This is a genomic window from Armatimonadota bacterium (assembly GCA_016223145.1).
In the GTDB taxonomy this organism is placed as follows: Bacteria; Armatimonadota; Fimbriimonadia; order Fimbriimonadales; family Fimbriimonadaceae; genus Nitrosymbiomonas.
The window spans coordinates 1-56,562 of record JACRPN010000013.1 but is presented as its reverse complement, the minus strand read 5'-3'; the positions used below and the strand labels follow the sequence as shown (position 1 = coordinate 56,562).

Sequence of the window (56,562 nt, the reverse complement as noted above, 5' to 3'; positions counted from 1 at the left end):
GGCAGAGGTTTGAATCCAGGTGGGGTCTCTTGGGCAAAGCAGAGCCCGAACGCGAGGGCAAGGCCAAGGGCTGCCATGCCCTTCGAATACGCAGAGTCACGTCGCATGGCGATGGATACGACACGCTTTCAGGAGTTTCCTTCCTACACGGTACTAAAGAGGGGTCCCCCCTCACCCGGTTCGCTTCGCTCAACGGCCTCTCCCACAAGGGGCGAGGCGGACATCCCCCCTCCCCTTGTCGCGTAGCGGTTGGGGGGACGGGGTTAGGGGGTGGAGGTTCCGAACAAGTAGGGACAGAGGGACGAAGGGACGTAGGGACGGTTGGCTTTCATCTCAAACCGCAAACCGCAAACCGCAAACCGCTAACCCTTACTCTCCATCGATCAACCGCACGCGCCTTTCGTGGCGCCCGCCATCGAATGGCTCAGTAAGGAATAGGGCCACGATCTCAAGGCAAGTGTCCCAGTCCATCATGCGCTCGCCCAGGGACAGCACGTTGGCGTCGTTGTGGCGTCTGCCGAGGATCGCCGATTCCCGATTCCAACACACCGCCGCACGGACGCCCGCCACACGGTTCGAGACCATGGCCTCGCCGTTTCCCGAGCCCCCGAGCACAATTCCCCGCTCACATTCGCCCTTCGCGACAGCTTCCGCAGCGGGACGGACAAAGACCGGGTAGTCACACGATTCCGGTGAGTCCGTCCCAAAGTCGCGCACGTCGTGGCCCTCCTGGATCAGGTGGCGCTTGATCTGTTCCTTGTAGAGGAAACCGGCGTGGTCGGAGGCAATCGCGATCTTCATCTCTTGGCTTTCCAGACTGGGAAAGATTATGGGCTCTGGCGCCAGCCTTTGTTGGCCGCGAAGACCAGGCACCCCCACCCCGCGATGAAGCTTGCGCCGCCGATCGGCGCAATCGCGCCAAGGAATTTCGCGTCGAGCAAGGCAATCCCGTAAAGGCTGAAGCTGAAGAACGGGATGCCGCATAGGAAGAGCCAGCCCGCCAGCGCCGCCGCCTTGGGGCGCTCCAATTGGCGTAGCAAGATTCCTACCATTACCAGTGCGATGCTGTGGATGAGTTGGTACTGGACTCCGGTCTTGAACGTGTCAACCTCGACGGCGTTCATCACTTGGCCGAAGACATGGGTGCCCACAGCGCCAAGCAGCACGCCGAATCCGCTCAACGCGGCGCCCGCCGACACGAACACGATCGAGGGCCAAGTAGATCGGTCATCCATTGCGTTCTGTGGAGCGTACTGCTTCGGCGGTGCGTGGTGCCAGTAAGTCCGCCACCCCCCAATCTCCCGGAGTCTCCCTCCCCAACCCCTCCCTCATTTTCCGCCTAAGCGTAAAACAAGGGAGGGGCTAGTTCCTTCCTACTTTCCGCCCATCGTGTTCCAGTTCATCGCAGCATTGAAGATGAACGCGTAACTCCCTACGGTTTCGCCGCGCCACATCGGGTTGAAGGAGAAGAGCATCACGTGGCCCTTTCCCACGGGGCAATCCACGAGTAGCGGACGTCCGGCAAGCTCCTCGGGCATGTCGACCATGCCGCTGACCAGCAGCTTGTCGGCCGTTGAGAACCGCAAGAGGACCTGCGGCCGGTTGGGGTCGGCGATCTGCGGTGTCGGCGTCTCATCGCCGGGCTGAAGCACCGGTTTGTACGGCGGCCTTCCCTGAACCACGTCGGGATCGTTCTTGCCGCCTCTGCCGCTGGGCCGTTCGCCGCTCGCAGCGCCGGGGCCGCCACGTCCCCCAAAGCCTCCGCCACCGCCCGTCGTCAACACCACACACGAGTTGGCGTTGAAGTAGACCCCCACGGTGTCGTCATAGCCCGACATCACCGGGTGGGACTTGTTAGCGTTTTCAGCCAAGAACACGCCTCCCGGAGCGTTTACCGTTACGTCGGTTTGGTAGCCGATCCCCGACACGATCCCATAGTCGATCGGCACGCGGCACCAAGCGCCAGTGCAGATGAGCATGCCTCCGTCGGTGACGAACCGCTGCAAGTTCACCATGCCCGCCAGCTCGATGCCGCCACGAATGTCGTCACTCGATGCGGGTCCGCCAAGGTTGGGGTAGGCGTCGGTCGCCTTCCAGGGTATCGGGTCGCCGATCTTGGGTAGGCCGTTCACGAGGGACTGGGCCGATCCACTGGCGGAGGTCAGCAGCAGCACATCGTACTTGGACTTGAGGTCGGCCGTATCGCGGATGTCGTGCACAGAAATGTAGTCGTATTTGATGCCCAATTGATCAAAGGCCAAACGGTACCAGCCATCGCTCTGGGTGTTGGCCCAGGTGTGGACCAGCGCAATGCGCGGCATCGCCATCGGGACGGTTTGAAGATCGCCCGAGGCCGCGAGCGGCGCCATGTCGATCCCGACACTGGAGGCGAGCTTTTGGCGGTTGGTCTCAGCGTCTGCGCCCTCCGGGAACTTGGCGATCAGCGTGCCGGCAGGATACGTGACTTCGCCTTCCTCCTTGTTTTTGAATTCAGCGGTCGCGCGCATCAATTCGACCGCAGGCATGGTGGCCTTGAGGCGGATGAACCCGATGTCGGCCCCATTTTTGAGGACGAAAGAAACCGGGCGCACTGTGTTGGCCGGAGTGATCGCCACGGAGACCTCCGGCACGGCAGGAACGAGCGCCATCGTGCCGTCGAGCACCTTTACGTCTTTACAGCGCACTGTGGCGACATTGAAGAGCGGCCCAAGCTGCCAGCCGGTGTCGTCGTAGCTTCGCGGATCTTTGGAGCTGTAGTACTGGCTGTCCAGCAGCATGTCGGCCATACGGCTGTAGGGCTGGTCCATCCGAACGACATACGAGCCCTTGCCGAACTTGCCGTCGGCAGAGTCTGCGTCCTTGTCCAGCCTATGGACCTCGATGCCCTGAGCCTGGAGGATGCGCACGATCGCGAGCTGGTTGGCCTTCCGCTTGTCCGAAGCGGGCAGCACATAGGCGGCGGGGCCTTCGGTGGTGGCCTTTGCGATGCTGCGCTTGGACTTCAGGTAGTAGTTCCTCAGGAAGAGCTCGTGTTCGCCAGCAACCTTGTTCATCCCGATGAGGAGCGCGCTCTGCATGATGTTGACGTTGTTGCGGATGCTCCAGCGCACTTCGGGGAAGGGCGGGTTCGGGCGGAACCAGGCGCGTTGGGACTGAGAGCCGACTTGCCGAATCCCCGTGTCTGCCCAGCCGCCGCTGAAGGTCTCGTAGAAACGGCCAATGGCGTTGTGGCCGTTGGCGCAGTAGAACGCGTAGTTCGGCGCCCAGCCATCGAAGAAGTCGTGGGTCCACACGCCAGGGACGCCGCGCTTGGTCATCTCGTTGATCTCGTTGTAGGCCAGGATCTGCCACTCGTTGACGACGATCGGGTCCAGCCATGCGTTATAGGGGCCGGTTCCGGTGGAGATATACAGGAACGGCACGCTCTCATGCAGGTCGTGAAAGACCGTGGGCTTGAAGTCGAGCCAGGTCTTCATGATGTTCTGGCTGAGCGCCAGCCCCAGGCCAATGCCGTCGCGGTTGTTGTCGTGTGCGACGTACTTACCCCAATACACGGTCGGCGGCTGGCGCTTGCCGGGGTTGGCGTTGCGCCACTTGTTCAGGTCCACGATGCGGTTCCGTCCATCGGTCTCGATGACCGGAGTAATCAAGATGACCGAGTTCTTGCGGATCGTCTCAAAGAAGGGCGATTCGTCCACGGCAAGCCTATAGGCCAGCTCCATTAGCGTCTCGGGAGGGCCCGTTTCCGGCGAGTGGAGCCCGCCGGTGGCCCAGTAGAACGGCACACCCTCCTTGAGCAGCTTTTCGGCCTCGTCCTGGGTCTTGAGCTTCCTCGGGTCGCCCAGAAGGCCGTTGATCTCCTTGAGCCGGGCCAGCCGCGCCAAGTTGGCTTCATCGGAGATCGCCGCCACCACCATCTCGCGGCCCTCCTCGCTCTTGCCCATTGAGAACACTTTGACCCGGGGGCTGGCCTTTTCAAGTTCCCTGAGGTACCGCGCACAGTCTTCGGCATAGGTCAGCACCTTTGGGGTGCCGATCACGTAGCCCAAGACCTTTTCCGGCGTCGGAACGGTCTTGCTGGCGGGTAGGTGGTCGACGAACTCGGTCAGGAAGAACTTCTCAGTGGTGTATTCGAGGATCTTCTTGGTGTAGCCCTCATCGATTGCCTGCTGGGCCTGGACAGAGATTGTGAGAATGGCGATGGCTGCCAGTGCGGCGATGGAACGCGGACGGGGCTGAAACATGCCGTGTCTATTCGTTGGGACGGCCCTGCGTTCCTCCAGGGGTTTTCCCCTCATGCCAAGCGCGCTTCGGCTCCAAAGCAATAGGTCCTACCTGGCGAATTTGCCGGGCAAAGCCGAAAGGTATAATGTGCCGCCTACCAAGGCTGTTCGGTGCGAAACTTTGGAAAGTCGCTGAGGGGCCTGGAAGGTAGCGCAACCAACAGAACAGGAGGTTCTATCAACAAGATGAAGGCACTTGCCTCTATCGCCTTGGCCACCGTGGCCATAGGCTCCGCCTATGCGGACGCATCCACCAAAAATCTCTCGCTGACCCTCGGCGTCGGCTTCCCAACCGGTGACACGAAAGACGCCGGCGTGAGCACGTCGTTCTTCGGCGGTCTCGACTATTCGCTCGGCATGCTCGGCGACGGGTCCAACGCCCAGTCGTTCGTCGGCATCGGAGCGTTCTTTGGCAGCGGCGACAACAGCTTCAAGACCCAGTCCTATGGCATCCACTACGGTGTGATGTTCGGGCTCGGCGATGCGAACGCTTCGATGCCGCTCTACGTGAAGCTGCGCGGCGGCTATTACAGCACCCGCTTGACCACCGAAATCGTCGAAGTCGCCACCGAGTCGACCACGAAGGGAGGCTTCGGCTTCACAGCGGCCATCGAGTGGCACCAGCCCTCGACGAGCGGCAACAACTTCTCGATCGAGGCCGGCTACTACATGATGCCGAAGGTCAGCGGCGTGTCCAACAACGGTTGGTACGCGGCGATCTCCTTCCCGCTCGGGAAGTAGTCCATTACGTCAACCAAGTAGGGGCTCCGGCGCCAGGCGCCGGAGCCCTTATGCTTGATCGAGGGCGGTCGGGCTGTGCCTGGCCCAAAACCAGGCAAGCACAATGAGTTCGGCGAGGAGTCCCAGCGTCATCGAGAAGCTTGCGAACAAGACGCCTGGCAGAGGAGAACGCAGGCCTGCCACGAGCCCGCCGAGGAGCACCAGAAACCCGACGAGCATCGCCCAAAGCCTTGATGGCGTCTGGTGGCCGGCGGTCAGCATGCCACGAAGATAGGATTGCCCGGCCCCAATGACGGGCATCAACGCTCCAGCCCAAAAGGCGATGTGGGCGAGCTCTGAAATGGCAGGCTCGGTTCGCAAAACCCGTTCAAACAAGACCCTGTCCAGACCCAAGGCCGCCATCAGCACCATGAGACCTGACAAGGAAAGCCCCACCCCGAGGCTGAATCGGGCTAGTTTCCGTGAGCTGAACCGGTCCCTAGCCAATGCGATCACGGCCTCGGGAAGCGCGAAGACCGCCGTGCGCATCAGGAAGACTACGGAGACCGACACCTGCCACGCGGCAAGAGTAAGGGTCGGTTCCAGAGTTCTGCTGAGAAAGCCCGAGATCATCGGGAAGCTGACCATGGTGACCATGGTCGTTGCCGTTAGCGGAAAATGAAATCCAATCAGCCGTCTGAAGGTGACCGTAGGGCCGTCATCCAGCCCCTGGTGTGACTCGTAGCGTCGCCGGAGCACTTCACGGCATGCGAAGTGGATGTAGGCCGATTCTGCGGCGATCGAGAGCACCATCGAAGCCGCCACGATCTGGATGCCCTCCCATTGCACGCGGCCCAAAAGGCCAAAAGCGACCGCTCCCATGGTGATCACGCGCACGACAGTCCCGAGCCCCACCGGGCGGGTCTTGCCGTTTCGGATGAGGATTCCCTGGGAATATCGGCGCCACCCGATGCATGCGCTCCAGGGCACGACGAAACACATCCCGAGCCAGCTCGCGTGCGCCACGTCGGGCTCCAGACCCATCATCTTGAAGGCAACCACATTGAAGATCCCGGGCACGAGGATGAGCAGGTGCACTCCCGTCACGAGCGCCAGGAGCATCAGCGTGAATCGCCTAAGCTGCAGGTAGTTGTGGCGGCTCGTCGCGAGGGTGGTGCAGGTGGCGAGAAGGTCGATGATCGGGCTTTCGATCCAGAGGGCAAGGCCCATCAAGACAGCGAAAGCGGCGGTGTTTACTGTCGCATTGGCGAGGCGCGAGAGCACGGCGACGGCAATCGGCCCGTCGGTAGCCATTAGGATCCATGAAGCGGCGAGAGGGAAGTAGAAGCGGAAGATCCGGCGGGTGGAAAGGGGCTCTCGCTCGAAGGGTGGTTGAGCAGAGCTTCCGATAGACGCCAAGAATCACGTTCTCCGATGGGAAAAGAGATGGTACCGTGCCCGCGCCTGCCGGGCTTGGGCCGTCGTCTGCCGTCTCACACGGGATCGCATGACGACGTCCGCGCAGCTTCAGGCCCCAAGGCCCCGTCAGTGCCATTCGGCTTTGGGTGCCTGCGCCGCGGCCACTCTTCCTGAGGGCGCCACGGCGAAGTGGGTTTGATCGTCGCGCAAGCTGGGCCCCCGTCCTTTCCACGGCCCTCGAATTCAATGACCCAGATCTTGTGACTGCCTGGGAAATCAGGCCCTCCGGGTAGATACACCTTCGCGCGGCGCTGAATCGCTGTACCAGGCTGGCCAGAAGAAGCGCCCCACAGGAGGTAGATGAAGCTTCCCTTGGAGTCCTTCTGGATGAAGGGGCCGGCAGGGCGGCCCTGGCGAAGTGTCACCTGAGCCTCCCATACCGCCCTTTCGGGAGGCGACTTTTGCAGGGCAAAGGGGCGTCCCGCCGAACCGTGGCCCTCTTGAAGCGCGCCCCAGACGCCTGGCACGGGCCGGTGCACGATGATTAGCAGCGAAATAGACTCGGGTGTCTCCGGCATTGCCGATTCTATCCAAGGCGGCGTAGCCAAAGCGGCACGTCGACAGATATACATAGACATTCGTCTGTGATATAGTGTTGAGATGCACTTTCTGGAAGGTCAATCGCAAGCATGGGACTCTGCCCATTGGGAGTTCTCTCTAGTCTTCGAGAACCTGGACGACGCGGACCTTTGGCGGCGGGCCGACCCGAAGCTGCTCAGCGTCGGCGAAATCGTCTGCCATATGGCTTACTGGCAGATCACCTATGCCAACAAGCTGAATCCGGTGGCGCCCGTCGAGTCGCCATTGATGCGCGATGAGGCGCGGTACTACCTCACCAGCAAGAACACCCCTCTGCGCCTGGAATTGGGGGTGGAGGCAGTCGCCAAGGAGTTCGACCGCGTACAGAAGGACTTCAAAGCCACCTTAAGCGGGATTGAGGCCGAGCGCGATACGCCGCTCACCTGTGAAGGTCCTGGCCGGACCTTTGGCGAGTTTGTGGACTACATGGTGTTCCACGTGGCCTACCACACGGGGCAGGCGTTCACGGTCCGCCACCTGATGGGGCACAAGACCAATGACAACTGACCCAATGGCACCGCATCGTTGGGTCTGCGCTTTGAAGGGGCGGGACAGAGAGACAAAGGGATAGAGGGACAAAGGGAAGGAGGGCTGGGTTCACCCCGCCTTTTCAGGGTCAGCGGGCTTCAGCCCGCGACGGTAATCTCTGCGCGGGAACCCATGATTTCAGGACCCTTGATCTTCCGAATCCCTCTTTTCGCGGCGCTCTTGGCATCTTTGCCTGGAGCCCAGCGGGGCATGCACCCAATCCATGACGAGGCCGTTAGCTTCTCTCGGGTCATTCTCGATCAGCGATTCGTTTCGGAGGGTGTCGCCGTCGCCGACGTCAACCGCGATGGAAGGCTCGACGTGATGGCGGGGAACGTGTGGTACGAAGCGCCCCGAAAGCTCTCTGACCCTTGGACGCCGCACGAGATAGCTCCGGTCCCCAAGCTGGAACCCAAGACCCAATACAGCAACTGCTTTCATTGCTGGGCCGAAGACGTGAACCACGACGGCTGGATCGACCAGATCGTCATTGGGATGCCGGGAGAGCAGGCCATCTGGCGGGAGAATCCAGGAGCCGGGCGCAACATGTTGCAGGATACGAGCCTGGTTAAGGTTCAGACGCAACCCTCACCCGGTTCGCCGGAGCTCACCGGCCTCTCCCTCATGGGGCGAGGTGAAGTGTCATGGAAAGAGCACCTCATCTGGCGTAGCGCCTGCAACGAGAGCCCGCTCTATATCGACCTTTTCAAGAGTGGCAAGCGGGTCCTCGTCATGGGCACCGACGACAACTATCTGGCTTGGTTCGAGCCCTCTGCGGATTCGGATAAGCCATGGACCTGCCACCCGATCAGCGGTCCCAAGGGCGCAGGTTCGCAGCGGTATGCGCATGGCCTGGGTGTGGGGGACATCAATGGCGACGGGAGACTGGATGTACTGACCAAGGACGGCGCCTACCTTCAACCCAAGGACCCAAAGGCCGCCCCGTGGAGCTTTCAGAGTGCGGTGATCTTCGCAGACTGCGCCCACATCCCCGCGTTCGACGTGAACGCGGACGGACGCGTGGACCTTCTCGCCAGCTCCGCCCACGCGCGCGGCGTGTGGTGGGCGGAACAGAAGCCCGACGGGAGATTCGAGCGCCACACGATCGACGAGACCGTTTCGGAGACCCATGCGGCGATCCTAGCTCCGTTGGGTCGCTCCAGGGTAGTGAATCTGATCACTGGAAAGCGCAAATGGGCGCATCCTCCCGGGGTGGACGTGGGCTCGGAAGAGCCGTCGTGGCTCGTTCGCTATGAACTCGTCCGGTCCAAAGGCAAGGTCGAATGGGTACGGCATGTGATCGATGAGGACTCGGGGGTGGGTACGCAGTTCGTGGTTCAAGACATGAACCGGGACGGCCTCGCGGACATCGTGATCTCCAACAAGAACGGCGTCTTTGTGTTTCTGCAGAGGAGTTAAGGGTCAGGGGTTCAAAGGTGTGGCCCCGGGGTTTGAGTCCCCTCCCCCTCACCCGGTTCACTGCGTTCCCCGATGGAACCGGGGCAGGCACCGACCTCTCCCCCTGGGGCGAGGTGAATTCTGGCCCCACACCCCATACCTCACACCTCACACCTCACACCCAGCACCCCACACCCTGCACCTCGAACCTCAATCCGCATCTCAGGTTGAGAATGCTATTCTTTCTCCGCCTGACTCTAGAGTTTTCCAGTGACGTCTGGTAATGGCGCGGACCGGCGCCGTTCTACTTCGTGTCGGTTCCCGAAGGGCCCGCCAGGGCCATTTGGGCCGGATGGCGGCCAGTCACTGACGGCGATAATGGGATGCCATGGAAGAAGTGACGACCGATCTTCAGGAATTCAACCACTTGCCGGAGCCCTACGGGCTGCTCGCGGGCATTTTGCTCGACGGCACCCGCGAATGGCGTGGCGAACTGGACTCCGACCTGCCTCCTGAGGCGATCTCCTGGCAGCCGGATCCCGGGGGCCACAGCATTGGGTCGATCATTTTGCATATCGCCGACGTGGAGTCGTTCTGGTTTGAGCGCGTGCTCATGGGCTTGCCCTCGGACCCGAACCAGGACAAGTTGCTGCTGAGCGAGGAGACCAAAGTCGAGATCGGAGAGTGGCCGACCGTCGCGCCTCGACCCATCAACGCATACTTGGCAATGCACGACCAGATCCGGGAAAGGACTTTGAAGGCAATTGCAAGTTGGCCCTCACCTGGTTCTTTGTTGCCCTACAAGGAGTGGGAGTTCACGGCCCGCTGGATCGTGGGCCACGTGATCCAGCATGAGTCCTATCACGGCGGCCAGGCGATCCTGTTGCAGGAGATGTGGAGGAAGCTGGTCCAGCCGGGGATTTGAAGGCACTTTGCGGCTCGTTGGGGCTAGGGAAGATGGAAGGGGGCAGCCCTTGGTACCAGGGCTTCACTCTTCGCTTTCACCTTGCGGCCCCTTGTGCCCCCCGACGGACGCGCCCTAATCTCGGCCCTTCCAAACGTAAATCAGGAGCATCGGTCCGTAGGCGCCTGTGCAGCAGCAGCAAATGACAAACGGCAGCAGCCAGAGCCAATTCCCGCGCCTGTCGGCGATGTCCATGATCATCCAGACCAGCGACACCAACAGCACAAAAAGCGAAACGAGCTGGAGCAGGAGCTCGCCCGGAGCGCCGGTGGCAAAAGCCTGCTGCTGGTTCAGTTCGGCCAGCTTCTGGAAGTCTCCGCCGGATTGGCTCCACATCGTGGCCAACCGTCCGAGGCCAATCACCCAAAAGAGAGACGCAATCCCTCCAATCGCATAGCCGACCGTCGTCCAGGCGCCGCCCATGTTTTCGACGAACCCGATGCTGTGCACCGACCGGTTCTCATATCCAGGCCTATAATAGGGTTGCCCAGGCTGTGGAGGCTGGCCAGGCTGCTGGTAGGGCCCCGGAGCGGGACCTTGCTGCGAAAAAGGCTGCGGGCCGGGCGCGGGGACGGGGTCGGGACCCGTCGTGCCGGGCGGCGGCGCCATCGGCTGTTCAGCAGGAGGCTCCGAGGAGCCGGTATGCGGAACCGTCGTCTCGGGCGGCTTGATCTCGTTCTCGATGCGGCCCAAAAGGTCCTTCGCGCCCACGTGCTTGGGATCGATCCGCACGGCCTCTTTCGCCATTTCAGCCGCCAAGACCTTCTGCCCGAGGCTGTTGTAATGGACGGCCAGGTTGTAATAGGCCTTCACGTTGTAGGGCGAGAGCATAATGGCGTGCCGAAATGCCTCCGTGGCCTCATCGGCCTGCTGGAGCTGCGAGTGGGCAACGCCCTTCAAGACATAGGAGTCGGTGCTCTCAGGTTGGACGGCAATGGCCTGCTGGACAAACTCCAGGGCTTTGGCGAACTCGCCGTTGTGCAAGGCCTGGGTTGCGGAATCGAGAAACGCTTTGGATTGCTCGTCTGACATGGGTGCCCTCAACTTGAAACGCGATTTCGCGAGATTACCCTTGGCTTGCCCTCTGAGGTTATGTATACTGACGCCCTCAACGACCGGTGTGAACGACGCCCGGATCAGGATGGTGCGAAGTTGAAGCAAAGAAGCCTTTTCTCCTTGTCAATGTCGCTTTTCAGCGCCGCTATGGCGCTCAGTCTCGCTGCTTGTTCTGGCTGCTCAGGGGGCGGCGGAACCGACAATCCTGCACCCTCAGGCGGTGGCGCAGCCGGAGGAACGGCGGCGGCGCCAGGGCGTGAACTGCCTACGGCCGAGGGCAACAAAGCCGAGGGCGACACGATCAAAATCGGCCTCATCTCCAGCCTTTCGGGCGATAACCAGCCCTGGGGCGAGGACTCCAAGAATGGCGCCCAGCTCGCCGTCGACGAGTTCAACGCCGCAGGCGGCGTGAACGGCAAGATGATCGAGCTCAAGGTAGAGGACACCGCTTCCAAACCCGAGAGCGGCAAGTCGGCCACCGAAAAGCTGGTGGGCGAGGACAAGGTCCTGGCTGTCATCGGCGAAGTGGCGAGCGGAATCACCATTCCGGCCGCCCAGGTCTGCCAAGAGAACTCGGTGCCGATCGTCGCCGTCGGCGCGACCCGCGTGGACATCACCCAAAAGGGCGGCGCGATCTTCAGGGCGTGCTTTACCGACAACTTCCAGGGCGCCGCGATGGCCAAGTTCGCCTATGAGGACCTCAAGCTGCGCAACGTCGCCGTCATGACAGACCGCAAACTCCCCTATTCGACGGGCCTTTCCGACGTGTTCAAAGAGGCCTTCGAGTTCTTCGGCGGAAAGATCGCGACCGAGGAGTTCTATGAGTCGGGCGGCAACATGGACTTCAAAGCCCAGCTCACCAACATCAAGTCGAAGAACCCGGACGGCATGTTCTGCTCGGGGTACTTCACAGAGGTTGGGCCCATCGCCCGCCAGCGCGAACAGGTCGGCTTGAACGTGCCGATGTTCGGCGGCGACGGTTGGGACAGCACCCAGCTCATCAACTCGGGCGGCACCGGCATCCAGGGCCAGTACTTCCTGAACCACTATCACAACAGCGAGCAGCGAGCGGAGGTCCAGGACTTCGTCAAGAAGTTCCAGGCCAAGTACAACCATCCGCCCGCGACGGCGATGGGCGCCCTCGGCTACGATGCGACCAACGTGGTGCTCACGGCGCTGAAGGCGTCCGGCGCGACCGACAGCAAGAGCCTGATCACGGCGATTGCCGGCGTGAAGGACATGAAGGGCGTGTCGGGCAGCATCACGATCGGCGCGGACGGCAACGCTCAGAAGCCGGCACTCGTGCTGCAGGTTGGAAAGACGGAGTTCAAGCCCGTTAAGCAGATCCCGTTCTTTGTGTTCGAATCGAAGAAGAAGTAGGTTGCCGACGATTGGATTGGGGACAACTTCCGCAGCAACTGGTTAACGGCGTGCAGCTGGGGGCGGTGTATGCGCTCATCGCCCTCGGCTACACGATGGTTTATGGCGTTCTTCGCCTGATCAACTTCGCTCACGGCGACATCTACATGGTTGGCGCCTACTTCGCCTATTACACGGCGATGGTGTGGTTCAACCGCATGACGATGAACCCTTACGTGATGCTGATCGCCATGCTGCTGATCGCGATGGTGGGGTGCGCCATCCTCGGCGTGATCATCGAGCGTCTGGCTTACCGGCCCCTGAGGAACGCCCCTCGAATCTCGGTGCTCATCACCGCGGTCGGCGTCTCTCTGTTCCTGGAGTACACGGGACGCCTCATCTTCCAAACCTCCCCGCAGCCCAGCATCGTCGAGGAGGTCAACGTCCTCGCCAAACCGATCCACTTTGCGGGCATCACCATCCAGCAAAGCCAGCTTGCGGTGCTTGGAGTGACGCTGGTGCTGATGACGGGGCTCTGGATCTTTGTGACCAAGACCACCATGGGGCGCGCCATGCGCGCGGTTTCCCACGATTTCGCAACGGCGTCGCTGATGGGTGTCAACGTGGACCGGGTGGTCGTCGTCACGTTTGTCATCGGTTCGAGCCTGGCGGGCGCGGCGGGCATGATGAACGCCACTGCGTTCGGCCAACCTCTCCAGCCCTTCATCGGCTTGATCCCGGGCGTCAAGGCGTTCGTCGCCGCGGTGCTCGGCGGCATTGGCAACATCCCGGGCGCTGTGGTCGGCGGCCTCATCATGGGGTGCGCCGAGGTGCTTGTCGTTTGGGCAGGCTATGCGGGCTATCGCGACGCCGTCGCCTTCGTCATTCTCATCGTCATTCTGCTCTTCCGACCCGGAGGGCTCTTCGGCAGCACGGCGGATAAGGTCTGATATGGCGATTGCACCCACCATGATCGAATCCGTTCTGAACGCCCCGCGGTTCAGCGCCGGCCGCTATTGGATCGTCCGTTTCATCTCGTTATTGCTCGTTTTCGCGTTGCTCTACGGTTTCCACAACTTTGTGGCGCCGAAGCTGGGCATCTACGACGTCCGGCTGTTCGTTCTGGCGCTGCTTTTTGCCACTTTGGCAACCAGCTTGAACCTGATCAACGGCATCACCGGCCAGTTCAGCATCGGCCACGCCGCGTTCTATTTGATCGGCGCCATGACGAGCGGCAAGCTGACTTTGCTCTTCTATCAGCAAGGGAAGCAGCACCCGATCGTCTGGCTCGCCATGATGGTTGTGGCGGGAGCCTGTGCTTCGGCTATCGCCGGTTTGATCGTCGGGCTGCCGTCCCTAAGGCTTAAGGGCGACTATCTGGCCGTTGCGACGCTCGGTTTCGGTGAGATCGTCAACGTCATCCTTAGGAACCAGGATGGCGGCGCGCAGGCGATCACGCTTTCTGTGTTCCTAACGGTCATTGCGATCGTCGTCGCGGTGGTCGGGTTGCTGCCGGTGTATCGGCGCTATGCGGAGGACCGCGAGGGCATCGGCAAGTGGGGCGTCGGCATCCTCACGGCGGTGGTTGGTTATGGGGTGGTTCGGGCGGTCCACTTTGTTCTGTGGCAAGTGATCCAGCTTCTCCACTTCCCAATCGGGCTCGATAGCAAGCTCGACACGGGCGGCGCGACGGGCATCCAGAGTGTTCCCAAGCTCACCGAGCTTTGGTGCATCATCCTGCTTTTCATCGGGACGCTTGCTGTGGTTCGCAACCTTTTGAAGAGCGCCCACGGGCTGAGCTTTCTTGCGGTTCGGGAAGACGAACTCGCAGCGGATGCGACCGGAGTCAGCACGACGCGCGTGAAAGTCCAGGCATTCGTGATCGGCGCTGCGCTGGCCGGGATGGCAGGAGCCCTTTTCGCGCATTATAACGGCCCGGTTTCTCCCGACGACTTCAAGATGGATACGAGCTTCATGCTCGTCGCCATGGTCGTGATTGGCGGCACGGGAAGCATCACCGGCGCCGCTCTTGCCGGCATCACGATGAAACTCCTCGAAGAGGGCCTCCGCAAGGTGCCCAACATCCCCGCAACCGAGCTCTATGGACTCATCATCGCGGCGATCTTGATCTGCAAGCTGGTCCAGGTGCTGAGCCAGAAGGCGATCCTGCGGTTCGATGGAAAGCAGAAGGCGTTTTGGAGCGTGTTGGGCGTCATCTCGGCAATGGGTGTGGCGTGGCTTGGCTTCAAACTGTATGGCCAGCAGCTCTCCGTGGTCCTGTCCTATCCCGCGCTTGCGGCGATGCTCTGCTTGATCATCGCGCTGTTCTTCACCCCGGCTCGGGCGACCGGATTGCCACGCTTTGGGGCCATCGGCCTTAGCCTCGTGGTGATCATCTATCTCAAGCCGATCATTGGCGGATTGCTGCAGAAGATCGGTCCACTTGAAGCGCTTGTCGGAAAGACCGTTTACGCCGCCAGCGATCTGCGCTGGGCGCTGTTCTCCGGCGCTCTCGTCCTGGTGATGATCCTCAAGCCGACCGGCCTTATGGGCCATCACGAATATAGCTGGAGCTTCTTCAAGTCCCTCATGACCGGCTCCCTGAGCAAGGGGGCTCGCCAATGAGCGTCCTTACAGTTCAAGACCTGACGATCCGCTTTGGCGGGTTGGTGGCGGTCAACAGGGCCAACTTCAGCATCGAAAAGGGCGACCTTTTCGGCCTCATCGGACCGAACGGTGCAGGGAAGACCACCGTTTTCAACATGATCACGGGGGTTTACCAACCTACGGAAGGCGCCGTGCTTTTCAACGGGAAGGACATCACCGGCAGCCCGCCCAACAAGATCGCCCAGATGGGGATTTGTCGCACGTTCCAGAACATCCGCCTCTTCGGGGCGCTTTCCGTGCTGGAGAATGTGACGGTAGGGGCGTTTCTCAGGCACAAGTCGTCTCTGGCGAGCGCCTTTGCCTATCTGCCGTCCGCGATCAAGGAAACCGAGGCACTTCAAGAAGAAGCCTATCACTTGCTTGAAGTGATGGATCTCCAGGACGTGGCCCACGCCCGAAGTTCCGACCTGCCCTATGGCAAGCAGCGCCGCCTGGAAATTGCCCGCGCCATGGCCACCAAGCCCGAGCTCATTCTGCTCGACGAGCCCGCCGCCGGCATGAACCCCCAAGAAAGCGAGGACCTTCTGCAGACCGTTCGGCGCATCCGCGACGAGTTCGGCAAGACCGTGCTGCTGATCGAGCACGACATGCGGTTCGTGATGAACCTCTGCGAAAAGATCTTCGTGCTGGACCACGGCGAGGAGATCGCCTTTGGCGGCCCGGCGGACATCCGCAACAACCCCAAGGTCATTGAGGCCTATCTGGGCGAGGCTGTGTAGTTCAGGAGAACTAGGACAGGCATGGACTGGACATGGACGGGCATGGACTAGCGAATTGATGCTATGGATGAGCCCCTCATTCCGAAGCACGGCGGTTACCGGAAGCTCAAGACCTTTCAGCTAGCTCGGCTGGTATTCGATCTGACAGACTACTTTGTTAGGCACTTCATTCCCAAGACAAGCCGAACCTGCGATCAGATGATTCAAGCGGCGCGATCCGGAGTCCAGAACATCGCTGAAGGTAGCCAGTTCAGCGCCACGTCCAAGAAGCTCGAGTTGAAGCTGACCAACGCGGCGCGATCGAGCCTCGAGGAGCTCAGGCTCGATTACGAGGACTATTTGAGGCAGCGCAAGTACCCTCAGTGGGATACCGACCACGCCGCTCTCAAGCGGTTCAGGGCCCGGCACTATTCATGCCTTGAAGAGGTTCTCCAGTGGTGCGATGCGGAGATGGCGTTGGCTAGGGCAAACCTCGAAAAGCGTTCGTCTCAAAATCCTTCTCCGGAAGGCGTCCATGCTGGTCCATGCCCGTCCATCCCCCTCGCTAACGCCGCACTAGCGCTGCTGAATCTCGTTTGTCATCTGCTCGACAAGCAGATCCAAGCTCAAGCCAACGCCTTTGAGGCGGAGGGCGGTTTCACAGAGAAGCTCTATCGAACAAGGGCCTCGAGGCGGAAACGAAACTGAGAGCGCTTGCCGAATGAGCGCAGGTCATACCTCTTCAGAAGGGCCCGCTTGAGGTACAACGCGGTCACGGCGTTACAGGCTGTCGGAGCGGCATCGGGTTTGGATGTCCCCACTGAAGTGGGTGGACGATGACCTGTCTTCGGGGTTGTCTTCTATTTGCCTGTGTTTCCGGTTTTGTAGTTGGGGGAGGCTTCGCGAGTGAGTGGGCACTAAAGAACGCTTTGCCGCCCATTAACTGGATCGTACCGTCCATTTATTTCGTTCTATGCCTAACGGGTGCGGCATTTGTGTCTTGGCAAGAGCGCGCATACTGGAAGCACATGCCCGATGATGAGGGACTCGCCCCGGAGGACCGAGACCCAGACACGGAGACAGGCACTTCGAGGCACTAGCCAGGAAGTGTTTTGGAAACGGTCACACTTCTGAGCTGACGGTCCCAAGCTCTATTTGCACGTCTAGGCGCTCCTCCACCTTATCCAGCATCCCATCCCGGATATGGAAGATCCGGTCGCTGACGTCGAGCATCTTCAGGTCGTGCGTCGCCGAGACGATGGTCACGCCCTGCTCGGAATTGAGCTCCTTCAGCAACTCGATGATCTCTTTGCCGGTGCGCAGGTCCAGGTTCCCCGTGGGCTCGTCGGCGAGGATGATCGCGGGGCTGTTGGCGAGTGCGCGGGCGATCGCAACACGTTGCTGCTGTCCACCCGAGAGCTCGCTGGGGCGGTGGTGGTAGCGGTTTCCGAGCCCCACCCGGTCCAGCAGCGCCATCGCCTTTTCCTCGGCCTCGTCGGGGAGCTTTCCGGCAAAGAGCATCGGCAAAGTTACATTCTCCAGCGCCGTGCGCACGGTGATGAGGTTGAAGGTTTGGAAGATGTAGCCGATGGTGTGGCATCTTAGGAACGCCAGCTCGCGGGCAGTCAGCGCGGCAATGTCCACGCCGTTGACGAAAACGCTGCCCGAAGTCGGCTTGTCCAGACCGCCGATCATGTTGAACAGCGTGCTCTTGCCAGACCCCGAGGGCCCCATGATCGAGACGTACTCGCCCTGAAACACCTCGCAAGTGATCCCGGCAAGCGCGTGGACGGCGGCATCGCCGGAGCCGTACGTCCGTACGACGTCCAGAGTCCTCACCACGCACTCCCTCGCCATAGCCAGATTATGGCGGCAAGTGGGCGAGGCGGCTAAACCTCCGTCCTGAGAGCCGACACGGCGGGCATTCTTGCCGCCTGCACCGCCGGCCCGATCGCTGACCCGACCGTCAGGAGCATCCCCACCCCAATCGCGAGCAGCCCCTTAGCCGGCAATACGGCCCATGGAACCGCGAAACCCATCATCGCGAGCGCTCCTCCCATCAGGGCAACGCCTAGCAGCGCCCCAGCGATCGAGCCGATCGCCCCAAGCACGAACGCCTCCATCAGAAACACCTTGACGATGAACGTGTCCGACGCGCCGATGCACTTGAAGGTGCCGATCTCGCGAAAGCGCTCGGCGACCGAGAGCAGCATCGAATTCGTGATACCCACGAGGCACATCAAGAGGGAAGTGCCCGCGAGCCAGTCGAGGCGGGAAAGCGCCGCCGGATCGGTTTTCGCCGAGGCGGATTCGGTGGCGCGCAAGGTCAAGGTGCTGGCGAAGAACGCCGTGCCCAGGCAGATTCCAACGCCGGTGAGCACATGCCTCCCAAAACGCACCCGGATTCCGGCCAGTGCCTGTCGCCATGCCTCACGGAGAGGCGGGTCCGCGTCGGATCGGTGCCTATCGGCCATGCTTGGCTCCTTTTGACCTCTTGGGCTCGGCGGGGAGCAGCGTGATGAGCCCCTTCCTTCCCAGCGTCTGCACAAACGCAACGAGCGCCGCCTCGGCCTCCAGCCGGTTCATCTTGAACTGCGTTCGCAGCCGTTCTGCCATGGCCTCAAGGGAAAGCGTGCCGTCGCACAGGGACCAGACGAACGCCCCGACGGCCTCAAGCTCGAAGGTCTTTTTGACCGGCGCCTTGGCCGCCCGGGCAATCATGGCCTGCAAGCCGCGCGAGGTCTTGTTGAGCGGCGCCCGGAGCTGCATCGATCCGTCCGGCTGAGCCTCCTCTTCCACCGCTTCGCACCGCCGTGGACGGCATCGCAGCACGGCCCGAGGGTCCTTTGGGGCTCTCGGCTGGAACTTGGCGACTAGACGATCCAATCCCATGGCCACTTGCTGCTGTCCTTTACGTCGAGGGTCTTCAGCACGACGATCTGGTTCCGATCGGGCTGGTGCCGGATGAGCGCCAGCCGCGATCGAAGCGGACCCTGAGCGTACCTGGCGGCAACGCGGCCCTCACCAAAAGGCCCTTCGACCACCCGAGCGCGCTTGCCGAGAAGGCCCGAAACCCAGTTCTCAAGCCCGTGCTTCTGGATAAGCTGCTCGGCGAACGACCATCGCTGAGCATGGACCCAGTGCCGCTTGGCGCCCAGTTCCAGCGTCGTCCGTCCGGATTCCAGTTTCTTGGAGAGCACCGACAAACCCGCCGGAACGCGCAGCGATAGCCCAAAGAGCAACCAGAGCTCCATCTCCTCATCCACAGAGGAGCGCAGCGAATCGGAGACCTGCCGGTGCAGTGGCAAAAGCTGGTCTTTCTTTGCGCCGAAGACCTCAAGGAACAGCACGCGCGATGAATCCGGTTCAAAGACAAGAGAGCCTCGCGCCTGGCCCTCGGCGGTCCAGCGATAGGCGAGACCCTGGCCTATGGGTTTGCTTTCGCAGGAGAAGGGGACCTTTGCCCGCTTGGCGTCAGTCTTCAGGCGTTCAAGGTAATGGCTGAGGGCCTTGTTCAGGTCGGCGCCGGCCTTGGCGCTCTGCCACCGAAGCTGGCAACCCAGCGAGCCCGGCCCCGCCAATCGCGCGTAACCCTCTATGCGCGTTCCGGAGAGCACCACGGGCGCCCAATCCTCGGGGTGTTCGATGCGAAGTCCCTGCCAAGCAAACAATGCCAAAGCTTCAGCCAGCCCCGTCGGCAAACTCCAGCAGGCGGTCTGCACAGGATCGCGACTATGGACTCGTCGTCCTCTTTTCCCTTGGTCCCCTGGTCCCTGCCGCCCTCAGTCTTCGATCTTCGCAGGCTCTGCCGAGTCGGTCTTTGGCTTTGCCTCGATCGCATCTCGTGTCGATCGCTTGGCGTCCTCGAAGTTCTTCTTGCCCTCTTCGATGCCCGACTGCAGTTCGCCAACGCCCTTGCCGACGCCGCGCATCAGTTCAGGGATTTTCTTGCCGCCAAACAGCAGCAAAATGACGATGGCGACGATCCAAATCTCTTGGCCCTGCAAAAATGCGAGAGTCTGCATAGTTTCCTCAAGGTGCGCCCGAAGGACTTACGAAACAGTATACGCCCGCCGAAGGCGCGGGCGCACGATTTTCGCTGTCCCGCCGGGAGCCCGGGCCCCTCGCAAGGGCAAACAGGGTCAACGATCTTCGGTCTGGCCCAGTTCACCCGTTTACCAGGTACCGGAGTTGCTCGGGGGTCAGCTCGAGTTGGAGGGCTTCGAGGTTCAGCTTGAACTCGTCCACGGTCCCGCATCCCACCAGCGGATGGATGTTGCCCTCTTGGTGCAGCAGCCAAGCGAGCGCCGCCTGCGCCGCCGTCACCCCAAGCTCGCGTCCAAGCTCGGTGGCGCGGTCCAGCCTGCGGAAGTTCTCTTCATGGGCATAGCAGTCCACACACAGCTTGTCCATATAGCTTGTGAAGCTGTCCACATTGGACCTTGAGAACCTGCCTGAGAAGATCCCGCCGCCAAGGCTCGACCAGGGAAAGAGCGAGACCTCCGGGTGCTGCTTGTACCAGTCCCGAGCCTCTTGGGCGTCCGGGCTGCCGATCGTGACGCATCCTTCCCAGACCTCTCGTTGGGGCCAGGCGAGACCGTATTGTGGGCTGGAGACGACAAATGGCGTGAGCCCCTTTCTCGTCGCGAAGGAGTTGGCCTCCTCCAGTCGGCTGTGCTTCCAGTTGCTCCCGCCGAACGCCAGGATGTCTCCCTTCTGCTTGTGGTGGTTCAGGGCGTCGATGATCTCGTCTGCTGGGACCTTTGGGTCGTCTCGGTGAAGCACATAGAGATCGATCTGCTCGAACCCAAACCTGGAAAGCGACTCCTCGATGTCCTCGGCGATGTGCCTCGGGTTGCAGCGCTCGACGCCGTCTTTCGGGTGCGCGCCCTTGCCGAGCACGACCACCGAATCCCGCGCCTTCCGGCTGCGGATCCACTCGCCGACCGTCCGCTCGTTATCCCCGCCCCCATAAATGTTGGCGGTGTCGAAGCAATTGCAGCCCAGCTCAAAGATGCCGTCCAGTAAGGCGAAACTGGCGTCTTTCTCCTTGGAGTTGATCATCACGGTGCCTTGCACCAGGCGCGAAATCGGTTTCGAGATTCCAGGGAGGGAGCCGTACTTCATAGACTGCTTCAGCGTACCAGGCATATATCCGGGCGGGCTGGCGCGAATGAGTCCGGAACCGCCCCGGAGCCTCCTGGACTCACCGGGACGGTTCACGCGATCCAAGAGCCCAGCTTCTCAGACCTCGAACCAGGATTGAGCTGTCGCGGGCTTGAATCGCTCCCGCTTCTTGGCAACCGCCTTGCGCGACAGATGGACTGCAAGCCAGAGGACGGGGCCCCAGAACGGCGAGTAAGTGACCGCGTAGATCGCCATGGCGCCTAACCCCTTGCCGAGAGCCGAAGCGCTGCTGAGCGAACCGGCCCAGGCCTCTTTGGCCCAGTTGGGATCGCCGACGCCCGACGGGTTGGCCCGCTGCACCAGCTTCACCTCGATCTTGGAGAGCACCGCCAACGAACCGATGGCCTTCCGTTGCGCCGCCACGCTCTCGATATCGACTCTCAGCTTGTGCGCCTGGTCCTTGAGAGTGGCGATCTCGGCTGCGGATCGCGACTCACGAATGGCTCGCCTCATCGCCTCCTCGGTCGCTCTCATCGTGGCCAGCCGGGCATCCACGTCCACCAGTTTCGATGTGACGTCTTCGCTCTGGATCGACTTGGACTCCAGCGTGCCGAGGTCCGCAAAGGCGTCGAGCGCCTGTTCGAACAGGTTGGCGGGGACCCTTACCAGCAGGGTAATCCGTGGCTGGCTTCCGGCAAGATCGGAAGTCTGGCACCGCTCCACGTATCCGCCCCAAGCGTCGACCTTGGCATTCACCGACCTTTCGGCTTTCTGAGCGCTTTCGACGAGAACGGAGAGATCGCCGCTTCGGATGACGCTTCGCTTGGCAAGGTTGGCCTTGAGCTCCCCGATGTTCTCTAGGACGCCCGGATTGGAGGCGAGCTTGGCTTCAGCGGGGTTAGCCTCCGCAACGGAGGATGGAGTGGCCTGTTCGGCAGAGCCGGCGGCGTCGTAACCGCCGGCGCACCCCGAAATGACGAGTAGAACGGCCGCAAGGGCCGCCCAGAGGGTTTGTTTCATGTTGAGCACCTCACCCGGTGCAACAGGCCGCTGGGACGGCAAGGTCCCGCGCACCCAAGGGTCAAGGCAAAAGCCTGATGGCCGCTAGGGCTTAGGTCCTCATCGCGAAGGGAACAGTGACGTCCCTGAGCATCCGGTAGGCGATTCCCGCGAGCTTCTCCAAGTTCACCACGTCCTCACGGTTGTAGTCGACGAGCACCTGAAGCGCCTTTGCGCTGCCCTCTTGATACTCGCGCCAGAGCTTAATTGCATCGAGGCCGGTGAGGCCATCGGTCTCTTCGCCCCGAGCAATGCCAAGCGCGCGCTCAATCTTCTTGAGGCCGCCCCGAACCCCAACCCGCTTGAACGTGGGGCAGAGGTCGAGATGAATCTGGTCGAACTCCATCCCCCAGAACCTCTTCTGCAGCATGGGAAGGTCGAACCCCGACCCGAAGAAGGTGACGATCATCGAGTAGTGAGTGATGATGTCGGGAAAGAGGTGAAGGTCCACGTCCCGGACCAAAGCGCGAAAGCCGTCCTTGTCGTAGAGCCCGACCATGGTCACCGAGTCGCCCTCGAAGCCGCCGTCGGTCTCGATGTCCAGATAGACACATCTCTCTCGGAACTCGGGCCAAGCGCGCCACGCCTCATTAAGCCCAAGCGGCTTGGCGAAGAACTGGTGTTCTTGGCACTCGACGGCGCGGATCGAATGCTCAAGTATGGCCGGGGCCAGGGCCTTCGCCGTTTCGGGCATGGGCACGCTGTCCAACCTGGAAAGCAGCGTCTCCCAGTCGTGGCAGCCATGCTCCCAGAGTAGGCGCTCCGTGGTGCGTCCTATGCCGGGGATATGGAAAAAGGTCTGCCTGAGCAAGGGCTTTGCCTTAGCCGCCGGTTCGCCGCCGCGGGGTGACCTGCTCGGGGCCGATGCCCATGCGCTTGGGAACCTCGACGTTCATGCCGAATGTGCCCCAATCGCTCTTGTCGGTGGGATTGTCGAACCAGTACTTGCCGGTGTTGAGCTGCTGGTCAAACTCGCCGTAAAGCCGCGCGACACCGTTCCCCTTCCAGGAACCAGTCATGTTGGACCCAAACCACTGGATGCCCCGGAACTTCCCATCGAGGACGGCCTTGCCCGTTCCGAAGTAGACGACCCTGCCATAGCCCTCATATTCCTTGTTCACGTTACCCGTGACTTGCGCCTTGCCCTGAAAACCGCTCAGGAGGAGGGTCCCCGTGAAAGAGACCTCGATGTGCCCGTCGGCAAGCTCCGTCTTGGGCAGCATCTTGAAGCTGCCAAGGTTGCAGGAGAAGTAAAGGGTGAGGTTCGTCGTCTGAGGCGCTGCGGGCTGAATCGTCCCAGCTTGGGCGCTCAGCCAAGCGGGAATCACCGCCAGCACCGAGGCCAGACAAACACCGAGCCAAATTCTCTTCGAATGAATCATGATAAGAACGTCCCGATTGTATCTGATTGCACCTAACACTCGCACTTTCGAATGAGTTTCCAGAAATCTCATTCTGGAATCATTCGTAGACATAACTGGGAGCAACACGGGCCGGTGCGTTGTTGAACCTTGAGGCACATATGAAGATCGGAGTTCTGATTTCGGTGGTCGTCGGCGTCCTGGCCGCTAGCGTGATGATGATGGCGTTCCTAAACAACGCCAGCCCCTACGTCACGATCGCAGAGGCAAAAACGAGCACGGCCAATGGCCTCCACGTGATCGGCGACCTGGACAAAACGACGCTCTTCACCGATTTGGCCAAGAGCGAAGTTCGTTTCACGATGACCGACGCCAATGGCGGCCGAATGGACGTTATCTACGATGGCCCGGCGCCCTCAAACATGGGGGAAGCCACCCAGGTCGTGGCGATCGGAGGCATGAAGGACGGCGTCTTTCATGCGCGGCAGCTCAACCTCAAGTGCCCCAGCAAGTACGAAGGAAAGGAAAAGGAATAACCTTTGCAGGAACTCTCTGACCACCAGCACGAGATGCCCGTAGCGCCAGATTGGTCTCTGGCCCTTGGCGTTTGCGGTAGGGCGCTCGTTTTTCTCGGCATCGCCTTCTTCATCGCAGCCATCGTAGGTTGGCTGTTTGCCCCGAAGACGAAGTGGGGCAAAACTGTCGGCGGTTGGGGCTTCACGCTCGGATCGGCTTCCTTGTTTGGCGTGTTCCTGGTCCTTGCCACGCTCTTCGTCCAGAACCGGTTCGAATACCCCTACGTCTTCGGGCACAACGACCTGATGAACCCGGTCCCCTATCGAATCGCCGGCGTTTGGGCGGGCCAAGAGGGGAGCTTCTTGCTTTGGGCGGTCTGCTCGGCTGCATTCGGGCTGTTGACGATGAAAAGCTCCGGGATCTACCGGCGCTGGTACACGGTCTTTTACGCTCTGTTTCAAGCGGCGCTTTGCGCGATCATCGCCTACGAGTCGCCGTTCAACATCGTCGCATCGGAAGGGAAGTTCATCGTCCCTCCGGACGGTGTAGGCCTTTCGCCGGCGCTTCAGAACTACTGGGTCATCATCCATCCGCCCGTCATCTTCCTTGGCTTTGGATCGCTCACGGCGCTTTTCTGCTACTCCGTCAGCGCGCTCATTACGAAGCAGGTGGTTGACTGGGCCAGGCTCGTCCGCCCCTGGGCGCTCGTTTCCCTCACGCTTGTCGGCGTCGGCCTCTGCATGGGCGGTCTGTGGGCCTATGAGACGCTCGGCTGGGGCGGCTTCTGGAAGTGGGACCCGGTCGAGAACACCAGCTTTGTTCCCTTCGTCCTTGGCGCGATCTTTATTCATGGCCTCATCGTCCAGATCAACCGTGGCAAGTGGGTCATCACCAACTTGCTGCTGGGCGCTCTGCCGTTCCTTTCCTTCGTTTACGGGACGTTCTTGACCCGCAGCGGCCTTTTGGGCGATACCAGCGTTCACAGCTTCGCCGAGATGCAGAAGGGCGCGCTTTGGCTGCTGATCGGCCTCGGGGCGTTCAGCATCGTCGGGTTCGGCGCTCTCTGGACGGTTCGGGCGTTTGAACTTAGGCGCGAGTTCACAGCCTCTGAAGACGCTCGTCCCGGGATGACCCGCGAGGGCGCATACCGCTGGGCCGGCTTTTTCATGTTTGGCCTGGCTCTCGCCGCGGGTTTCGGCATGAGCGTGCCGATGGTTTCCGGTGTGGCGAAGGAGTTCGGCGGCCAGGCATCGGTCGGCAAATGGTGGATGCTGGGAATCGCCATCGTGAGCGCCATTCTGTTCCTTGCGCTCCGATTGCGCTCTCAGTCCGCAGAGAAGGCGGGGGCTCCCTCAAAGCCGCTCTCCTATTGGGTCACCGTCCCCCTAGGTCTAGGCATGGCCATTGGCGCGGTGGGAGCGCTCTCGGCCTTCATGGCGCCCTCGCTCGGCGACCGCATGAAGGTGATCGAAGAGTGGCAGTACCACCAAATTGTGCCTTGGTTCGTCTTCCCGATCCTGGTCATCATGGCGGCGGCGCCCTTTGTGGCATGGGGCGGCGTCGGGATGAGGCGGCTTTTGGGGCGGCTATACGGGCCTGCCTGCGTGTCGTTTGGCCTGACCGGCATAACGCTCCTCGCGCTCATGTATAGCCCCTGGGGCAAGCTCGGCGCGTTCGAGGACAAGATTCCCCTGTTCTTCACCGGCCAGCTCGCAGAGGGCAAGCGCATTGAGGTTTCCGCCCTCACCTGGACCCTCATCCTCGCAGGATTCTGTTATTTCGTGATCGTCATGAGCCTCTGGACCATGGGCGAGCGCTGGAAGCACTCCAAACGCGAGGCGCTCGCCGTCTGGACCATGCACGTCGGTGTCGGCGTGCTGCTTGCCGGCCTGGTCCTTTCGCGCGGCCTCGAGCGCAAGGAGCAGGTGCTCCTTCAAGCCAACAAGCCCGCGTTCGCGATGGGCTATAAGCTCACCTATGAAGGCATCACCGCCGACCTGGCCGATCGCCGAAACAAGGTCAAGCTGAGGGTGGAACCGACGCCCCTCCTGGCTGCACAAGGGCGCTCCGGGCTCGCCGGAATCATGGACAAGACGCTGGGCGGCCTCGACACAAGAAAGGCGTTCGATGCGCGGCCTGGGCTCTACTACGTTCAGGACTCCGCGGGCAACTCGAACCCGATGAACTGGCCCCACATCCAGCATGGCCTGCTCAACGACATGTACCTGGCGATGGGCGGCATCCAGACCGACGCCACCGAGCCCCACAATCTTCAAAAGGGAAGGTCCCTTAGGTTCAAGGACTACATCATCAGCTACAAGGGCATGACACGCGAAGGTCAGCCGGGCCAAGAGGGCACCAAGTTTGGCGCCAAGCTTGCCGTTCATAACGTTGCGACCGGGCAAATGCGAGAGCTGAACCCGAAGATGCGAATCACCTCGGCTGGGCCCGTAGAGGAGCCAGCGGTGCTCGATGAGGACTACCAGATTTCGCTTGCGGGGATGAACGCCACCGATCAGTCGGCCAACATCGTTATTGGCTTCAGCTCCGCCGTCTTCCCGATCGAGTTCTTCTACAAGCCGTTCACGAGCCTGGTCTGGATCGGGCTGGGTATCCTTGCCGCCGGCGGATTTCTGGCCGCATGGCACCGCAGGGTGAAACCCGTGGCGCCGGGCGCAAAGGCTCAAACCGAGCCGGAAAGCCTCGCCGAGCCAACTGCCGATGCGCTTGCTCCAACTGCTTAAGTCGAAGATCCACCACGCCAGGGTCACCTATGCCAACCCCGACTACGTCGGAAGCATCGAGATCGATGGCGAGATCATGCAGCGCGTCGGGATCGTAGACGGTGAAATGGTCCAGGTTTGGGCCGTGGACCGCCCTTCGCGCATCGCCACCTATGCGTTCGCCGGTCCCAAGGGGCACATCGGGCTCAACGGCGGCGCGGCGCACTTTTTCCACGCCGGCGACCGTGTGATCATCGCCGCGTTCACCTGGACCGACGAGCCGGTTGTGCCCAAGATGGTGCTGCTGGACGAAGACAACAACGTCGTTCGCGATATGGAGCCGTTCCATGTCGAAGGTTGATCTGGGCAAGCTTCTCGAGGATTCAGGGGCCATTCTCAAAGGCCACTTCATCCTGACCAGTGGGCGGCATAGCGACACCTATTTCGAGAAGTTCCGAGTTCTTGAGAGGCCCGACGTCCTCTCTGAGCTTTGTGGAGCGATTGCGGATCATTACGGGGGCCATGGCGCCTTCGATCTAGTGGCCGGCCCCACCACCGGTGGGATCATCATTGCCTTCGAGGTGGCCCGGCGACTGGGCCTGCCGGCGCTCTACGTCGAATCTGAAGACGGGGTCCGCAAGTTGCGGCGAGGGGCCTCGGTGCCCCCAGGCGCCCGGGTCCTGGTGGTCGACGACGTGCTCACGACCGGAAAGTCGGTTCTGGAAACCGCGGAGGTCCTTCGAGCTCAGGGCGGCCTCGTGAATGGAGTCGCGGTGTTGATCGATCGCTCGGAGAAGCCGATTGACTTTGGATGCCCTTCGTTTGCGGCCTACCGGGTTTCTGCGACCAGCTACGCGCCAGAGGATGTGCCGGATTGGCTGGCAGAGTTTCCGGTCGTCAAGCCAGGCACGAGTAGCCAATAGCCCGCCGACCTGAGGGGCCGTTCGAGTGCGGTCCTGCGCCACTTGCGGCTCGTGGTTATCGGGCATGAAAAGCAAAGCGACTAAGGTGAGCCGTTTTGGCGACGGCCCACCTAAGAAGCTCAGCGGTCTACCTTTGCCTTCGCCGGGAGGCGATCATCAAGATGCCAAGTCCGAGCGCGGCAAGGGATGCCGGCTCAGGAACGCACCGCGTATCGATCACGACCTGGTCGATGTAAACGTCGGTGCCCGTGGTTAGGTTGCGGATACGAAAGAACTCGAACGCAGGTTGTCGGTCGAGTTGGAACTCGAACCTGTCCCAGTCCCATCCGCCTGCCAGGTCCTCGTGGCCCGTATGCGAGCCCGTAACGCCTGGAGGCTGTTGCGGGTCCGGTTCGAAGGTCACGTCGTTGTCGCCATCATCCACAAAGGACGTCACTTGGACGTAGATCTCCTTTTTCCAGGGAGGAGGCATCTGTTTGTTGGGTAGCAGGAACATGATCCAGCCCCCTGGGGCGATGCGGATCACATTGGTCCGGCCTTCAAAGGTAAGCAGCCCGGTAGCGCCACCTGCACTGCTGATCGTTCCGGGACCTACTCCGAGGGTGTTTCCCCACTGATCGGCTGTCGCATCATTGTGGTTGATTGCGTTGTCGAAGGTCCAGTGATTGAACGTCGTGTTGGGTGCACCTCGCCAAGGCGGCGGATGCAGGTCGTCGGCAAACGCTGCGGCTGCTTGCAGGGCCAAGATCCCCAAGGTTACGGCGATCTTCCAGTTTCGATTACTCATTTCGTACCTCCATTTAGGAACCGTCTCCAGTTCCGAATGGCGATTGGAGGAGGAATTGCCTCCCACAACACATACTTGTCTGCAATGAGTAGTTTTGTGACCAAAACACACTACACATGAAACAATTCCCTGGAAATTGTGCCAGGTAGACCTTTAGTGTCGGGCCAGCGAGTTCTGCACCGAACGGCTTCACCGTTCCGCAATTGCCACAAGCCGCATCACCGTCTGCTCCAGCGTCTCGATGGCCGAGAAGCTGGCCCCTTGGCCCTTCATCCTTGCGTCCGCTTCCGCCAGCACGTCCAAACAGTCGGCCAGACGAGGCAGGTCCAGCCTCTTGGCGGCAAAGACGGCCGGGCGGATGCGCCACTCCCGCTCCTTTGAGATGTCCCCCTTCATTGGAAGCAGAGGCCGGACCTCATCGCTGGGCGCCTGCGGGCTGCACCGGGCCTCTTGGCAAAGCCTAGCCTGCCAGATGAGCTTGAACTGGCTTGAAAGCGTGGGGAAAATCTGCTGGAAGGCCGCGCTGTCGGCCTTGTTGGAGCTTCCAACCAGGTTCCTGAGCTGCTGCATCGCCTGGCCCAGGTGCCCGCTCACAATGGCTTCAACCAGCCGGTACACGTTCCAATCTCGCGAGGGGACCACGACCGCCTGAACGTCCCCAGCCTGCACGGTCGCGCCGGGTTCGACGTAGAGCCGCAGCTTGTCGGCCTCTTCCAGCGCGCGCCCAAGGCTCCCCCCGGTCATTTCGATCAAACTCGACAGGGCTCTGTCGGACAGCGTCAAACCTGATTCCGCGAGACGGTCCCGCACCATCCGGTGAAGCTCCTTGGTGTCGGTTTTCGGGTCGAAGACGTAGCCCTGGACCTTCTTGACACCGGCTTCCCAAGCCGTCCTTCGCCGGTCGAGCGTTCTTTGGCGCTCGTCGTCGCCAGGCTCGTCGTCCGCCACCAGCACCAAGAGGGAGCTTCCCGGCAGCCCGATCATTGATGCCTCGATGGAGGCCAGTGTGTCCTTCGGGTCGAGGCGCAGCAGGTGCCTTACAAAGACCGTTCGCCGCTGGGCCAGGAAGGGCAAAGTGCCCGCGGACGCCATCCAGTTTTGGGGGTCGATTTCGCCCGCAACGAAAGACTCCGTGTCGAATCCGTCGTCGTCGCCAAGCTGGTTCCTGATCTCGTCGAGGGCCTCCCGCCGAAGCACGTCCTCGGCACCGGAGAGCAGCAAGACTCGATGATCGAGAGCCTTGGGCGAGATGAGCGGCATCGCTCTATTGTGGACTACCCGCGCCCGCTTAAGAGCCCTTGGCCTTTCGGAATTGGGCGAGCGTCTTCACAAAGGCATCGACCTTGTGCTCCAACACTTCCATGCCTCCAGTGGAGCCAGGCGGCGCGTAGAACAGCCGCTCGAACCCCTCCGCCAGTTCCTCAGCCTCCGCGCCGTGCTCGATGAGTTGCTTGCGGGTTGCAGCCACATACTCGCTTGGCGATTCATAGAGCCTCCTGGGGCGATGCGTGACCGTTTGAATCGACGTGCAGAAGCGCTGGAAGAGCTGGGCTTGGATCACCCGATCCTGGCGGCTCCACACGCGGTAGGCCCTTGCCTGAGAGACGAGCGCCATCCCTCCGAGCGAGCCCAGGGCAAGTAGCATCAGCCCAAGCGTCCACTGGAACCAAGCGCGCCGCACCAACGGAATGACTTCCGTGGATTGCCCCCGGCCCGATCCCGGAGCCACGCGGGCCGTCTCCGTCGCATCAAACGGGATCCATCCGGCGCCCTCAAAATAGAGCTCCGCCCAGGCGTGTCCGTCGGATTCGCGGATGGTGTAGTAGCCCTGCTCGTTCTTTTCTTCAAGAAACGGATAGTAGCCCGTTACGACCCTTGCGGGGATGCCGACGCATCGCGCCATGAGCACCATCGAGGAGGCGAAGAGATCGCAATAGCCCTCCTTCGAGACAAATAGGAAGTGGTCGACCCCGTCCTGGCCGAGCGGCACGGGCTCTGCGTACAGGTTGTATTGGCACCTCGCCCCAATCGCCGCCACCAGGGCGTTGGCCTTCTCAATATCGGTTTCGTAGCCTCGGGTCGCCTGAAACGCCAAGCGCCTGACGCGCCGCGTGACGCTTGCCGCATCTGCGTAGCGCTCCAGGAACGCGGGGAGCGGCCTGGGGCGGTTTACGGGCTCGAAGCTCTTCGATGGCACGGAGACCGAGCCCCATACCCGGGTCATGACCGGCAAGTTGGACCCCGGAACCGCCGTCCCGTCGGCCCGGATGCGCCAATCGATAGCGGGGTTAAGGCTGACAGCCTCTCCGGGCAGCGGCAGGTCATCGAAGAGACCATCGTTCAGGATGAGCCAAAACGGTTTCTCCTCCATGTTGCCGGAGCGCTGCCGTTCGGTGCGGTCGCGGACTAGCCCTTCGATGGTCGCCGGCGAAACGTCGTTGGTCGTCGCGCGACTCCAACCGCTTGAGGGAACGAAAGTCAAGTAGGTTGCGGCACGCAGATAGCGCGGCTCATCGAGCTTGGCCTGGATGACGACCCGGTCGGAAAGCTCCCGCGGGCCCGTGCCGATGCGAAGCGCGACCGGGCTGATCGTGCTGCCGATCATCGAGCGCGGCGGCGTGCGGGTCGAACTGGAAGCCGTGATGTTCACGTTGCCGGCGACGCTCTGGACCGACCTTTGAATCACGGGTGCACCGATCAGGCTCAAGAGGATCACTCCGAAGGCCGAGGCGATGGCCCATTCCGGCCCAGCCACCCATCGCCAAGGCCCTTTCCGAATCGTAGCCAGGTCTCGGTAGCCCGCTAGAGATGCTTGCAGGAGCATGGCGCGATGGTGCGCGCGGGCATAGAGAAACGCCGTGGCGATTAGAAAGATGAAGAACGCAAACGTGGACGCTGCGAACATTTCGATGACGCCCACAAACGCGAACAACGTGATGCAGGGCACGGCTTGGAAAAGGAGCGTTGAATCGCTCCACGCCGCAAAGCTGCAGAAGAGCAGCAGCCACCAGATCGCCGTCACGTGACGGAGGTCGTCGGGGAAGCCGCCGCTCGGCATAAGCGCATTGAAGCTGGACCCAAACGCGATGGCAAAGGCAGCAAGGAGCGCATAGACGATGGGGTCCCATCCTTCGAGTTTGCCTGGGTCCTTTCGCCGGCTCATCGCAAAGCTGAACAGGAATCCGACGAGGATGACGACGAAGCCGAAGACGCCCACCTTCGGCCTGGCCAGGCTCTGGCCAAGCGCCAAGACCGCCGACGAACACCCAATTGCCGAGAGCAAATAGTCGACGATGCTCAGGCGCAGGAGATTCCTCGACGCGTGGTCCATCATTTGCCGAACTCCTCGCTCACAAAGGCGATCCTCGCTCCGGCAGCGGCAAGCCGGTTGGAGAACGCCTGGTTGGCGGCGGACCGTTCGACCGGGAAGGGCTTGGAGCTATAGATGCGCGGATCGTAAATGAGCACGGTGACCGGATCGCCATACTGCGTGGCGCGCTGTATCGTGTCGGGTAGCCCCTCATCCACCACGGAGATCAGAACGTGAACGTGCGTTCCCGTCGGAAGGGTTGGAAGCGCGCTCGACAAGTGGTCGCTGATGGTCTCCTGTCGGGTTGCTTGGATCTCGGCAAGCATCATGAGGATCTGGTTCTCGCGCTCCACCGGTTGAGCCGAGACGTCGTCGCCATCGAGCCCAGGGAACGCCAGGTCGATGCCCTGCCGCAGCATGGTTCCCGAGAGGTACGCCAGGTTCCCGCACATGTGCTCCAGCGTAGTCTTGGCGCCTTGGCCAATGTCCGAGCCCTCCGTAAGCTGCAACAAGAACGCGACCGACGACTGCGCTCCGGTCTCGAACTCCTTGACCAGCAGCTCGCCCCTTCGGGCCGTGGACTTCCAGTGCACATAGCGCAGCGAGTCTCCCGACGAATACTCGCGGATTCCCCTTGGCTGGATGCCATGCCCACGGCCAAGGCCATGGTCGGTCTCGGTGAACCCCCACCCTGCGGCCGAATTGAGTTCGAAAGAAAGCGGGATCGGCGCCGGCAGAACGGTGAGGTCCATCGGATCCGCCTCGTAATCTTTGCCAAGTGCGATGAGCCCGAGCGCGTCGGTTCCGACGGCCGTCAGCTTCGACCAGCGGTAACGGCCACGGCGCATGGGCCGAAACTTGTAGTGGGTCTGCACCGGATGGCCGTAGGCGGGCGCGATGGGAAGGCTCGGCGAGAGGGACTCGACCACGAGTCTCTCGGGAAGCTGGTCTTCGAGCGATATCAGCGGCCGCTTGAGGTGCGTTTCGGTCCAAAGGGTGAGGTCGATGGTGACCTCCTCGCCTACCCGGACAATGTCGGGACCATAGCGCTCGACTCGCAGGCCACGAACCGCCCAAAGCGCCTGGACACGCGAGGCGACCAACGTCACAATCATTGCCGTGCTCATATAGAAGAGCGCCGCTGAATTGAGCGGGATCGCCACCATTAGCAGCATCACCGAGGCGGTGCCGATGGCCACGCCGGCGAGCCGGCCCATGCGGCCCACTAGGGCGCTGGGACCCCTGCGAACGATCGAGGTAATAGTCTGAGCCTTCGCCAAGGTTCAGCCCCTAATTCGCCTCGGGCACCGGTGCGGGCACCGTTTCGAGAAGCCTGTGGATGACCTGCTCCGCCGTCGAACCCCTGGCGCGAAGCTCGGCGCGGGGCAAGATTCGGTGCGAAAGCACGATGGCCGCTACGGCCTTCACGTCTTCCGGCCTCACGAAGTCGAAGCCATTCAACACGGCATGCGCCTGCGCGGCTCGCACCAGGTGCAGCGCGCCGCGTGGAGATGCGCCGATCAAGAGCTGGTTGTTTTCGCGTGTGGCCCTAACGAGGTCCACGACATACTCGCGAATGCGGTCCCGTACGAAAACTTGGGTCACGGCACGCTGCATTTCCATCAGGTCGTCCATCGTGACGACCGGGCGTACGCTTTCGAGCGGGTGAACGGTTTGCTGGTGTTCGAGGATGGCGATCTCCGCGTCACGCTCCGGGTAGCCCAGCGAAATGCGCGCGAAGAACCGGTCGAGCTGGGCCTCGGGCAGCGGGTAAGTGCCTGTCATTTCGATGTTGTTCTGGGTGGCGATGACGAAGAAGGGGATCGGCAGTTTGTGAGTGATGCCGTCGGCCGTCACCTGCCGCTCTTCCATGGCTTCGAGAAGCGCGGACTGGGTCTTGGGGGTGGCGCGATTGATTTCATCCACCAGCACCACGTTTCCAAACACGGGTCCCTGCCGGAACTCAAAGTCGCCGGTCTTCTGGTTGAAGATGGACGATCCGGTCACGTCGGCGGGCAGCAAGTCCGGGGTGAACTGAACACGGCTGAAGATGCCGTTCATGCTCTTCGCCAGCGCCTTTGAGAGTGTCGTCTTTCCGACGCCTGGGATGTCCTCGATGAGCGCGTGCCCATTACAGAGCAACGCCAGGACGGCGTGCGTCACGGCTTCCTTCTTGCCTACGATGACCTTTTCGACTTCTTTGATCAGCCGATTCGCGACTTCTGCGACCCTCGCGAAATCGGCGCTCGAACCCTCCGACGACATGCTCACAACTCCTACCGTTTCCCGCTTGGTTGCAGGCGCAACGGCCAACTCCTCGATCGACATGCTTCTTAGGACGCAAGTACCAGGGCGAATTGTCCCAGGTCCTGTGCCTCTTTTTTTGAGGGATGTCACCCACTTGGAGCACGAGGATTCTACAACAGTTTTCAGGGGAAGGCGAAGGTCGAAGAGCGATGAGCGAGGAACTTGGTCCGGTTTGGGGGTACGGCCGGATTTGGGGTGCAGCCAATGGGGGAGTGGGGTGACTTGACGCCGCTCTGTCGCGGCGCGATTCGGCGCGGCCACGGTTTGGGCCAGGAAAAGCGAACACGAAATCCAAGGGTCGAGTCAACAGGCGCTCTTCGGGTAAAAGCTCGCGATGGCAACGGTCCGCTACCTTGTTCACGATGTCGACTTGGCGCTTCCATTCTACGAGCGTTTGGGTTTTGAGCTTAAGCAGCGGTGGGGCCGCGTGATCCTGATCTTGCAGAAAGAGGATCTGGAGCTTTGGCTCGCCGGGCCGGAGGCTTCGGCCGCACAGCCGATGCCCGACGGAACAAAGCCTGAGCCGGGGGGCTGGAACCGGTTCGTGGCGCTGGTGGACGATCTCGAGACGAAGGTCCAGGAGCTTTCCCAGGCTGGGGTCGAGATTCGAAGCGGGATCATTCATGGACCTGCGGGCTCCCAGGCGCTGGTGCTCGATCCCTCCGGCAACCCGGTCGAGCTGTTTCAGCCGAAGGGTTGACGCCGATCGGAAAGGACGCGCAAACGAATCTAGCGAATCAGTAGGCGAGCGATGCCGCGTCCTTCCTTCACCCGTCGAGAAATTCTCCAGGGCGCTTTGGCGTCGGCGTCTGCCGCTTCTCTCTTGAGCCTCGCCGGCTGCCAAGGCAAGTCCCTCGACGGCAAGACCCACCTTCGCTACATGGCATGGGGCAACCCCGACCAGCTCGCCACCGAAGAGGAGCTCCTCAGGCGCTTCAACGAACGCAACTCGGATCTCCACGTGACCCTTCTCAAGGTGCCCGGCAGCGCCTACCGCAACAAGCTGATCCTCATGTTCGCCTCGCGTACGGCTCCGGACGTTGCGCGGGTGGACCACTACGATTTCCCTCAGCTCGTCCGGCGGGGGTACTTCCACGACCTCACAGAGCTTGGCGCGGCAGACAAGGACTTCAGTGAAGCCGACTTCATCCCGTGGACGCTGGAGGAGTGCCGCTATGAGGGGCGGCTGCATGGCCTGAACGCCCTGCCAGGCGGCAATATCCTCTACTACAACAAGACCATCCTCGAGAAAGCAGGCGTGGAAGACCCCTACAAGCTCTGGAAGCGCGGTGAATGGACCTGGGCGCGCCTCAGGGAGCATTGCCTGGCCGCCACCAAGCGCCGAAGGGACGGCGCGCCCGAGCAGATGGGCCTGCAATTCCCCGGCCTCGTCAATCAGGCACCGATCCTCTATGGCTACGGTGCAGAGATGCTGGACGACGCCCACAAGACGTGCCTGCTGGATTCCCCTGAGGCGATCGAAGCCTATCAGTTCTTGCTGGACCTTCGGTTTGTGGACCGCGTCGCACCGACGCCCGGCGAGGCCGCTCAGGCGGCGTTCAAGTTCGAGGGAGGCCGGCTTGGGTTCATCATCGATTGGATGGGGGTCACCCCGATCCTGCGCAAGACGGTCAAGAGCTTTGAGTGGGACATTTGCCCGGTCCCTCGGGGCCCGCGTGCCAACCTGACCGTCTGCAAGGGCAACCAGATCGTCATGAATGCAGAAACCCGTCATCCCGAAGCAAGCTGGCGCTTCATGCGCTTCATGACGAGCCCTGAGGCGGAGCTCTACCTGTATGGCAAGCTGAGGCGCTCGGCGCCTTCTCGCCGCGCTGTACTGGAGTCCCCAGAGTATTTGGCGGCGAATCAAGCGCCCTATCAGACCGACACGTTCGTCACGGGCATGACCGTCGCCAAGCAGCTTCCGATCGATGAGCGCTGGCCCGAGTGGAGCGTGGTGGCCAACCGCCACCTGGAGATCCTGTATAACGCAGGGCACATCGATGTGGCGCCGCAGCTTAGGCTGATGAAGCGCGAGATCGACGCCGTCCTGGCTGACGAGGCAGGGTTCTAGGGATGAGTGGGAGAGCGGGAGAGTGGGTGAACGGGTGAACAAGGGACACCGTGAGGGCTCCCTCGCCCCTCGCGGGAGAGGGTCCGTGAACGAAGTGAACGGGGGTGAGGGGGCCATGGCGAAGGAAGGGCAGAATGGCGTGCGGGTGAATCGGTGAAACCAAGAAGGCAGAGATCAGGCCCGGCAAAGCTCGAAGAGCTTTGGGGCTGGCTGCTGATCTCACCTTGGGTGCTTGGGTTCCTGATTTTCACCCTTGGCCCGATGCTGGAGTCCTTCTGGATTTCGCTGCACAAGTACGACCTGGCCAGCGCCGAGTTCGTCGGCGTTGAAAACTACCGTCGCCTCATTTCGCAGGACCAACTCTTCTGGACCGCCCTCTCGAACACGTTCAAGTTCGCCTTGCTCTCGGTGCCGCTTGGGGTTGCAGGTTCGCTGGCGTGCGCTCTTCTGCTCAATACGGGCGTGCGAGGGCAAAGGCTGTTTCGCACCCTCTTCTACCTGCCCTCGATCGTGCCGTCGGTGGCCAGCGCGATCCTATGGCTGTGGGTGTTCAACCCGGACAACGGCCTGCTGAACATCGGCCTTTCGAAGGTCGGCATTGCCGGCCCGGAGTGGCTGCAGAATGAGAAGACAGCTCTCCTGGCGCTGGTGCTGATGTCGCTTTGGGGCATCGGCGGGGCGCGCATGCTGATCTTCCTTGCGGGGCTGCAGGGGGTCTCAGAGACCTATTACGAGGCCGCCACTTTGGATGGCGCGAGCGGTTGGCAGCGGTTTCGCCACGTCACTTGGCCCTTGATTTCACCGGTGACGTTCTTCAACGTGATTGTCGGCCTGATCGGGGCCATGGGCGTGTTCACCAACGCCTACATCATGACCGGCGGCGGACCGAACAACGCCACCCTGTTCTATGCGCTCTATCTGTTCAGAAACGCTTTCGAGTATTTCAAGCTGGGCAAGGCTTCGGCGATGGCCTGGATCATGTTCCTGATCCTGCTGGTGCTCACGCTCCTCCAATTTCGGCTCTCGAAAAAGTGGGTGCACTATGAAGCGGGGGAGGCGACTTGACGAAGCGCTTTCCCCTTCCGAAGGTAGTTGCTCTGGTGCTCCTCATCCTCGGCGGTGCGATGTTCGCCCTCCCGTTCCTTTGGACCCTCTCGACCGCGCTCAAGACCCCCGAGGCCGTGTTCGCGTTCCCGCCGCAATGGGTCCCCAGCCCCGCCAAATGGGACAACTTCCATAAGGCCTGGACCAGCTTGCCCTTCACGCTTTTCGTTCTGAACACCGTCATCGTGACGGCCGTCGCGACCTTGGGCAGCGTGCTTTCGGCGTCATTGGTCGCCTATGGGTTCGCCCGGTTCCGGTTCCGTGGCAAGGGCGTGCTGTTCGTGCTAGTGCTCTCGACCATGATGCTGCCTTCGCAGGTGACGATGATCCCTGTGTTCATGATCTGGCGGAACCTCCACGCGATCGACACCTTCGCGCCGCTCACGGTGCCCGCGTTCTTCGGCGGCGGCGCGTTCTACATCTTCCTGCTCAACCAGTTCTATCGCTCGATCCCAAAGGAGCTGGACGAGGCAGCGAAAATCGACGGCGCCGGCTATCTGCGCATCTGGTGGAGCGTGCTGATGCCGCTCTCCAAGCCCGCCATCGCCACCATTTGCGTGTTCAGCATCCTAGGGCATTGGGACGATTTCATGGGGCCGCTGATCTATCTGAACACGCCAGAGAAGTACACGGTCTCGATCGGGCTGCGGATGTTCCAGGACGCGATGGGAACCTCGACCGAGCTGCTGATGGCCGCGGCTCTGATTCACACGCTGCCAATGATCGTGCTCTTCTTCCTGGCCCAGAAGTTCTTTGTTCGCGGGATCGTCACGACGGGGTTGGGGGGAAGGTAGGCCGAAGAAGGAGCCGCGGGCTCTCCGTAGAAGAAAGTAGCAGGAGGAGCACCATGCGCTCTTTTGTTTGCGCCGTCTTTTTCGGCGCTTTGGTTACGTTGGTGATGGCGGACTCCAATGTCCGCGGAATGTCTTTGACGCCCTGGGGCCAGAACGCTCTGCTTCAGCCCTCGTCGGATGCCTCGATCGAGCGGATGAAGCAGATTGGCGTGCGAACGGTCGCGCTGAACGTCTGGTGGTTCCAGGACGGCGAAAACTCAAACACGATTTCGGAGGATTTCTCGCGATACAGCGCGAGCGAACCCTCCGTGCTGCATGCGATCCAGAAGATCCACTCCCTTGGGATGAGGGTGCTGCTCAAGCCCATGGTGGACCTGCGCAACGGCGCTTGGCGAGGCACGATCAATCCCAGTGGGGCTTGGTTTGGCGGCTATTCGGACTTCATCAACCACTGGGCCGAATTCGCTGCCTCGAACGGTGTCGAGGCACTCAGCGTGGGTTGCGAGTTCAACCGAACCGAGTCGTGGGCTTCGTCTTGGCGGAGCGTGATCGCAGGAGTACGCTCGCGCTATTCGGGTGCGCTCACCTATTCGGCGAATTGGGACGCCTATGCGTCGATCTCCTGGTGGGATGCGCTGGATACGATCGGCATTGACGCCTATTTCCCACTGACGAACAAGAACGACCCCTCTTTGCAGGAGCTCCAGAGCCGATGGGGCGCCTTGTCCAGCACCCTTGACTCATGGCGAGTCGGGCGTGGGCTGTCGCAGAGGATTGAGTTCACTGAGGTGGGCTATCGATCGATGGATGGGGCCAACAAGGCGCCTTGGTCCTGGGGAAATTCAGGCACAGTGGACCTTCAGGAACAGGCAGATTGCTATGAAGCGCTGCTCTCGACCCTTTGGGATAGGCCGTGGTGGGAGGGAGCGTACTGGTGGAACTGGGAGACCTGGCCGTCCGCCGGCGGGGTGAACGACGACGGCTTTACACCGCAGAACAAACTTGCGGAAGGTGTGGTCGAGCGCTACTATGGGATGGTGCCTGAGCCCGCCGGCGCCCTGGCGCTCGTGTTGGGCACAGGGTGGATGCTCCGGAGGAGGAAGAGGCTGGGTTAGGAGTCGTGTGTGAGGCTCCGCTCGAGTACGATCCGGAGTGTCTCCACCCCCAACCCCCTCCTCATTTACGAACCAAAACGAGGAGGGGGCACATCATCCTTCACGTTAACGAAGGCCAGACAAAGACGCCGGCGCTTCGTTCATCACGCATCGCCCTTCGCGCATCGCCCTTCGCTCTTCGCTTCGTCATCGGCAAGCTGCCGACGCTACTTCTCCTTCTTCTTGTTATAGCTTCCGTGGAGGAAGCCGCTGGAATCTTGGGCCGGGGAATCCGCCTTGTAGCTCGGCAGCGCCGCCTCGGCGCCTGCAATCCTCACGCCGTCGACACCATAGTCGGAGTTGCCTATCCTGAGAGCGGTCTGGCGGCGGTTGGCCGTCAGCGCTTCCTTGAAGAACGCCACACAGTCCGACATCTTGGCCGATTTGGCCTTGTCTGCCTTGGTGACGGCGGCATCGGAGAGCACTCCTATCAGCAGGGCGTCGCGGCCCGCGTCGAAGAGCCTTGGCGTCCCAAACAGCTCGGCCGACTGGACCTCGCCGTTGAGCACATAGACGTATCCGACCACGTTCTTCAGGCCTCTGAGGGCGTTCTGAAGAGCTGGGAGGCCGGCTTTGACCTTCTTGTCCAGCTCTTTTGAGGAAAGTCCGCCGCGAACGCTGGTGGTGATTCCGAGGGTGACTCCCGAATCCCAGGTGCTGATCGTCTCGTTGTACTTCCCGACCTTGGCCCAGACCTGCTGCTGGTCCTGGGAGGTCGAGGTCTCCTCGCGGATGGACTGGGGCACCATGCGGCCCTGGCCTTCGAACTTCTTGCTTTCGCCCTCCCAGCGTCCCGGTTCGACGCAGAAGACCGGCACTTCGACCATCTTGCCGGGGGGCACGATGGTGTCTTTGGCCACGATGCGGTCCTGCCGCCCGCCAAGAAGCAGCTCTCCCGCAAGCAGGAGGATTGGTTTCGGGCCCACGTTGTTGACCTCGAGCTTGTTCACTTCGGCCGAGCCAGGGGTCTCATGGATTTCGATCCAGCCGTTCTTCTTGGCTTCCGTCAGGCTGATGGCGTCCTCAGTTCCCTGAGGGGGTGGGTTTTCCTTCGAATTGGAGACGTCGACGATCGGCACGATCGTGGCGCTCTCGAAGGAAATCGGTGAGGCAAGGGCATAGCGGCTCAGACCCTCGATGGGGGTCAGGTCGCGGCTCATTGACGTCTGTGCGGCGCCGGGTTGTTTGCCGCTTGGGTTGGGCTTCTCGCCTCCCGTTTGGCTGCAGCCAGCGATGAGGAGACAATAGGTGATCGTGGATGCGATCTTCATGGCTTGTTTCTCCAGTGCCCCGATCCGTACCACGACGGGGCTTATCCAGTAAGTGTTATCAGGATGCCAAACCGTTCCCTGTGATCCTACACATTTCGGTCAGGGATCTTCGTTGAGCCCAGGCTGGTGACGGGCAAGCAGGGGAAGCCGCCGAGCCCATAGAATTCAAAGGAACGCCATGGCACAACGTCACCGCAAAGCTCCTTACACCTACTTTGGAGAAAACCTCCGCGAAGTCGCCTTCCCGTTAGGGGGGATAGGCACAGGCTGCGTCAGCTTGGAGGGGCGCGGAGCGCTGCGCGACTGGGAGATCTACAACCGCCCGAACAAGGGCACGATTCTGCCGATGACGTTTCCGATTTTGTGGGTTGGAGAGGAGTCTCCACCCCTCCCGACTTCGTTCCCCTCGCTACGCTCGGCGGGATCTTCGACAACCCCCTCCTTCCCGACAAGTCGGGACTCGGAAGCAGTTTCCGCGGGAGCGAAAACCAAGGAGGGGGCAACCCACTGTCTCGTCATCCAGGGGCCCAGGATGAAGGAGTTCGTGGGCGATCCTAGGGAGTTTTGGGGGTACGGGCATGGGCAGATTCGGCAGCAGGGGGACGGACTGCCGTGCTTCGATGACGTGGTGTTCAAGGGCACGTTTCCCTTTGCACGGCTCCAATTCCACAAAGAGGGTCTGCCGCTGGACGTGGAGTTGGAAGCCTGGAGCCCGTTCATTCCGCGCAACTCCGCCGACTCGCAATTTCCCGTTGCCTGCCTGACCTACAAGCTGAAAAACAAAAGCAACAGGACCCTTCGCGCCACGGTTGCCTTCAACCTCTATAACGCCATCGCACAGGGAAGCCCCTTGCCGCAAGGCCAGAAGGAGCAGTCCTCCAACGCCTTTCACCAGGGAAAGTCGTGCCGGGGCATCCAGTATGCGAACAGGCGGTTCGGCGAAAAGCACTCACGACAAGGCTCGATGGCGCTGACGACCGACTGGCAGGACGTGACCTACCTCACTCATTGGCTGCGGGGAGATTGGTTCGACAGCCTGCACGATTTCTGGGACATGTTCTCGCCGGACGGCCTGCTCGAAGAGAAACACGACCGTGGCGACGGCGACCCCACTTCGGGATGCCTCGGCCTCAAGGTCACCCTCAAGCCTGGCGAATCCGCCGAGCTGCCGGTGCTCATCTCCTGGTGCTTTCCAAACAACCAGCGCTATTGGGGCTATCCGGGCGGCACGGCCGACGACAAGAAATACCGCTGGGTGAACCCCTACGCCAAGCGCTGGCCCACGGCGTGGGACGCCGCCGAAGACTTCTTCGCCAGACGCAAGCAGCTTCACAAGGCCACACGAAGCTTCGAGGACGCGATCTTCAAGAGCAAGCTGCCGGCGGAGGTCCTGGAGTCGGTCTCTGCGACCGCAAGCACCCTGCGCTCCCCCACGGTCCTGCTCACCGAGGACGGTTCCATGTGGGCTTGGGAGGGCTGCTCGCCTGCCGATGGGTGCTGTTCGGGCTCATGTACGCATGTGTGGAACTATGCGCTCACGCAGGCCTATCTCTTCCCCGATCTGCACCGCTCCATGCGAAAGAGCGAGTACGAGCACTCGTTTGATAAGGGAGAGCAAGGCAAGAAGGGCGCGATCGTTTTCCGGATTCCTTTGCCCTTCAACGAGGCGCCGAGCTTGTGGCATGCCGCCTCTGATGGACAGCTTGGCGGTGTGGTGCAGCTCTATCGGGATTGGAGGATCTCAGGCGACGACGCGTATCTCAAGCACATGTGGCCCTATGCCAAGCGGGCGCTTGAGTTCGCGTGGGTTCAGTGGGACAGGGACAAGGACGGCCTGGTCGAAGGCGACCAACACAACACCTACGACATCAACTTCCAGGGCCCAAATCCATTGACGCAGAGCTTCTACTTGGCGGCGTTGAGAAGTGGGGAAGAGATCGCAAGGCACTTGGGCGATACGGCCTCGGCCAGCACCTATCGCAAGCTGTTCGATCAGGGCTCGAAGAAGGCCGTCGAGGCGATGTTCAACGGCGAGTACTTCGAGCAGACCATCGACTGCTTGGCGAAGGACGCTCCCAAATATCAGCATGGCAAAGGGTGCTTGAGCGACCAGGTGTTTGGGCAGCTTGCGGCGCACGTGGCGGGTCTTGGCTACCTCTACGACAAAGCCGTCGTGAAGAAGACCATGAAGGCGATCTTCAAGCACAACTTCAAGTCAAGACTCGGCGAACACGCGAACATGCAGCGCATTTACGCGGTGCAGGATGAGCCAGGGCTTCTGCTCTGTTCGTGGCCGAGGGGTTCGCGGCCCGCGTTCCCATTTGTGTACTCGGACGAAGTCTGGACCGGGATCGAGTACCAGGTGGCGAGCCACATGATCTATGAGGGACTCATGGACGAGGGGCTGGCGATCGTGCGCGGCATCCGCAAACGTCACGACGGCTCGCGCAGGAATCCCTACAACGAATTCGAATGTGGCTCGCACTATGCCCGCGCGATGTCCGCCTGGGGGCTGTTGCTGGCGTACAAAAGCCAGGATGGAGCGAAGGGCGCTTCGCTGCTCTCCAAAGCGCTGATGAAGTTGACAGAATAGTAGGGTTTGTTAGCGCGTAACTTGCCGGAACTAACGACGTCCTCAGGCATCTAACTATTGAGTTAGATAGCATCCATCAGGAGGACATCGTAATGAAACGGAACCTCGTCGTTAGCGCGATCGTTGCCCTTATGGCCGTCGCGTCCTTCTCCAGTGCTCCGTTTGGCGGAGCCTTCAACCATAAATACAGTCCTAAGAAAGATGGAAACCTCTCGAAGGCTCGCTGCGGCCTGTGCCACCTCAAGGCTCTTCCCAAGCTGAACCCCTACGGGGACGCCATGGCCAAGGCTATGGCCGGCGAAAAGAAGCTCACTCCCGAGGTTCTGGCAAAGATCGAGAGCCTCGACTCGGATGGCGACGGCGTCAAGAACGGCGCCGAGATCAAAGCTGACACCCTTCCGGGCGACAAGACGAGCAAGTAGCGGGCTCAGACATGGGCGGATTGCCGGCCGCCACGTCGTTGAGAGCCTCGGAGTGGCGGCCGGCCCCGGCATTGCTGCTGTGGCCCCCGATTTCTCGCAGTTCTCTCAAGTTTTCAAGCCGCTAATGCGATTTGACAAATCTGATTCTTGACTTTTATGTATTGTATATATTTGGCCCATGGCGCCGCGAAACGGATTCTGTCTTGATTCGTCAGGTATTGTGAATACCGAGGTCAATCCATGAAACGCACGCTAATCTCGTTGTCACTCATCTCCATCTTTGCGGTTACCGCAATTTCGATGCCCGCCTACATAGGTGTCCTTAAAGGGAAGTACGAGCCGAAAAAGGACGGCAAAGTTGCCAGCGCCAAGTGTGGCGTCTGTCACGTTGGCATGTCGAAAAAGCTCAACCCGTTTGGCGCCGATCTGGCCAAGCTCGGCAAGGTCACCGCGGACACTCTGGCAAAGGTCGATGGCTTGGATTCGGATGGCGACGGCGTCAAGAACGGCGCTGAGCTTAAAGCCGACACCCTTCCCGGCGACAAAGCCAGCAAGTAAGTCGGATGATTTCCGGACGGGCTTGACAGATCTCACCAAGCCCGTCCAGAACCCATAGCGTGCGCTTCAGGGCGCGAACACAATCTGCGCATCGGCCTCTCGGCGGTATTCGATGCTATCCGAACCTGGAAGTAGAAGAACCAGCTTTCAGAAACCTAACAGCAGGCTTCAAGCCAAGACCCGCCGTCCTTCACTCTCCCCACTCCCCTTGCGCGCTTCACGTCGGAGCAGTCGTGCCGGCGCGCCCGTCAGCTCCCGGAGGGCTGAACCATGAAACGCCTATTGGCGAGGTTGATCCCCATCCTGCTCGCCGTCTCCACCTTCCTCGTTGCACCGACCCTGGGCCAACAAGACCAGGGCCAGGCGCCCGATTCATCGGCGCCTTCCGCGGCGAATGCCGACTGCCTGGCGTGCCACTCCGCAGAGGCTCAAGCAGGGCCGGCAGTGGACCCCGCCGAACTCGGCAAGTCGCCCCATGCGGCCTTTGCCTGCACCGACTGCCACAGCACGATCACGGAAACGCCCCACACGCCCGAGATGCTCAAGCATAAGGCGTCGTGCTCGACCTGCCACTCGGGACAGACCGAGGCGTTCTTGGCGAGCATGCACTCCAACAAGGACTTCGTGAAAGGCGATCATCCGACGTGCATGTTCTGTCATGGCGGCGGCAAGCCCCACGCGATCACTGCCGGTTCAAAGTGGACCCGCGCGCAGAAAGTGGAGGTCTGCACCCAGTGCCACGAGCAGACAGGCATCATGCAGCGCTACCACGTAGACGCGGAGGCCGTGTCCTCCTATAACGATAGCTTTCACGGCAAAGCGCTGATGCGGTTCAAAGACCCTCACAAAACCGCTATCTGCACCGACTGTCACGGACATCACGACGTGCTCTCGCCGATGAACCCCAAGTCGCCGACGCACCCCAACAACGTCGCCGTGACGTGCGGCCAAGCCGGGTGCCACCCCGGCGCAAAGGCGAACTTCGCCATTTCTGGGGCGAACCACCTCAGGCTCAAGGTCAAAGAGAAGCCGCTCCTCTATGGGGTGCTTCTGTTCTTCCGCATCCTCATCTTTGGGACGATCGCCTTCATGGTCACAAGCATCGGCCTCGACCTCTATAAAGTCGTGTTCCGGTCGAAGGAGCCTCCAAGGTGCGGAAAGCCCGCGGCCACCTTCATCAGCCTGAGCTATTTGCTCCTGGTCTTGACGATCATCCTGGCGACCATGAGCTCGCCGCTTTCCACGTTCATCGCATACGGCACCCTGGGCGCCCTGGTCGTCGCGTTCTTCCTTCACGCAATCCGGCCGAAACCTCCCAAGCCCACGGTGCCTCAACAGATGTTTGAGCGAATGAACCTCAACCTCCGGCTGCAGCACTTCCTCTTGTTCCTTAGCGTGACGACCCTCATGGTCACAGGCATGCCGCTTCGATTCTCCCAGGCCGAGGGCGCGGCAGCGCAACTTGCCCTGGTGGGAGGGCTCGACTCAGCACGATACATCCACCGTGTCGCCGCGATTGGCCTGATTGTCGTGGCCCTTTGGCATGTGACCTACCTGTTGCTGCGATGGCGGAAGTACGGCGGAGGCATTTCCACTTGGCGAATGCTGCCGAACCGCAAGGACGTCCAAGACTTCATCCAGGTGACCAAGACCTACTTCGGGCTTTCGCACGAGGAGCCCAAGTTCGACCATTACACTTTCAGATCGAAGATCGACTACCTGGCAGAGTATTGGGGTGTCCCGCTGATGATCCTGACTGGGTTCATCCTTTGGTATCCGATGTATTTCAGCACCCGGCTGCCGGAAGACGCTTGGCCGATCGCCTTCATCGCCCATGGTTACGAGGCGACTCTCGCATTCCTTGCGGTGATCTGCTGGCACTTGAACTATGTGCTCTTCCATCCGAACGTGTTCCCGTTCAATCCAGTCGCAGTGACCGGCAAGATCAGCCGCGAAGAGATGGAGCGGGAGCACGCATACGAACTTGAACTCCTCGAGGCTTCTGCGGGAGAGGACGCCGCAGCGGCGCCAAGCGAGGACACGACGGACAAACAACCATGAAGACCATACGACGCATCCTTGGGCAAATGACGTTCAGGCGGCGAAGGCCACAGACTCAAGCGGCGAGCGGGCCGGGCCGCAAGCGGCTTAGGGATTTCGCTCTGTTCACCTCCATCGCCGGGATTTCCGCCGTTATCATGGTTGGGAGCCCGGCCTACTCCCAGCAAGGCCTTCCACAGAACCGGGGAGCCTTCAGAATCGAAGGGCACGAGGTGGCGGTTTGCCTGCAGTGCCACGGTGGCCTGGGCTTTGTGGTCCGAGAGGGCTCGGGAAGAGTTCGATCACTCTATGTCGATGGGAAGTCTCTGGCGCACAGTGTTCACAAGGACCTGACCTGCCAGGACTGCCACATGGGGATCGACCAGGTCCCGCATGACAGAGCCAAGATCGAGACTCCCACGTGTGGCATGTGCCATCCCGATGAGGCCGAGCAGTACGAAAAGAGCGCCCACCAGCCGGAATCTGCCGTGGACCTCGACCGCCCCTCTTGCCTTTACTGCCACGGTGGCAACTCGCACTCGGTTCAGTCGCCCAAGGCCTACACGCGAAAGGAAGAGCTGGCGATCTGCACAAGGTGCCACAGCAATACGTCTCTGATGACCAAGCACAACGTCGACACCGACGCGGTGAAGTCGTACAACGAGAGCTTCCATGGCAAGGCCGTCCGCTTCGGCTCGAAGGAAGCCGCAATCTGCACGGACTGCCACCCGCCACACCAAGTGCTGTCAAAAACGGACGCGGCCTCCAGCATTCATCCGGCAAACTCGCAGAAGACCTGCGCCAAGTGCCACGAAGGCGCCGTTGCCAAGTTCGCACAGTCGGGAGTCACGCACCTGGCGATCAAGGCCAAAGAGAGCGCCGTGCTTCGGGGCGAGGTGATGCTGTTCACCATTCTCACCTACGGCGTCCTTGGGCTGCTGATCATTTCGATCATCCTGGACGTGCGCGCGGGCGTGAAGCATCAGTTCCGGCGCTTCAAGGCGAACTTAAAGGAGGACATCTTGCGGGGCGATGCAGAGAGGGAAACGGCCGAAGAAAAGGTCTATCTCTGGTTCACGCCCTTCCAACGCTTCCAGCACTGGACCTTCGCGAGCTCATTCATCCTTCTGGCGCTGACCGGTCTGCCGCTGAAGTATTACGACGATCCCCGGATGCAGTCACTCTATGAGGCGCTCGGCGGGATTGGGCTCGCCAGGACGCTCCACCGCGTCGGCGCGCTCGTGATGATCGCGGCTGGAACGATGCACTTCATCTACCTGCTCTGGAGCTGGAAGAAGATTGGGTTCTCAATCCGAAAGATCAGCATGCTGCCGAACAAGCAGGACTGGCACGACCTCGTCGAGACGTTCCGCTTTTACTTTGGCAAGCGCGGGTCAGTTCCCACTTATGGCAAGTACTCCTTCCGCGCCAAATTCGGCTACTTCGCGGTGTTCTGGGGTTTGCCGATCATGATGCTCTCTGGGCTCTGCCTGTGGTTCCCGGTACAGGCCTCTAAGGTGCTCCCGGAGCAGGGAGTTTCAATGGCCTATTTGGCGCATGCGGACGAGGCGATCCTCGCCATCGGCGCCATCTTTATCTGGCACCTGTACACGACGATATTCAGCCCGCTGTATCTGCCGCTGGGCCGAAAGATGTTCTTCGGCACGGTGACCAAAGAGGAGGCGGAGTTCGAGCACGGGAGGCACGAACTGGAGTAGCCTCACCGGACGATTGGAAGACGGGCCCTCGCGGGCCCGTCTTCCAAAAACGGACCCAGAGAGTTGACGATGAAGAGAAAACTCCCGCGCGCATTTTATAACACGACCACGATGTTCGGCATAACTGTGGCCGGCATCTCCCTTGGCCTGATTTTCTTCCTGATGGCCATCGATTCGTTCGCCAAGAATCAGAACCCTTATGTGGGCCTGATCGCGTTCACGGGGATTCCGCCGTTCTTCGTGTTGGGACTCTTCATCGCCATTCTGGGCGTCATGAAGACCCACAAGAAGCTTAAGAAGGCCACAGACCCGGATCGGCTTCCCACGGTGGACTTCAACAACCCGCGGCACCGACGTGCGGTGGCCACGATCCTCTATGGCGGGGTGTTCTTCTTCGCGATCTCGGCGTTTGGCTCCTATCAGGCTTACGAGTACACGGAGTCTGTGGAGTTCTGTGGAACCACGTGCCATGTCATCATGAAGCCGGAATATACGGCCTACCAGAACTCGCCCCACGCGATGGTGCCGTGCGTCAAGTGCCACATCGGCCCGGGAGCGGGATGGTACGTCAAATCCAAGCTCTCCGGCGCATATCAGGTGTATTCGACGATCTTCCACAAGTACAAGACTCCGATCGAAACCCCGATTGCGAACCTGCGCCCCGCCAAGGACACCTGCGAGCAGTGCCATTGGCCCAAGCAGTTCTATAGCCAGAAGCTGAGGGACCGGACCTATTACCTCTCCGATGACGCCAACTCGGCTCACAACCTTCAGATGTCCTGGAAGATCGGCGGCGACGAGCGCGGGGCATCGCAGGGAATCCACGCGCACATGTACCTCGACCACGAAGTGCGCTATATCGCATCGGACCGCCAGCGCCAGGTCATCCCGTATGTGGAGATGACCGACGGGCAGGGCAATGTCACTGTTTATCGAAGCACCGAGGAGAAGATCACCGATGCCCAGATCAAAAGCGGCGAGAAGCGCCTCGTGGACTGCATCGACTGCCACAACCGGCCATCGCACCAGTACAAGCATCCTGAAGAGACCGTGAATCTGGCGATGGGGCAAGGGTGGGTCAGCCCCAAGCTGCCTGGAATCAAGCGAATTGCGGTCGAGGCCCTGGAGGGTAAATACAAGACCGAGGCCGAGGGGAAGGCGGGCATAGCTGCTGCTGTCCGCAATGCCTACAAAGAAGCGAACCCGGGGGTGCTGACCTCAATGTCCAAGGAACTCGACACCGCCATCAAGGAGCTTCAGAGAATCTATGGATTGAACTACTTCCCTGAGATGGGGGTGAGTTGGAAGGCATTTCCGAACAACCTGGACCACATCCATTCTGCGGGATGCTTCCGGTGTCATGACGGAAAGCACGTGAGCGACAAGGGCAAGGTGATCACGAAGGACTGCAACTCCTGCCACACGATCATCTCCCAGCCTGGGCCGAACGGGAAGCCATCGGTTTCTGCGACCGGGCAGGAATTCCGGCATCCGGGCGATGTCGGGGACATGTGGAAGGACATGCTGTGCAAAGACTGCCACGGCGTTCAGAAATAGGGGCCAAGAACGCGGCGAGCGCGCAGTATTGCGATTCCGGGCGATAGCGGGCAGCCCGGACCGAAAACAGGGTTTGTCTCGAGAGCTCGGAGTGCCGAGCAGGAGATGAAATATGATAGGGAAACGTGCTCGTCGTTTGATGTCGCCGGATGAAGGGTCAGCCGGCGGCCCGCCAATGGAACCACCCCTCGAGGGTGGATCGGGAGAGGCCCGGGGAGGTGTCCCACCCCAGGTGATCCACTTGGCTGTTACCGCACTCGTACTGATCGTCGTCTTTTTGTTGGCGCGGACCGTGCTCGTGCCCCCATCATTCGGCCAAACCGGATTCTACCGCTCCGATTCCGTCCAGGAACACGCCTCCAAGCCCCTTACTCACGCGGGCAAAGAAGCGTGCAAGACTTGCCATGAGGACAAGTTCGCTTCGCCGCACGTTGTTGCGGGCGTCGCTTGCGAGTCTTGCCACGGACCTGCCGAAGCCCACGTTCAGGATTTCGAGAAGATGAAGCCGGCGAAGCCCACGAGCCGGGCGTTTTGCGGCGTTTGCCACCAGAAGATGGCCGGGCGCCCGGCGTCGTTGCCCCAACAAGACCTGGCGACCCACAACCCGACCGAAAAGTGCATCACGTGTCACACGATGCACCCGGCGCAGGAGGTGAAGTGATGCCTGATTCTCAACAGCCTTCAAGGTCCGACTTTCTGAAGAGCACGGGACGATCCCTGCTCCTGATCGGGGTGGGCGCCGCGGGCTATGGCGCGTGGACCAACCTGACCACGAAGATCACCCGTCACAAGCCCGAGAGGAACGGCAGATACACGACAACGACCTACTCGATGGGCATCGACATCGAGAAGTGCATCGGGTGCGGCCATTGTGTGGACGCTTGCGCGAAGGAAAACGCCGTGCCCGACGGCCACTTCCGAACCTGGATCGAGCGCTACGTCATCAAGAAGGACGGTACGGTGCTGATCAGCTCGCCGAACGGCGGTAAGGACGGCTTCAGGGACGACGTGCCCGCTGACCAGGTCGAGCGCGCGTTCTTCGTGCCCAAGCTCTGCAACCACTGCACGGATAGCCCGTGCACGCAGGTTTGCCCAGTGGGCGCGACGTTCATCACCGATGACGGCGTGGTCCTCGTGGACTACGACTATTGCGTCGGCTGCCGCTACTGCATCCAGGCGTGCCCTTACGGGTCGCGGTTCTGGAACCCACAAAAGCACACGGCCGACAAGTGCACGCTCTGCTATCACCGCGTCACAAAGGGCCAGGAGCCTGCCTGCGTCGAGGTGTGTCCGACCGGTGCGCGCATCTTCGGCGACCTTTCGAAAGAGGACAGCCCGGTTTCAGCCTTCCTAAAGCAGAACCCGACGATGGTCCTGAAACCCAACCTGAAGACGGGCGCGAAGATAGCCTACAAGGGCCTTTCCAAGGAGGTGGTCTGATGTTGCCGATCGGTTCGACCCTTAGCCTTCTGCCGCTGGCTCAAACCACCGGCTATGTGCTTCCAAACGAGAAGGAACTCCAGTGGAGCGTCCTGATCGTGCTGTATCCGTATCTCACCGGTCTGGTGGCGGGCGCGTTCATTCTGGCGTCGCTCGTTCGGGTGTTCGACGCCAAAGCCATCGCGCCGACGTATCGGCTGTCGCTTCTGACGGCCCTTGCATTCCTCATCTGCGCGCCGCTGCCTTTGGTCGCGCACCTTGGGCATCCAGAGCGCTTCTACGAGATCATGATGACCCCGCACCTTTCCTCGGCGATGGCGGTGTTCGGGTTCGTGTACCTCTGGTATCTGATGGCGGTCCTGTTGCTGGAGATTTGGTTTGATTATCGCAAGGAGATCGTTCAGTGGGCCGATGAGTCGACCGGAGTCAAGAAGCTCATCTATTCGGTGCTCACCTTGGGCGTTCGTGATGTCTCGCCACGCGCGCTGGAATTTGACGAACGGGCAGGAAGGTTTATCACGATCATTGGAATCCCCTCGGCGGTGTTGCTTCACGGCTACGTTGGGTTCATTTTTGGGTCGCTGAAAAGCAACCCGTGGTGGGCGAGCGTACTCATGCCGATCATCTTCTTGCTCTCGGCGATCGTCTCGGGGATGTCCCTGGTGACGCTCGTGTATATGGTGACCACCTGGTGGCGCAAGCAGAAGGTGAATGTGCAGTGCCTGGACGCGATCGGGCGCTACCTGATGTTTGCCCTGATCTTCGACCTCACCCTGGAGTTGCTCGACCTCGTGCACCGCATCTACGAAGCCGGCGAATCGCTCGAGATCCTGAAGCTGCTGAGTTCGGGCTATCTGTACGAGACGATGTTCGGTGGGCAGCTCTTCCTTGGAGGCATGGTCCCTCTTATCATCCTCGCCGTCATGCAGGCGGTCAAGCATAAGATGCCCGAGGCTCTCCGGGCCCGGTACTACTTCCTGTGCGCCTCACTCGTGCTGCTCGGCGTGCTGCTCATGCGCTGGAATGTGGTCATCGGCGGGCAGCTCTTCTCGAAGACCCTGATGGGGTTGACCACCTACAAGCTTGAGCTGGTCGGTGGAGAGGGATTGCTGGCGGCCTTGGTGATCCTGCTGCTGCCGGTGGCGATCCTCTGGGTGCTCACTTACTTGCTTCCTCCATGGGCGCAGCATAAGCCCAGGGGCCCGGTACCAAAGTCGGGAGCGTAGGCAGGAGGGAAAAAGGGGGTAGGGGAATGGGTGAGAGGGTGAGAGGGTGAAAGGGACCTCTATCGGGAGGTTTGAGGCTGGCCAGTGGCCAAAGGGAAGCCCGTCGCCGACGGCTCTTGCCGGCGTCAAAAGTGGCGCAGGTTGAAGCCTACGGCACGGGTGCTTCCCGGCACCGAAAGCGGCAAGGGAATGGGTCCAAGCTCAATTCCCCCATGCCGCGAGTGCGCGCTTGACAACCAAAAGGTGCATAATGCAATATTCTTGCGTTAGGTGCCTGCTCATGATCCCAGTCCTCTCGTCCAAAGCCCTAGCCTTGCTTGCCGCAAAGGCGATACTGACGGGTCCGCCCAGTCCTACGCCCGGTATTCAGGGCCCGGCCCCACCGCCGGCTCAATCCCCAAAGGTCAATCCTAGCTACTTCAACCCTCAGATGGCGATCATCGGGGTGTTCGACGCCACCTTGCGGGACAACTCCGGCGAAAAGCGCCACGCCGACATGAAGGAGCTGGAGTTTGGCTTTGCCGGCGACGTCGACCCTTTCATGAAGGTCACGGCGATCGCCGCTCTCACGAAGGACGAAGAGGGCAAGAGCGTGTTCGAGCTCGAGGAGGCGTTCGGCCTGTACACCAAGCTCGGGAAGGGTCTCACTGCCAAGGTCGGCAAGTTCGCGGCAGCCATTGGGCGCGTTCAGCGCAATCACCCGGATCAGCTCGACACCAGCGAATATCCGCTCATCATTCAGGACACGATGGGCGACGAGGGCCTGCGCCAATCGGGCGCTTCTCTTAGCTATCTCTTGCCTGGAGATCGGTTCAATGAGCTCACATTCGAGATCATGGACGCCGGCGATGAGGGTCCGCTCTTCAACGGCTCGTCGCTTGGTTCACCGGTCTACGTCGGGCGCTATCGGACCTTCTTCGACTTCAACGAGGACCTCTCCGGGCAGCTTGGCTTCAGCTATGCGAACGGGCCGACCATGCCGATGGCTGCTGCGGACGGCGCCAAGAGGGGCGACCTTTATGGTGTCGACTACACCATGAAATGGCGCCCGGGAACGAAGGGGAGGTCGGCGCATTTTGAGGCTGAGGCCTATTGGGCCAAACCCGGAGGCTTCGGCAAGCGGACCATGGGCGCATTTGGCCGATTGGTATATGAAGTGGCGCCTCGCTGGCACCTCACCACTGGCCTGGATTACAGCGAGATCCCAGGGACGTCGGATTCCAGACACGGCGTCTTGGCCGGATTGACATTCAAGCTAACCGAGTTCCAACATTGGCGTCTGGAATGGCAGAGGATCTCCAGCAACTTCGAGCCCACGCGCGACGTGCTGCGACTTCAGCTCCAGTGGCTCATCGGTACCCACCCCGCCCACAAGTATTGATCTTGATCCGAGAGTGAACTCACCATGAAAACCGTTGCCGCCATCCTTACCATCCTGTCTATCGCCGCTGCGGGCCAATCCAGGGTCGTGAACGTGCTGACGACCCTGCCAGACCTCGCCGCCCTCGCGAAGGAAGTTGGCAAAGAGAAGGTCAGCGTCTCCTCGCTGATCGTCGGCTCGCGCGATCCCCACCGCCTTGAGGCCAAGCCGAGCTACATCAACAAGGCCGCAAACGCCGACCTCTTCATGGCCGTGGGCCTGGAACTGGAAGTCGCCTACGAGCAGCCGATTCTGGACGGAAGCGCGAACTCCAAAATTCAGCCCGGCCAGCCCGGCCACGTCTATGTGGGGGATTGGGTCACGGTGCGAGACGTGCCGCAGGGCGGAGTGACCCGCGCGCAGGGCGACATGCACCCCTACGGCAACCCGCACGTCTGGCTGGATCCGTACAATGGCCGTCTCATCGCGGCGAAGCTGGCAGAAAGGCTCGGCACGATCGACAAGGCAAACGCTGCCGCCTACAAGGCGAACGCCGAGGACTTTTCTCACCGGCTCGACGTGGCGATGTTTGGCAGCGCCCTCGTCGGAAAGGTCGGCGGGGCGACCCTGTGGCAGTGGGATAACGAGAACAAACTCGTCCCGAATCTGAAGGAAAAGGGGATGTTGGACGAATTGGGCGGTTGGTGCAACAAGATGCGGCCCTTCTGGAAGAGCCAGATCGTGACCTATCACCGAAGCTGGAACTACTTCAACTACCGTTTCGGACTCAAGGTTGCGGCAGAACTTGAACCGAAACCGGGCCTGGACCCGACTCCTGGGCACGTGGCGGCCGTGATCCGAACGGTGCAAGAGGACAGAATCAAGTTGATCTTGCAGGAGCCCTTCTATTCGACGAAGAACGGCGAGTTCGTTAAGTCTCGGACGGGGGCGACGCTGGTCGTAGCGCCTGGCAGCGTGGGCCAGGACCCGGCAGCTAAGGACTATATCGGCCTATTCGATACCATCGTGTCGAGGGTGGCCTCGGCGCTGGGGAAATAGCTCATGGGGTTCTGGAGCATTCTGGGTCCTGCGGCGATTGCGGTCCTGATCATGGTCCCGGTACACACATTGTTCGGCGTACACATCGTGCGGCGGGGGCTCATCTTCATCGACCTAGCGGTGGCCCAGGTGGCGGCTCTTGGCATGTCTCTGGCCATCGCCATGGGGCATGAGGCCGCGTCAACGGTTGCCTACGAGTATTCCGTGGTCTTTGCGCTACTGGGAGCGCTGCTCATTTCGCTGAGCCGCTTTCGGTTGGGGAAGGTTCCTCACGAGGCGATCATCGGCATCGTCTACGTGCTGACGACGGCGGCCTCCATCATCGTCCTGGAGTTCGACCCATCCGGGCATGGCCACGAGGAGCTCAAAGAGATTCTTACCGGCAACATCATGTTTGTGAAGTCCTCCCAGCACCTGGGCTACGCGGCCACTTTTGGTTCGATCCTGGCTGTCTTGCTGCTGCTCTGGAGGCCCATTTCGGCGCTCACATTGAGCAAGCAGGAGAGCCTGAACTTCAAGGGTGTGCTGCTCGACTTCGCCTTCTATGCGCTGCTGGGGTTCATGGTGGCGTCTTCGGTCAAGGTGGCGGGGGTGCTGCTGGTGTTCACTTGGCTCGTGATGCCGGCGGTCATCGCGTTCTTCTTTGTCGAGAGAATCGGAGTTGCGGCGGCCTTGGCGATCCCGTTGGGGGTCTTGGGGTCCTTTGGAGGGCTGCTCATCTCCTATTTTGCGCCGGACCTGCGGTTCCAAGGGATGGCGATGGGAGAGGCTGCCGGGACTGGAAACTGGCCGACGGGCCCCTCGGTCGTGGTGGCTTTGGGAGCTTTGGTTGTTGTTGCGTATCTGGTGCGGCTCTTCCTTCCGGAGAGGCGGACGGGAGAGGACGCGGCGCTCGATGCGGCGGAAGAGAAGCCCGAGTTGGCTTAGGTTGTCCTTATTGGCTTGACAAGGGCCATCTGTAGCCGCCGGCTTTAGCCGGTGTCCGGGCACGGGCTGAAGCCGCCAAGATCTTGAGGAAGGAAAGCGCAGGCTGAAGGGTCTGCGGCTACACCTATAAATGAAGCGGGCGTATTCCTGAGGAATACGCCCGCTTTGCTAGACCAGGGACCAGATTATCGCGCGTAGAACTCGACGACCTGCTGCTCTTGGAAGAACTTCGGGAAGTCCTCGCGTTCGGGCAAGGAGATCAGCTTTCCGTTCATGTTCGGCACGTCGGGCTCGAAGTAGGCGGGAACCGCTGCACCCTCATAGCGGCTGAGGCGGGCGATCTTTCTGGCGGTCTCGTTATCGGCCACGCCAACGACATCGCCGACCTTTAGGGTGTAGCTGGGAACGTCCACGAGCTTACCGTTCACTGTGATGTGCCCGTGCGTGACGAGCTGGCGGGCGTGAAAGACCGTGCGTCCGTAGCCGAGTCGCCAAACGGCGGTCTGAAGTCGCATTTCGAGAAGCCTCAGGAAGTTAAGGCCTGAGTTGCCGTGCATGCGCTGCGCCTTGACGAAGGTGTTGTGGAACTGCCGCTCAAGAAGGCCGTAGTACCGGCGAATCGTCTGCTTGGCCAAGAGCTGCTCGCCGTATTCGGATTGCCGGCGCTCCCGCATGTTGGGGCCGTGCTGTCCGGTGGGGTAGGGGCGCTTGCCGCTGGGGCACTTGGGATCGCCCCAAATACTGAAGCCGACGCGTCGGCTGATGTCCGTTTTTCTTCCGCGATAGGTGGCCATAAGCTGCTATTGGTCCGTCTTGAATTCCGGCAGGGCGAAACACGCCGCTCTGGCGGAACGCTCATTATACCTCGGCGAATCCGGCTACGCGCCCAAGAATCTGCTGAGAATCCAGTAGCTGATCGCTCCGCCGGCGGCGGAAGCGGGGAAGGTGATGACCCAGGCCATCACGACATTGCGCGCAACGCCCCATCGGACGGCCGAACGCCTCTTGCTGGAAGCGACTCCGAAGATGGAGGCCGTGATCGTGTGAGTGGTGCTGACCGGCATCCCGAAATGGGCCGTCGTAAAGAGCACGGCGGCGCCGGTTGTCTCGGCGGCAAACCCGTGAACGGGTTCGAGCCTGGAGATTTTCTGGCCAACCGTGTGAATGATCCGCCATCCTCCGGCGGCCGTTCCAAGGCCCATGGCGATCGCGCAGCTCAGCTTGACCCATGTTGGGATGTGGTCGCCGGTGATGTAGCCGCCACTCAGCAAGGCAAGGGTAATGATCCCCATGCTCTTTTGGGCGTCGTTCTGCCCATGTGTAAACGCCATGAGGGCCGAGGAAACAAGCTGCAGCCTCCTGAAGGCATTGCTCATGACGTCAGGCTTGGAGTGGGCGAACCACATCGCGATGAGCCTCAT

General features: G+C 61.1%; 54 protein-coding genes (1 of these 54 only partly in view). 30 read left to right on the top strand and 24 right to left on the bottom strand.

Going from position 1 to position 56,562, the window contains the following annotated elements:
- The 4 genes from HZC36_11940 to HZC36_11925 form a co-directional block, all read right to left on the bottom strand.
- Positions 1-107: the beginning of a glycosyl hydrolase gene (locus HZC36_11940; protein ID MBI5707685.1), read on the bottom strand. The gene continues 2,947 nt to the left of window position 1, outside the view; the window shows 107 of its 3,054 coding nt (coding positions 1-107); its start codon is at positions 105-107; its stop codon lies off the left edge, out of view.
- Between the two features lie 262 nt (positions 108-369).
- Positions 370-801: a ribose 5-phosphate isomerase B gene (gene rpiB, locus HZC36_11935; protein MBI5707684.1), complete on the bottom strand. Its 432-nt coding sequence runs from the start codon at positions 799-801 to the stop codon at positions 370-372.
- A 26-nt stretch (positions 802-827) separates the two neighbouring features.
- Positions 828-1,235, bottom strand: a complete 408-nt coding sequence (locus HZC36_11930) for a DUF423 domain-containing protein (protein ID MBI5707683.1) — start codon at positions 1,233-1,235, stop codon at positions 828-830.
- A gap of 138 nt (positions 1,236-1,373) precedes the next feature.
- Positions 1,374-4,244: a hypothetical protein gene (locus tag HZC36_11925; protein ID MBI5707682.1), complete on the bottom strand. Its 2,871-nt coding sequence runs from the start codon at positions 4,242-4,244 to the stop codon at positions 1,374-1,376.
- Between the two features lie 225 nt (positions 4,245-4,469).
- Here HZC36_11925 and HZC36_11920 point away from each other — a divergent pair, with 225 nt between their 5' ends.
- Positions 4,470-5,024, top strand: a complete 555-nt coding sequence (locus HZC36_11920) for a hypothetical protein (protein MBI5707681.1) — start codon at positions 4,470-4,472, stop codon at positions 5,022-5,024.
- Between the two features lie 48 nt (positions 5,025-5,072).
- Here the strand turns inward: HZC36_11920 and HZC36_11915 are convergent, their stop codons facing one another.
- Positions 5,073-6,317 (bottom strand): hypothetical protein, encoded by a 1,245-nt coding sequence (locus HZC36_11915; GenBank protein MBI5707680.1) that lies wholly within the window; start codon positions 6,315-6,317, stop codon positions 5,073-5,075.
- 179 nt (positions 6,318-6,496) lie between these two features.
- Positions 6,497-7,000 carry a hypothetical protein gene (locus HZC36_11910; GenBank protein ID MBI5707679.1) on the bottom strand — a complete coding sequence of 168 codons (504 nt, stop codon included), beginning with the start codon at positions 6,998-7,000 and terminating at the stop codon, positions 6,497-6,499.
- Between the two features lie 82 nt (positions 7,001-7,082).
- Here HZC36_11910 and HZC36_11905 point away from each other — a divergent pair, with 82 nt between their 5' ends.
- From HZC36_11905 to HZC36_11895, 3 genes are all read left to right on the top strand, one after another.
- Positions 7,083-7,568: a DinB family protein gene (locus HZC36_11905; protein ID MBI5707678.1), complete on the top strand. Its 486-nt coding sequence runs from the start codon at positions 7,083-7,085 to the stop codon at positions 7,566-7,568.
- A 231-nt stretch (positions 7,569-7,799) separates the two neighbouring features.
- The gene (locus tag HZC36_11900; GenBank protein MBI5707677.1) at positions 7,800-9,008 is read left to right on the top strand and encodes a VCBS repeat-containing protein; all 1,209 of its coding nucleotides are present in this window, start codon (positions 7,800-7,802) and stop codon (positions 9,006-9,008) included.
- Positions 9,009-9,375: 367 nt separating this feature from the next.
- Positions 9,376-9,912 (top strand): DinB family protein, encoded by a 537-nt coding sequence (locus HZC36_11895; protein ID MBI5707676.1) that lies wholly within the window; start codon positions 9,376-9,378, stop codon positions 9,910-9,912.
- A gap of 114 nt (positions 9,913-10,026) precedes the next feature.
- On the opposite strand, the gene HZC36_11890 is transcribed toward HZC36_11895, so the two are convergent.
- Positions 10,027-10,983 (bottom strand): hypothetical protein, encoded by a 957-nt coding sequence (locus tag HZC36_11890; GenBank protein MBI5707675.1) that lies wholly within the window; start codon positions 10,981-10,983, stop codon positions 10,027-10,029.
- A 150-nt stretch (positions 10,984-11,133) separates the two neighbouring features.
- Between HZC36_11890 and HZC36_11885 the strand changes: the two genes are divergently transcribed.
- From HZC36_11885 to HZC36_11865, 5 genes are all read left to right on the top strand, one after another.
- The gene (locus HZC36_11885; GenBank protein ID MBI5707674.1) at positions 11,134-12,387 is read left to right on the top strand and encodes an ABC transporter substrate-binding protein; all 1,254 of its coding nucleotides are present in this window, start codon (positions 11,134-11,136) and stop codon (positions 12,385-12,387) included.
- An 11-nt stretch (positions 12,388-12,398) separates the two neighbouring features.
- Positions 12,399-13,316 (top strand): branched-chain amino acid ABC transporter permease, encoded by a 918-nt coding sequence (locus tag HZC36_11880; protein MBI5707673.1) that lies wholly within the window; start codon positions 12,399-12,401, stop codon positions 13,314-13,316.
- A gap of 1 nt (position 13,317) precedes the next feature.
- Complete coding sequence (locus HZC36_11875; protein ID MBI5707672.1) at positions 13,318-14,991, top strand: branched-chain amino acid ABC transporter permease; 1,674 nt, start codon at positions 13,318-13,320, stop codon at positions 14,989-14,991.
- On the top strand, positions 14,988-15,752 hold the full coding sequence (locus HZC36_11870) for an ABC transporter ATP-binding protein (GenBank protein ID MBI5707671.1): 765 nt from the start codon (positions 14,988-14,990) through the stop codon (positions 15,750-15,752). The genes HZC36_11875 and HZC36_11870 overlap by 4 nt, the downstream gene beginning before the upstream one ends.
- A gap of 63 nt (positions 15,753-15,815) precedes the next feature.
- Positions 15,816-16,439: a four helix bundle protein gene (locus HZC36_11865; protein ID MBI5707670.1), complete on the top strand. Its 624-nt coding sequence runs from the start codon at positions 15,816-15,818 to the stop codon at positions 16,437-16,439.
- A gap of 414 nt (positions 16,440-16,853) precedes the next feature.
- Here the strand turns inward: HZC36_11865 and HZC36_11860 are convergent, their stop codons facing one another.
- The 9 genes from HZC36_11860 to HZC36_11820 form a co-directional block, all read right to left on the bottom strand.
- Positions 16,854-17,588, bottom strand: a complete 735-nt coding sequence (locus tag HZC36_11860; GenBank protein ID MBI5707669.1) for an ABC transporter ATP-binding protein — start codon at positions 17,586-17,588, stop codon at positions 16,854-16,856.
- Positions 17,589-17,620: 32 nt separating this feature from the next.
- A complete protein-coding gene (locus HZC36_11855) occupies positions 17,621-18,205 on the bottom strand; it encodes an ABC transporter permease (GenBank protein ID MBI5707668.1) in 585 nt (194 codons plus the stop codon).
- Positions 18,195-18,623, bottom strand: coding sequence for a PqqD family protein (locus tag HZC36_11850; GenBank protein ID MBI5707667.1), 429 nt, complete (start codon positions 18,621-18,623; stop codon positions 18,195-18,197). The genes HZC36_11855 and HZC36_11850 overlap by 11 nt, the downstream gene beginning before the upstream one ends.
- Complete coding sequence (locus tag HZC36_11845; GenBank protein ID MBI5707666.1) at positions 18,605-19,453, bottom strand: hypothetical protein; 849 nt, start codon at positions 19,451-19,453, stop codon at positions 18,605-18,607. Before HZC36_11845 ends, HZC36_11850 begins: the two co-directional genes overlap by 19 nt.
- Before the next feature lie 60 nt (positions 19,454-19,513).
- A complete protein-coding gene (locus HZC36_11840) occupies positions 19,514-19,756 on the bottom strand; it encodes a twin-arginine translocase TatA/TatE family subunit (protein MBI5707665.1) in 243 nt (80 codons plus the stop codon).
- Positions 19,757-19,898: 142 nt separating this feature from the next.
- On the bottom strand, positions 19,899-20,858 hold the full coding sequence (locus HZC36_11835; protein ID MBI5707664.1) for an aldo/keto reductase: 960 nt from the start codon (positions 20,856-20,858) through the stop codon (positions 19,899-19,901).
- 117 nt (positions 20,859-20,975) lie between these two features.
- A complete protein-coding gene (locus HZC36_11830; protein MBI5707663.1) occupies positions 20,976-21,878 on the bottom strand; it encodes a DUF4349 domain-containing protein in 903 nt (300 codons plus the stop codon).
- A gap of 91 nt (positions 21,879-21,969) precedes the next feature.
- Positions 21,970-22,728: a ribonuclease H-like domain-containing protein gene (locus HZC36_11825; GenBank protein MBI5707662.1), complete on the bottom strand. Its 759-nt coding sequence runs from the start codon at positions 22,726-22,728 to the stop codon at positions 21,970-21,972.
- A gap of 10 nt (positions 22,729-22,738) precedes the next feature.
- On the bottom strand, positions 22,739-23,299 hold the full coding sequence (locus HZC36_11820) for a hypothetical protein (protein ID MBI5707661.1): 561 nt from the start codon (positions 23,297-23,299) through the stop codon (positions 22,739-22,741).
- Positions 23,300-23,439: 140 nt separating this feature from the next.
- On the opposite strand from HZC36_11820, the gene HZC36_11815 reads away from it, so the two are divergent.
- Genes HZC36_11815 through HZC36_11800 form a run of 4 tightly spaced genes read left to right on the top strand, consistent with a single transcriptional unit; the run spans position 23,440 to position 27,440 of the window.
- Entirely contained in the window at positions 23,440-23,814 is a 375-nt protein-coding gene (locus HZC36_11815; GenBank protein MBI5707660.1) for a cytochrome c maturation protein CcmE, read from the top strand.
- Between the two features lie 3 nt (positions 23,815-23,817).
- Positions 23,818-26,538 (top strand): cytochrome c biogenesis protein CcsA, encoded by a 2,721-nt coding sequence (gene ccsA / locus HZC36_11810; protein ID MBI5707659.1) that lies wholly within the window; start codon positions 23,818-23,820, stop codon positions 26,536-26,538.
- Positions 26,516-26,878, top strand: a complete 363-nt coding sequence (locus HZC36_11805) for an aspartate 1-decarboxylase (protein ID MBI5707658.1) — start codon at positions 26,516-26,518, stop codon at positions 26,876-26,878. Before ccsA ends, HZC36_11805 begins: the two co-directional genes overlap by 23 nt.
- Complete coding sequence (locus tag HZC36_11800) at positions 26,865-27,440, top strand: orotate phosphoribosyltransferase (GenBank protein ID MBI5707657.1); 576 nt, start codon at positions 26,865-26,867, stop codon at positions 27,438-27,440. The genes HZC36_11805 and HZC36_11800 overlap by 14 nt, the downstream gene beginning before the upstream one ends.
- Before the next feature lie 127 nt (positions 27,441-27,567).
- Here the strand turns inward: HZC36_11800 and HZC36_11795 are convergent, their stop codons facing one another.
- The 5 genes from HZC36_11795 to HZC36_11775 all read right to left on the bottom strand — a co-directional run bounded on the left by HZC36_11795 (position 27,568) and on the right by HZC36_11775 (position 33,802).
- Positions 27,568-28,227, bottom strand: coding sequence for a PEP-CTERM sorting domain-containing protein (locus tag HZC36_11795; GenBank protein MBI5707656.1), 660 nt, complete (start codon positions 28,225-28,227; stop codon positions 27,568-27,570).
- Between the two features lie 189 nt (positions 28,228-28,416).
- On the bottom strand, positions 28,417-29,487 hold the full coding sequence (holA, locus tag HZC36_11790) for a DNA polymerase III subunit delta (protein MBI5707655.1): 1,071 nt from the start codon (positions 29,485-29,487) through the stop codon (positions 28,417-28,419).
- 28 nt (positions 29,488-29,515) lie between these two features.
- The gene (locus HZC36_11785; protein ID MBI5707654.1) at positions 29,516-31,561 is read right to left on the bottom strand and encodes a transglutaminase domain-containing protein; all 2,046 of its coding nucleotides are present in this window, start codon (positions 31,559-31,561) and stop codon (positions 29,516-29,518) included.
- A complete protein-coding gene (locus HZC36_11780; protein ID MBI5707653.1) occupies positions 31,558-32,817 on the bottom strand; it encodes a DUF58 domain-containing protein in 1,260 nt (419 codons plus the stop codon). The genes HZC36_11785 and HZC36_11780 overlap by 4 nt, the downstream gene beginning before the upstream one ends.
- Positions 32,818-32,827: 10 nt before the next feature.
- On the bottom strand, positions 32,828-33,802 hold the full coding sequence (locus HZC36_11775; protein MBI5707652.1) for a MoxR family ATPase: 975 nt from the start codon (positions 33,800-33,802) through the stop codon (positions 32,828-32,830).
- 376 nt (positions 33,803-34,178) lie between these two features.
- On the opposite strand from HZC36_11775, the gene HZC36_11770 reads away from it, so the two are divergent.
- The 5 genes from HZC36_11770 (at position 34,179) to HZC36_11750 (ending at position 38,931) form a co-directional block, all read left to right on the top strand.
- Positions 34,179-34,544 (top strand): VOC family protein, encoded by a 366-nt coding sequence (locus HZC36_11770; GenBank protein MBI5707651.1) that lies wholly within the window; start codon positions 34,179-34,181, stop codon positions 34,542-34,544.
- Positions 34,545-34,595: 51 nt separating this feature from the next.
- Positions 34,596-35,918 carry a sugar ABC transporter substrate-binding protein gene (locus tag HZC36_11765; GenBank protein ID MBI5707650.1) on the top strand — a complete coding sequence of 441 codons (1,323 nt, stop codon included), beginning with the start codon at positions 34,596-34,598 and terminating at the stop codon, positions 35,916-35,918.
- A gap of 153 nt (positions 35,919-36,071) precedes the next feature.
- Positions 36,072-36,983: a sugar ABC transporter permease gene (locus HZC36_11760; GenBank protein ID MBI5707649.1), complete on the top strand. Its 912-nt coding sequence runs from the start codon at positions 36,072-36,074 to the stop codon at positions 36,981-36,983.
- Positions 36,984-37,042: 59 nt separating this feature from the next.
- Positions 37,043-37,816, top strand: a complete 774-nt coding sequence (locus tag HZC36_11755; GenBank protein MBI5707648.1) for a carbohydrate ABC transporter permease — start codon at positions 37,043-37,045, stop codon at positions 37,814-37,816.
- Between the two features lie 53 nt (positions 37,817-37,869).
- Complete coding sequence (locus HZC36_11750; GenBank protein ID MBI5707647.1) at positions 37,870-38,931, top strand: PEP-CTERM sorting domain-containing protein; 1,062 nt, start codon at positions 37,870-37,872, stop codon at positions 38,929-38,931.
- Between the two features lie 206 nt (positions 38,932-39,137).
- Here HZC36_11750 and HZC36_11745 read toward each other — a convergent pair whose 3' ends face one another.
- Complete coding sequence (locus HZC36_11745; protein ID MBI5707646.1) at positions 39,138-40,241, bottom strand: hypothetical protein; 1,104 nt, start codon at positions 40,239-40,241, stop codon at positions 39,138-39,140.
- Positions 40,242-40,419: 178 nt separating this feature from the next.
- On the opposite strand from HZC36_11745, the gene HZC36_11740 reads away from it, so the two are divergent.
- The 12 genes from HZC36_11740 (at position 40,420) to HZC36_11685 (ending at position 55,141) form a co-directional block, all read left to right on the top strand.
- Positions 40,420-42,834 carry a hypothetical protein gene (locus HZC36_11740; protein MBI5707645.1) on the top strand — a complete coding sequence of 805 codons (2,415 nt, stop codon included), beginning with the start codon at positions 40,420-40,422 and terminating at the stop codon, positions 42,832-42,834.
- Between the two features lie 92 nt (positions 42,835-42,926).
- A complete protein-coding gene (locus tag HZC36_11735; protein ID MBI5707644.1) occupies positions 42,927-43,256 on the top strand; it encodes a hypothetical protein in 330 nt (109 codons plus the stop codon).
- Between the two features lie 240 nt (positions 43,257-43,496).
- Positions 43,497-43,814, top strand: coding sequence for a hypothetical protein (locus HZC36_11730; GenBank protein MBI5707643.1), 318 nt, complete (start codon positions 43,497-43,499; stop codon positions 43,812-43,814).
- A 270-nt stretch (positions 43,815-44,084) separates the two neighbouring features.
- Complete coding sequence (locus HZC36_11725; GenBank protein MBI5707642.1) at positions 44,085-45,875, top strand: cytochrome b/b6 domain-containing protein; 1,791 nt, start codon at positions 44,085-44,087, stop codon at positions 45,873-45,875.
- The gene (locus tag HZC36_11720; GenBank protein MBI5707641.1) at positions 45,872-47,572 is read left to right on the top strand and encodes a cytochrome b/b6 domain-containing protein; all 1,701 of its coding nucleotides are present in this window, start codon (positions 45,872-45,874) and stop codon (positions 47,570-47,572) included. The genes HZC36_11725 and HZC36_11720 overlap by 4 nt, the downstream gene beginning before the upstream one ends.
- A 69-nt stretch (positions 47,573-47,641) precedes the next feature.
- The gene (locus HZC36_11715; protein MBI5707640.1) at positions 47,642-49,129 is read left to right on the top strand and encodes a NapC/NirT family cytochrome c; all 1,488 of its coding nucleotides are present in this window, start codon (positions 47,642-47,644) and stop codon (positions 49,127-49,129) included.
- A 241-nt stretch (positions 49,130-49,370) separates the two neighbouring features.
- Positions 49,371-49,790 carry a cytochrome c3 family protein gene (locus HZC36_11710; protein ID MBI5707639.1) on the top strand — a complete coding sequence of 140 codons (420 nt, stop codon included), beginning with the start codon at positions 49,371-49,373 and terminating at the stop codon, positions 49,788-49,790.
- Positions 49,790-50,569: a 4Fe-4S dicluster domain-containing protein gene (locus HZC36_11705; GenBank protein MBI5707638.1), complete on the top strand. Its 780-nt coding sequence runs from the start codon at positions 49,790-49,792 to the stop codon at positions 50,567-50,569. The genes HZC36_11710 and HZC36_11705 overlap by 1 nt, the downstream gene beginning before the upstream one ends.
- Positions 50,569-51,795: a polysulfide reductase NrfD gene (gene nrfD / locus HZC36_11700; GenBank protein MBI5707637.1), complete on the top strand. Its 1,227-nt coding sequence runs from the start codon at positions 50,569-50,571 to the stop codon at positions 51,793-51,795. Before HZC36_11705 ends, nrfD begins: the two co-directional genes overlap by 1 nt.
- Before the next feature lie 280 nt (positions 51,796-52,075).
- Positions 52,076-53,176, top strand: coding sequence for a hypothetical protein (locus HZC36_11695; protein ID MBI5707636.1), 1,101 nt, complete (start codon positions 52,076-52,078; stop codon positions 53,174-53,176).
- Between the two features lie 24 nt (positions 53,177-53,200).
- Positions 53,201-54,214, top strand: coding sequence for a zinc ABC transporter substrate-binding protein (locus HZC36_11690; protein ID MBI5707635.1), 1,014 nt, complete (start codon positions 53,201-53,203; stop codon positions 54,212-54,214).
- A 3-nt stretch (positions 54,215-54,217) separates the two neighbouring features.
- Positions 54,218-55,141, top strand: coding sequence for a metal ABC transporter permease (locus HZC36_11685; GenBank protein ID MBI5707634.1), 924 nt, complete (start codon positions 54,218-54,220; stop codon positions 55,139-55,141).
- Between the two features lie 185 nt (positions 55,142-55,326).
- Here HZC36_11685 and rpsD read toward each other — a convergent pair whose 3' ends face one another.
- Together rpsD and HZC36_11675 are read right to left on the bottom strand one after the other, a co-directional pair.
- A complete protein-coding gene (gene rpsD, locus HZC36_11680) occupies positions 55,327-55,935 on the bottom strand; it encodes a 30S ribosomal protein S4 (GenBank protein ID MBI5707633.1) in 609 nt (202 codons plus the stop codon).
- 84 nt (positions 55,936-56,019) lie between these two features.
- The coding region (locus HZC36_11675; GenBank protein ID MBI5707632.1) for an inorganic phosphate transporter at positions 56,020-56,562 on the bottom strand (543 nt) is incomplete at its 5' end.

What these genes read in the sequence shown, in the direction of transcription:
- HZC36_11865 (MBI5707670.1), top strand. Translation starts at nt 15,816, where the DNA reads ATGGATGAGCCCCTCATTCCGAAGCACGGCGGTTACCGGAAGCTCAAG.
- HZC36_11720 (MBI5707641.1), top strand. Translation starts at nt 45,872, where the DNA reads ATGAAGACCATACGACGCATCCTTGGGCAAATGACGTTCAGGCGGCGA.
- HZC36_11835 (MBI5707664.1), bottom strand. Translation starts at nt 20,858, where the DNA reads ATGAAGTACGGCTCCCTCCCTGGAATCTCGAAACCGATTTCGCGCCTG.
- HZC36_11850 (MBI5707667.1), bottom strand. Translation starts at nt 18,623, where the DNA reads ATGGGATTGGATCGTCTAGTCGCCAAGTTCCAGCCGAGAGCCCCAAAG.
- HZC36_11930 (MBI5707683.1), bottom strand. Translation starts at nt 1,235, where the DNA reads ATGGATGACCGATCTACTTGGCCCTCGATCGTGTTCGTGTCGGCGGGC.
- HZC36_11895 (MBI5707676.1), top strand. Translation starts at nt 9,376, where the DNA reads ATGGAAGAAGTGACGACCGATCTTCAGGAATTCAACCACTTGCCGGAG.
- holA (MBI5707655.1), bottom strand. Translation starts at nt 29,487, where the DNA reads ATGCCGCTCATCTCGCCCAAGGCTCTCGATCATCGAGTCTTGCTGCTC.
- HZC36_11740 (MBI5707645.1), top strand. Translation starts at nt 40,420, where the DNA reads ATGGCACAACGTCACCGCAAAGCTCCTTACACCTACTTTGGAGAAAAC.
- HZC36_11860 (MBI5707669.1), bottom strand. Translation starts at nt 17,588, where the DNA reads ATGGCGAGGGAGTGCGTGGTGAGGACTCTGGACGTCGTACGGACGTAC.
- HZC36_11890 (MBI5707675.1), bottom strand. Translation starts at nt 10,983, where the DNA reads ATGTCAGACGAGCAATCCAAAGCGTTTCTCGATTCCGCAACCCAGGCC.
- HZC36_11690 (MBI5707635.1), top strand. Translation starts at nt 53,201, where the DNA reads ATGAAAACCGTTGCCGCCATCCTTACCATCCTGTCTATCGCCGCTGCG.
- HZC36_11750 (MBI5707647.1), top strand. Translation starts at nt 37,870, where the DNA reads ATGCGCTCTTTTGTTTGCGCCGTCTTTTTCGGCGCTTTGGTTACGTTG.
- HZC36_11730 (MBI5707643.1), top strand. Translation starts at nt 43,497, where the DNA reads ATGAAACGCACGCTAATCTCGTTGTCACTCATCTCCATCTTTGCGGTT.
- HZC36_11745 (MBI5707646.1), bottom strand. Translation starts at nt 40,241, where the DNA reads ATGAAGATCGCATCCACGATCACCTATTGTCTCCTCATCGCTGGCTGC.
- HZC36_11905 (MBI5707678.1), top strand. Translation starts at nt 7,083, where the DNA reads ATGCACTTTCTGGAAGGTCAATCGCAAGCATGGGACTCTGCCCATTGG.
- HZC36_11840 (MBI5707665.1), bottom strand. Translation starts at nt 19,756, where the DNA reads ATGCAGACTCTCGCATTTTTGCAGGGCCAAGAGATTTGGATCGTCGCC.
- HZC36_11715 (MBI5707640.1), top strand. Translation starts at nt 47,642, where the DNA reads ATGAAGAGAAAACTCCCGCGCGCATTTTATAACACGACCACGATGTTC.
- HZC36_11900 (MBI5707677.1), top strand. Translation starts at nt 7,800, where the DNA reads ATGCACCCAATCCATGACGAGGCCGTTAGCTTCTCTCGGGTCATTCTC.
- HZC36_11725 (MBI5707642.1), top strand. Translation starts at nt 44,085, where the DNA reads ATGAAACGCCTATTGGCGAGGTTGATCCCCATCCTGCTCGCCGTCTCC.
- HZC36_11755 (MBI5707648.1), top strand. Translation starts at nt 37,043, where the DNA reads ATGTTCGCCCTCCCGTTCCTTTGGACCCTCTCGACCGCGCTCAAGACC.
- HZC36_11705 (MBI5707638.1), top strand. Translation starts at nt 49,790, where the DNA reads ATGCCTGATTCTCAACAGCCTTCAAGGTCCGACTTTCTGAAGAGCACG.
- HZC36_11875 (MBI5707672.1), top strand. Translation starts at nt 13,318, where the DNA reads ATGGCGATTGCACCCACCATGATCGAATCCGTTCTGAACGCCCCGCGG.
- HZC36_11800 (MBI5707657.1), top strand. Translation starts at nt 26,865, where the DNA reads ATGTCGAAGGTTGATCTGGGCAAGCTTCTCGAGGATTCAGGGGCCATT.
- HZC36_11925 (MBI5707682.1), bottom strand. Translation starts at nt 4,244, where the DNA reads ATGTTTCAGCCCCGTCCGCGTTCCATCGCCGCACTGGCAGCCATCGCC.
- HZC36_11770 (MBI5707651.1), top strand. Translation starts at nt 34,179, where the DNA reads ATGGCAACGGTCCGCTACCTTGTTCACGATGTCGACTTGGCGCTTCCA.
- HZC36_11915 (MBI5707680.1), bottom strand. Translation starts at nt 6,317, where the DNA reads ATGGCTACCGACGGGCCGATTGCCGTCGCCGTGCTCTCGCGCCTCGCC.
- HZC36_11735 (MBI5707644.1), top strand. Translation starts at nt 42,927, where the DNA reads ATGAAACGGAACCTCGTCGTTAGCGCGATCGTTGCCCTTATGGCCGTC.
- HZC36_11695 (MBI5707636.1), top strand. Translation starts at nt 52,076, where the DNA reads ATGATCCCAGTCCTCTCGTCCAAAGCCCTAGCCTTGCTTGCCGCAAAG.
- HZC36_11830 (MBI5707663.1), bottom strand. Translation starts at nt 21,878, where the DNA reads ATGAAACAAACCCTCTGGGCGGCCCTTGCGGCCGTTCTACTCGTCATT.
- HZC36_11920 (MBI5707681.1), top strand. Translation starts at nt 4,470, where the DNA reads ATGAAGGCACTTGCCTCTATCGCCTTGGCCACCGTGGCCATAGGCTCC.
- HZC36_11775 (MBI5707652.1), bottom strand. Translation starts at nt 33,802, where the DNA reads ATGTCGTCGGAGGGTTCGAGCGCCGATTTCGCGAGGGTCGCAGAAGTC.
- rpiB (MBI5707684.1), bottom strand. Translation starts at nt 801, where the DNA reads ATGAAGATCGCGATTGCCTCCGACCACGCCGGTTTCCTCTACAAGGAA.
- nrfD (MBI5707637.1), top strand. Translation starts at nt 50,569, where the DNA reads ATGTTGCCGATCGGTTCGACCCTTAGCCTTCTGCCGCTGGCTCAAACC.
- HZC36_11795 (MBI5707656.1), bottom strand. Translation starts at nt 28,227, where the DNA reads ATGAGTAATCGAAACTGGAAGATCGCCGTAACCTTGGGGATCTTGGCC.
- HZC36_11785 (MBI5707654.1), bottom strand. Translation starts at nt 31,561, where the DNA reads ATGATGGACCACGCGTCGAGGAATCTCCTGCGCCTGAGCATCGTCGAC.
- rpsD (MBI5707633.1), bottom strand. Translation starts at nt 55,935, where the DNA reads ATGGCCACCTATCGCGGAAGAAAAACGGACATCAGCCGACGCGTCGGC.
- HZC36_11910 (MBI5707679.1), bottom strand. Translation starts at nt 7,000, where the DNA reads ATGCCGGAGACACCCGAGTCTATTTCGCTGCTAATCATCGTGCACCGG.
- HZC36_11815 (MBI5707660.1), top strand. Translation starts at nt 23,440, where the DNA reads ATGAAGATCGGAGTTCTGATTTCGGTGGTCGTCGGCGTCCTGGCCGCT.
- HZC36_11855 (MBI5707668.1), bottom strand. Translation starts at nt 18,205, where the DNA reads ATGGCCGATAGGCACCGATCCGACGCGGACCCGCCTCTCCGTGAGGCA.
- HZC36_11765 (MBI5707650.1), top strand. Translation starts at nt 34,596, where the DNA reads ATGCCGCGTCCTTCCTTCACCCGTCGAGAAATTCTCCAGGGCGCTTTG.
- HZC36_11805 (MBI5707658.1), top strand. Translation starts at nt 26,516, where the DNA reads ATGCGCTTGCTCCAACTGCTTAAGTCGAAGATCCACCACGCCAGGGTC.
- HZC36_11685 (MBI5707634.1), top strand. Translation starts at nt 54,218, where the DNA reads ATGGGGTTCTGGAGCATTCTGGGTCCTGCGGCGATTGCGGTCCTGATC.
- HZC36_11870 (MBI5707671.1), top strand. Translation starts at nt 14,988, where the DNA reads ATGAGCGTCCTTACAGTTCAAGACCTGACGATCCGCTTTGGCGGGTTG.
- HZC36_11820 (MBI5707661.1), bottom strand. Translation starts at nt 23,299, where the DNA reads ATGATTCATTCGAAGAGAATTTGGCTCGGTGTTTGTCTGGCCTCGGTG.
- HZC36_11885 (MBI5707674.1), top strand. Translation starts at nt 11,134, where the DNA reads ATGTCGCTTTTCAGCGCCGCTATGGCGCTCAGTCTCGCTGCTTGTTCT.